Consider the following 57,671-nt stretch of genomic DNA (forward strand, 5'->3'; position numbering starts at 1 on the left):
CTTTGCTCACATCAAACAATTTAGGCGGGTTGCAACGCGATACGACAAACTCGCTGAACGATTTGCTTCATTTGTGGCAATTGCAGCTTCGATGCTTTGGTTAAAATAAATGTCAACACGCCCTAGATAGTTCTCCAAACTGGTCGGTAAAAAAAGCCACTTGCGAGGCAAGTGGCTCATTATTCGAAATGGGCGAATCTGCATTAATTGATCTGCTTACATTCTGACCAGTGTCGATTTTCCAAACAGACTCTCAATCAAATCGACTGCCAGAATCGCGGTTTGATTGCGCAAATCAAGTGCCGGATTGAGTTCAACCAGATCTAGCGATGCCAGTAAGCCAGTATCGGCAATCATTTCCATACATAACTGTGCTTCACGGTATGTCGGACCGCCAAGCACTGCTGTGCCAACACCTGGTGCAATCGCAGGATCGAGGCAATCCATATCAAAACTGACGTGCAAGTGCGTATTAGAATCGACACCAGCCAGCGCGGAGCTCATGACATTGCGCATGCCATATTCATCGATATAGCGCATGTCATAGACTTGAATACCCATCTCGTGAATGAATTTTTTTTCACCGGCATCGACGCTGCGGATACCAATCTGACGAATTTCATCCGGTTGCATCGCAGGGGTATGACCACCGTACGAAATCAATTCTTTAGGACCATGTCCCATCAGGCAGGCAACGGGCATACCATGGATATTACCGGTCGGGCTGATCGTTGATAAATTGCTGTCAGCATGAGCATCAAACCACAAGACACGTAATTTTTTGCCGACCCGACGGCAGTGAGCCGCCACTGCGCTGATAGAACCAATCGCGAGACAGTGATCTCCACCGAGCATCATCGGAATGTGACCATTCAGTAAGGCATGATCGACGGCATCGTAGACCGCTTGATTCCAATCGATCGCTTCTTTCAAGTGACGCAAGCCATTGACGGGTTGTTCCCATGGATTGGCGGGGCCCCGCAGGTTGCCGTGGTCGATGACCTTGAGCTGACGCCCTTCGAGGGCTTCGTTCAGTCCTGCAACGCGTAATGCATCAGGCCCCATGCCTGCGCCTCTGACGCTGGCACCAACATCAGTCGGTGCTCCGATTAAGGAAATGGTTTTCATTCTATGTTTAATTTTCAGACTAAGTTATGCGTATTAAGCGAATTAAGCATGTATTGGCACTTTTGGTGCCGTTGGTGTTTCCGCTGTCGCGGATCTTGCATTTTCAGTATGCATCGTTGGTGCTGCGCTGATATCAGCAGTCACACCCATCCCCATCCCAAATAAATCTTTAGGATTCATCATCTCCGGAATCAGATCCAGCATCGGTGATGTTTTTTGCATCACAAATTTTTCTAGGTAACGCATCGCAGAAAAATCTTCCAGCGCAAAACCAACAGAATCAAAGACGGTGACTTGCTCAGCGGAGGCTCTTCCTGCGGTATGACCTTCGAGAATTTTCCACAGTTCTGTGACTTGGAAGTCGGCTGGCATCTGCTGCAATTCACCTTCAATTCTGGATTGCGGCTCATATTCAACCACAACAAACGCATTATGCAAAATATCAGCGTGTAACTCTGTTTTTCCTGGGCAATCACCACCGACCCCGTTGATATGCATGCCTGGTTCAATCATCTCTGGCGTCAGAATGGTGGCATTGGTTTTATCCGCTGTCACGGTGGTAATAATGTCTGCACCTTTAACTGCTTCAGCGACCGATCCCGCACGAATAACGCGTAAATTTGGATAAGCGCGCAGATTATGAATTATTTTTTGCGTCGCTGCCGGATCAACGTCAAAAACGCGGATTTCGTTGATGCCTAACATGGCGTGGAATGCGATCGCCTGAAACTCACTCTGAGCGCCATTGCCAATCAACGCCATGCTGCGACTATCAGGACGCGCCATATACTTTGCTGCAAGCGTAGATGTGGCGGCAGTGCGTAAGGCTGTTGTGAGGGTCAATTCAGATAAAAGACGTGGGTAACCAGTTTCAACATCGGCAAGAACACCAAAGGCCGTGACAGTCAGTAAGCCCGCTTGGGTATTTTTAGGATGACCGTTCACGTATTTGAACGAATAGTTTTTGCCGTCAGAAATGGGCATTAATTCAATGACGCCGACATCGGAATGATTGGCAACGCGGGCGGATTTATCAAAACTTGCCCATCGCAGATAATCTTCTTTAATCATCTCCGCCATGCGTGAGATGGCGGTTTCTGGTTTCACTTTACGTAAGTGGGCTTGCATTTCCTGTGTGCCAATATAGGTCACCATGATGGTCTCCGGATCGTTAGTCTTATGACGGATGCACTGTTGTCAGGTACTCCGCTAAGGGAGGAGAAGCGTTGACTGTTTTGCATTCATCTTTATGAGAACATCGTCATTGGACTTAGCCACGAAGTTTTCCAACAGGCATGTCCGGAAGCCACTGCGAAATTTTTCCGCATTTCGCAAAAGCCTCGCGTACTCAGGTACCGATCAAAACGACGAGTTCTGATCACCATTGTAGCCATCTGCGCGAATAATTAGATTGCTAAATTTGAGTTATTCGTTTTAAATAATGAAACTAAATTTCTTAAATAATTTTTAAAAGAAATTAAATTACTTTTAATCTTACTTACATAAAATATCCCATTTTTTGAGTTCTGAATCATCTTAAAATGGCGTTGGGTGCATACGGTACATAACGACAATCTGAGATGTCGATGTGCTCATCGCTGGGGAAGGGTGACAGCGCCACATAAGAGCGCTCGCCAATTGATTAAGGACACAATATGGACGCTTACGATCTGAGCATTCTGCGTCATTTGCAAGATGATGGCCGGATGAGTAATCTGCATCTCGCTGAGAATATTCATCTCTCGGCACCGCAGACCCTGCGTCGCGTCAGGGCGCTGGAAGAGAAAAATATTATCCGTGGCTACATTGCGCAAGTCGCGCCAGAGGCCGTTGGATTGGGCGTGATGGCCTTTGTGAATCTATCACTGGACCGAGAGCAATTCCGCAATGTGCGAGAGGTGGAGCGGCAACTGCGGGCATTTCCCAATATTATTGAATGCCACACCATTTCTGGTGACTTTGACTATATTCTCAAGGTTGTCGCAACCGATCTGAAAAGCTTGTCGCAATTTTTGACGGATACCCTAATGCAAGTGCCAGGGGTTGCCTCGCTGCGATCGATGATTTGTCTGGAAGAGGTGAAGCCGGTGTCTGGATTGCCGATTGATTAGCTGATGAAATCAGACTTACATTGATTGGTGCAAAGGAGGGCGTGCATTGAATGGTACTGCGGACCAGAATTTCTGGGAGAAATTTGGTCCGGTATTTTGTCCGGCATTTCGCTCATCGCTTAGTTACGCATCTGAATCGTCAGAGGTATCTACAGCGAGCGAATTTTAATGAGAAATCGCGAAACGAAGAGAGAATTTCTTAAAATGGCGGTAGCTTGCGCCCAGTTTATGCAAGGCTTCCAAAGATTGTTCTAGGGATTCACCTTCTTTAGTGAAGTTCGCGCGGAATTCTTCAAATGCTGCTTCTAATACAACGGACAACTGGTGGTTGTAGATACGACCGTAATTCATTAAACGTCTTTTTGTGCGGAGTTTCATGTTGCATCCTTTTTAGTGAGGGGCGGATTATAACGGTTTAAGGGTTTTACTTTGCTGTTTTACAGCGTACTTTTAAACAAGCAGGTCATCACATTGATGTGCTTCGTGTTAACGCCAGCCATACATCATTTGCCCTGCAAGTAGATCTTTCATTGGTTTTAACACATCCAATGCGCCAAGGCTGACGCCCAATAACGACTGCGTCAGTGAGCCATCAGACGAGCTGGCAAAGACCCGCGCCATGGTGTCGGTCAGGCGTATCGTGAGTTGACGGTCGCTATTACGCTCATGGATAAATGTCTGGATGCATGCAGTCATCGCTGTCCCTGATGTCTCGCCGCAACGGCTTAGACACTTCGCCAATGTGTGTGCATCTCGTAGTCCTAAATTCAATCCCTGACCAGCAACCGGATGTAAAGTCTGTGCGGCATTGCCGATGTTGACAGTTCGATTTGTTGCGCTGGATTGCGCATTGAGACCAAGCGGATACGCGTGCCGTTTGGAGATCTGTTTGAATTGACCAAGACGATGTCCAAAGACAGTCTGTAACGCCGTCAGAAACGCTTTATCGTCCAGTGCGAGAAGCTCAGTGACCAACGTGGGGCGGGCACACCACACCAGCGCGTAGCCGTCTTCTTGCGGCAATAAAGCAAGTGGCCCCTGATCGGTGAAGCGCTCAAACGCACGCTGCGGCATAGGCTGATCACAGATCACATGCGCAATGATGGCGGTTTGTTGATAGTCGTGGCGCTGCACGCGTTGCGACTGATCAGCAAAGGTGCCGCCTTCTGCTTGCACCAGAACGTTTGCAGACATGTGCGAGACCTCGCCTGTGTCGACATGCTTCGTTGCGACAGTCACCGAATCATTATGCTCTTGCGTCTGTTCGACCAAAAAAGGACGGAGAATCTGGATACCGGCCTCGCTCAGCGCGGTCTGCATCGGGCGAATAATATCGCCATACCGTGCGACATAACCTAAAGCGGGCACACCGTAATCGTTGGCACGGATCAGGCTGCGACCAAAATGTCGGCGGCGTGAGACATGAATTTCTTCAATCGCCGTTGCTTTGATGGGCCAGCTACCGGCGCGCTGCAATATTTGCTGACTGCCGTAAGAAATGGCAATGGAGCGCGCATCATTTTCAGCTTGCGTTGCTGTTTTAGCATCTAGCAACACAATACGGTTGGCGGGTATGCCCTGTTTTACCATGAGCAGCGCAAGTGCTTGTCCTACCGGTCCTGCGCCACAAATGGCGATATCGAAGTCTGTATTCATCATCGTTGATGTCACTGAGGTCACTGAATTCACTGAGGCTGACGCATTTCTGATTCTATTTCACTGACCGTTTTTGGTGTGTCACGACTGAGGTTAATATGACCATCACTTGTGATCAACATATCATCTTCAATCCGTATGCCGATGTTCCAGAATTCTTGCGGAACGTTTTCAGCAGGTCGCACGTAAATTCCGGGTTCGATCGTGATTACCATGCCTGCTGCGAGGCGACGGTAAGGCTTTTCTTCAGCGATGTTCTGGTTCTCACGATAAAGACCAACATCATGCACATCCAGCCCCAGCCAGTGACCTGTACCATGCATATAAAATTGGCGATACGCGAGACTCGCGATGGCATCATCGACGCTCCCCACCTCGTGTTTATTCAATAAACCTGTGTTTAGCATACCTTCGGTCAAGACACGTACTGCGGCATGATGCCCATCCATGTAACGCGCGCCTGGCTTGGCGCAGGCGAGTGCTGCTGATTGTGCTGCGAGTACGATCTCGTATAAGGTTTTTTGTGCAGGCGTGAACTTGCCATTGACTGGGAAAGTTCGAGTAATATCAGATGCGTAACTATCGAATTCGCAACCAGCGTCAATCAGAACCAAATCGCCATCCTGAATTTGTGCCTGATTACTCTGGTAATGCAGCACACAGGCATTGGCACCCGCGGCGACGATGGAGCCATAGGCGGGAGATTGCGCACCATTGCGCCGGAATTCATGCAACAGCTCGGCTTCTAATTCGTATTCAAACTGCCCTGGTCTGGCTGCGCGCATCGCCCGTGCATGGGCCGCCCCGGAGATGCTTGCTGCGCGTTGCATCGTGGCGATTTCGACGCTATCTTTCACGAGTCGCATTTCATCGAGCAGGCAACGCACATCGACGGTGATCGCTGGTGCGCTGATACCGGCACGGTTTTTTGCCCTTACATCCTGTAGCCATTGTTGTACTTGATTATCCAAGTGTGGCTCAGTCGCATTACTATAAAACAGCGTATGTGCATCGGATAGCAAGCTCGGCATGATGCTGTTGATATCTGCGATCGGATAGGCAGCATCAAAACCAAATTCTGCTTGCGCCGCTGCTGGGCCGTAGCGAAAACCATCCCATATTTCATGCTCGATATTTTTTTCGCGGCAAAACAAGATCTCAGTTTGCTCGTTGCTATTGGCGACCAGAACGACCACTGCTTCCGGTTCTGTGAAACCAGATAAATAATAAAAATAACTATCGTGTCTGAAAGGGAAGGTATTGTCGTTATTTCTGGTCAGTTCACGCGCCGTTGGAATGATCGCCACACCACCGCCTTGCGCCTGCATCAGTGACATTAATTGCTGACGACGGGCAGAGTAATGGAGATGACTGGCCTGGCTCATGGCTATCCTTTAATAAAATTCAGTGGTGCGTTCAGCGCCGTTAATTGTGCTGGTGTGCCGAGATTATGCCATTGACCACGATAGAGTTCGCCACCAACACGGCCAGCATCAATATACTGACGCATCAGCGGGCCCAGTTTGGCATGATCACCAGGGCGAATGCTGGCAAACATTTCTGGGCGATAGACGCCAATATTGGCAAAGGTATGGCGCGGTGAGCCTTCATTCGATAAACCCATTAGCGTGAGTACAAAGTCGCCCTCTGGATGAAAATCCGGATTCTTGACCATATATAACCACGCAACATCGCGCTCGTCGTCAGGTAAAGGATTGCCCCAAGGGTCATTGTCTTCTAGCGTGTTCAGGCACTCTTTAAAGTCGAAGTGGGGAATATAAATATCCGAAGACACGACAATAAACGGATCCGTGCCGAGCAGTGGCAAGGCTTTGGCAATACCGCCTGCTGTCTCAAGCGCAGTCTCTTCTGCTGAGTAAGTCAGTTGAGCACCAAACTGACTGCCATCACCCAGTGTATCGACAATCATTTGTCCGAGATGCGCATGGTTAATCACGATTTCGGTAATGCCCGCTTTGACCAGATTGAGAATATGCCACACGATCAGCGGTCGACCGCGCACTTTGAGTAGTGGTTTAGGGCAGGTATCAGTCAGTGGTCGCATGCGTTCGCCACGACCTGCTGCAAGTAACATTGCTTTCATCTGTCGTGCCTCAGAAGGTATAACCAACTTGCGGCGCTGTGTTTTCTAACTCATCGAGTAAGCGCAGCAGAGGGACCAGTTCTTTATAGCGATGGCACGTCTTACGGATATATTCCATGACAGTTGGGATATCTGCCAAGAAATTATCTTTCCCATCGCGGTGCGAAAGGCGACTGAATATACCTAAGATTTTTAAATGGCGTTGCAATCCCATCCATTCAAAATCCTTGTAGAAGCTATCGATGTCCGGAGAGACTGGCAGGCCCGCACGTTTGGCTTTTTCCCAGTAACGGATTGCCCAGTCGAGGACCATTTCTTCATCCCACTGCACATAAGCGTCACGCAGTAGAGAGACCAGATCGTAGGTGATTGGTCCGTAGACGGCATCCTGGAAGTCAACAATACCTGGATTTCCTTTATCCATCCACATCAGGTTACGGGAGTGAAAATCGCGATGCACATAAACTTGTGGCTGTGCCAACGCACTCGCGAGCAAGTGGTCAAATACTTTTGTTAATGTCGCGTTCTGCTTTTCAGTGAGCGTGATGCCAAGATGTTTGTTGATATACCACTCAGTAAAGAGGTTAAGCTCGCGCAATAAGAAAGCGCGGTCATACTCTGGTAACACATCCGGCTGGCTCTGTGCTTGCATGAGTACCAGTGCATCAATCGCGTCGAGATACAATTTATGCGCTGTATCGTGGTTTAAGACGTGCGCGTAGGTGTGTAAGCCAAGATCGGTGACGAGCAGAAAGCCCGACTCAAGATTTTGCGCGAGTACTTCAGGTACCGTCAGGTTGATGCTTTTCAGTAAATTGGCCATGTTGACAAAGGCCGCAGAATTTTCTGTCGCTGGCGGTGCGTCCATCGCAATCAGTGATTGCCCGTCTTCGGTGTCAATGCGGAAAAACTGTCTGAAACTCGCATCAGAAGACGCTGAACGTAGCGTGTCGAGCTTGAGTGCATGTGCAGAAAGGCCGCTTAGCCACTCTCTCAGAGCGATACGACGTTGTTCTTTTATCTCAGAAACGGCTGGATTAGCAGGCTGGGCGGACTGATTTTCAGTGGATGGCATGGTTAAATTGGCAATAGAGTGAGTTTGTGCGCATACTTCGGCTAGTTTTAGCGGCATTTCACCTATAATAGGCGACTAATTTCTGGCGGATTGTCTCAACGATACCGTCCACCATGCTGGCTAAAACGCTTACTGACTACTGAATACATGCGCAGGAAACCCGTATTATCTCACTCACCGCTCTTGTTTCCTACTATCCCGGCGATTGTCGTGTCGGTATTGGTGCCAGCCTTCTTTATGCAGGCTAAAGCGCAGACTGTTTCTGTCGACTCACCTGTCAGCGACATCAGTGCTGGTCAAACTAATGCTGTCTTGGCAGATAGTTTGAGTTTTGAGCAGGATTCGGTCTTGCGTCAAAAAATAAAAGAAGAAAAAAAAGCGCAAGAAGCCGTAAAAAAAGAGCAGCAACGAGAGAGTGACAAGGCTGCGCCTGTTGTCGTTCGTGCCGAAAATGTGGTCGGCAGGCCCGAACGCGATATTCATTTTGAGAATAACGTCGAGATAGTTAAGGGAACGACCACTGTTACGGCCGATAAAGCTAGCTATTTGTACCTTGAAGACGAATTTAATGCCGAAGGTAACGTACAAGTAAAACGGGATGGTGATTGCTTTAACAGTGATAGTGCACGTTTGCAATTAGATTCCAGCATCGGCAATGTATTGAAGGCCAATTACCATCTTTTGGAAAGCAATGCCCAAGGTAAGGCTGAACGTATCGATTTTCTTGATTCTGAGCGCTCAATAGTGCACCAAGGGACTTATAGTACCTGCGAGGGAGTTGATCCAGATTGGTATTTGCGTGCCGACACCTTAAGTCTCGATAGTGGACTCGATACGGGTCAGGCAGGAAAATCAGTACTGTATTTTCTTGGAACGCCGATTTTAGCGACACCGACGCTCACGTTTCCGCTTTCCGGTGCTCGTCACTCTGGTTTTTTGCCGCCGACAGTCGGTGCCTCAACTGCAGGTGGCGCGGAATTTGGCATCCCGTATTACTACAACATTGCACCCAACAGAGATGTTACTTTTTATCCTAAGTTGATTTCACGCCGTGGATTACAACTGGGTGCAGATGCGCGTTATCTCGGTGAAGACTACCGTGGCGAGACGACCTTAGAGGGATTGGAGGGGGATAGAGTCACCAACACCAGTCGGTATGCGTTGACGTCCACCCATCAGCAGTTGATTACGCCTGCGTTGAAATTGAACTGGGATATCAATATTGCCTCAGATGACAACTATCCCTCAGATTTCTCTAGTTCTATCACGAAGACCTCGCAACGCTTGTTACCTCGCAACATTAATGCGACGTACACCGGGTCATTTTGGAGTCTGAACGTTCTCGCCAGTAACTATCAGGTACTGCAGGATCAGGCGTCCCCCATCGCGCGGCCCTATGATCGTTTGCCGCAGATTCAGTTCCATGCGGAAAAACGTGATGTGCTTGGATTTGATTTTTCATTTGATGCCACGTTGACTCGTTTCTGGCACCCAGAGTTTGTGCGTGGCGACCGTTTGGTGCTCAATCCGCAAGTGTCTTATCCTATCGTGCAGCCAGGCTACTTTATTGTGCCGAAATTGATGCTGCACGCCAATTACTACCAGCTTTCGAACGTTGATCCAGGGAGCCCAACGACGGTGCGTACGTCAGTTCCAACGTTTTCACTTGATAGCGGTTTGGTATTCGATCGGCCAAGTACTTTGTTTGGACGCGAAGTGACTCAGACACTTGAACCTCGCTTGTTTTACGTGCATACGCCGTTTGTTGATCAGTCGGCTGTTCCTCTCTTTGATACGGCTGATGCTGACTTTAACTTCACGCAAATCTTTAATGAAAATCGGTTTAGTGGACAGGATTTGGTCGGTGATTCGAATCAGATTACTGCCGCCCTTATTTCTCGTTTCATCGAGTTGGATGGTGAGGAACGCCTTAAGCTAGCGATTGGACAACGATTCTACTTTAATACCCAAAAGGTAAGAGTCGACGATACAGTGACACCAAGTCGGTCAGATATGTTGCTGGCGGTATCAGGGCAGATTACTCGGCAGCTAGCAACCGACCTAGCGGTGCAGATTAGTCAGAGTACACGCCAATCCGTCAAATCTAGCTATGCGATCAGGTGGCAGCCAGAAGCTAAAAAGGTATTGAATTTTGCGTACCGCTTCCAGCGCGATACCTTAGAAGAGCTAGACTTATCAGGACAATGGCCTATTGCAAGAAATTGGTATGCAGTAGGAAGAAGTAACTATTCTTTGATGAACAAGAAAGTTGTGGATGGTCTCGTTGGGCTTGAATACAAGGCAGATTGCTGGGCGCTGCGATTCGTTGCTCAACGGTTTGCTGTTGATAGTTTAAATAATAACACTGGCTTTTCAATTCAGTTGGAGCTCAATGGATTGGGCCGGTTGGGTGTGGGTAACGACCCGATAGAAGCGTTAAAACGGAACATTTCCGGTTATCAGCCGATTACCGAGCGTTAATTCGCTTCGCGTCAGTGAACCACGGAAGTTCTGTCAGGTAGTTAGCGATAGTTTCAGACATTGAAGCGCAAACATGGTTGTTTGTGAAAACTCCGCTAACGTGTATATTGCAACTTTTATGCCGCATAAGCAGTCTATGCTGCGGTATTGCTCAAACAGTTTTTTAGATCATTATGCGACATTTATTGCACATGAAACAACGTACTCTTTTATCTGTGGTGGCCTTTTCCGTCAGTTTTCTTGCGACGCAGTCCACTCTGGCGCAACAAGCAACGACAGCAAGCGTTTCAGCGACACCAGCGAAATCACAAGTCGTTAATAGCATTGCAGTCATCGTTAATGATGAAGTCATTACAAAGCAAGAGTTGAATGAACGGCAGGCGATGGTAGAGCGGCGCTTAAAAGCACAAGGTACGGCATTGCCAGACCGGGCTGATCTACAAAAACAATTGTTGGAACGCATGATTGTCGATCGCGCACAATTACAATTGGCCAAAGAAAATGGCATGCGTGTTGATGATGTCATGCTTGACCGTGCGATGTTGCGCATGGCTGAGCAACAAAAAATGACCTTACAACAGTTCCGCAACCAAGTTGAGCGTGAAGGGACACCTTACCCAACTTTCCGCGAAGAGATTCGCGACGACATCATGATGCAACGCATACGTGAACGGGAAGTCGATAGCAAAATTTTGATTACCGAAAGCGAAGTTGATAATTTTTTGGCAGCTGAAGCGAGTGCCAAGGTTGGAAAACAAGAATTAAGTCTGGCGCATATCCTCATTCGTATTCCAGAAAATGCATCCGCAGATCAAATTGCGCTGCGTCGAAATCGTGCTGAAGAAGTGTTGCAAAAATTGCGTGCTGGCGGTGACTTTGCCAAACTGGCAGTGACTTATTCCGACAGCGCAGAAGCGTTGAAAGGTGGCGATCTTGGCTGGCGTGAGCAAGAACGATTGCCTCAGTTATTCTTAGATGCTGTCAGCAAAATCAAGTCAGGTGAATTTACTGACATCATTCGTAGTCCGAACGGTTTTCATATCGTTAAGCTCAATGGACAGCGTGCGGCGAATGATGCCAAACCTGATGCCGCAGTGGTGCAGCAAACGCATGTACGTCACATTTTAATGAAAGCAAATCAGATCATTTCTGAGGCTGAAGTGCTTAAAAAAATGCAAGAGATGAAACAACAGATCGTCTCTAAAGCGGCGACATTTGAAGATCTGGCCAAAGCTAACTCTGCAGATGGTTCTGCGGCAAAAGGCGGAGATCTGGGATGGATTTACCCCGGTGATACCGTGCCGGAGTTTGAGCAAGCAATGAATAAGCTGGCGATCAATGAAGTGAGTGATCCCGTCAAATCTCCTTTTGGATATCACTTGATCCAAGTGACAGAACGTAAAACCGAAGATCAATCTAACGATCGTCAGCGTCTGGCTGCCCGCAACGCGTTACGTGAACGCAAAGCCGATGAAGCGTTGCAAGACTGGTTGCGTGAGTTGCGTGACCGCACTTATGTCGAATACCGCACGGATGACAAATAATGCCTGAATCCAGATTACCGGTCATAGCACTGACGGTCGGCGAACCGGCAGGTATAGGGCCTGAAATCTCGATTCGCGCGGCGTGGGCTTTACGACATGAGGTGAGGCCAGTATTAGTGGGTGATGCAGCCTATCTGGCAATGCTTGCTAATGAGATTGACCCGGAGATCAAACTCATGGGTGTTTCGATCGAAGCACTCAGAAACGATGGGTTATCAGCGACGGGGCAAGACAGAGTTACCGTGATTGATTGCCCGCTCAATGCCCATGTGATTGCTGGGGAGCTCGATCCCCGTAATGGCAGAGCAGTGCTGCAAACGCTGGATGTGGCGATCGAAAGTGTTAACCAGGGATGGTGCGATGCCATCGTTACCGCCCCTCTACAAAAAAGTACGATCAATGACGCGGGTGTCAAGTTCAGCGGGCATACAGAGTATCTCGCCGAAAAGACCCACACGCCACAGGTAGTCATGATGCTGGCGTGTGAAGCCAATGCACATCTGGCACAACCGTTACGCGTGGCATTAGCGACGACGCATTTGCCACTCAAAGACGTTCCAGCGGCGATTGTGTTCGACGATCTGCTTCGTACGTTGCAGATTATCGATGCCGATTTAAAACAAAAAATGGGCATTGCCCAGCCGCGTATCCTTGTTACTGGACTCAATCCGCATGCAGGAGAAAATGGCTACTTAGGGCGCGAAGAAATTGACGTTATCTCCCCCGTCATCGCAGAAGCAAAACGCCTCGGCATTGAGGTCAGTGGGCCTTATCCCGCAGATACCTTGTTTCAACCTAAGTATCTTGAACGCGCCGATTGTGTGCTGGCGATGTATCACGATCAGGGACTCAGTGTCCTTAAACACGCCAGTTTTGGATTGGGTGTGAATATTACCTTAGGCTTGCCCTTGATCCGCACCTCTGTTGATCATGGTACTGCGCTGGATTTGGCAGCGCAAGGTCTGGGGTATGCCGATATTAGTAGTATGTTGGTAGCGATTCGCGTTGCTGCGAACATGGTAAAAAACAAACAATAAACATGAAACATATTCCTCGTAAGCGTTTCGGTCAGAACTTTCTGACCGATCAATTAGTATTGAGCCAGATCATTCGTGCGATTGATCCCAAGGTGGGTGACACCATGGTCGAAATCGGCCCTGGCCTAGCGGCAATGACTCGTTTGTTACTGCAAGGTGTGCCACAGATGCACGTGGTCGAACTCGATCGCGATCTGGTGACACGTCTTAAAAAGAGTTTTCCAGAAGATAAACTGATTATCCATGAAGGCGATGCGTTGAAATTTGATTTCAATAACATTCCCGTGCCTGAGGGTAAAAAATTACGCGTCGTTGGTAATCTACCGTATAACATTTCTAGCCCACTATTATTCCATCTGGCAGAGATTGCCAATCAGGTTGAAGACCAACACTTTATGCTGCAAAAAGAAGTGGTTGAACGTATGGTCGCGCCACCTGGCAGTAAAACGTATGGTCGTCTGTCAGTGATGTTGCAGTGGCGTTATGAGATGGATTTATTGTTTGTCGTGCCGCCTGAGGCGTTTGATCCACCGCCAAAAGTCGATTCTGCCATTGTGCGCATGATTCCAAAAAAAGAGACACTCGCCTGTCACCAGAAAAATCTGGAAGCAGTGGTGACTAAAGCGTTTTCTCAACGTCGCAAAGTGGTACGTAATTGCGTGGCTGGTATGTTTACTGAACAGCAGTTGATTGACGCTGGCATCGACCCGCAGGCACGTCCAGAAACGATTGCACTCGAACAATACGTCAATCTGGCACGCATGTTACCGATCGCGGTCTGATTTCATTCTCTGTTTTGTTGTCACTACTTAAGCTAATTTTCACACTATGAATATTACGCAAACGCCGGAATGGCACTCATTATTACAGCACCAGAGTCGTTTGGAAAAAAAGCATTTACGTGATTTGTTTGCTGAAGATCCGCAACGTTTTTCCCGTTTTTCAGCAGAGCTTGATGGTTTATTGATTGATTATTCCAAGCAAAGAATCGATCAGCCAGCGTTGGATAGCTTGTTGGCACTGGCGCGTCTATCTAACGTCGAAGAATGGCGTAACCGGATGTTTGCCGGCGAAAAAATTAACATCAGCGAAGATCGTGCCGTCTTGCATACCGCTTTACGTAATATGGACTTCAAACCGTTCCCGAATGTAGAACATGATGTGATGCCGCAGGTACGCGCAGTCCGCAAACAAATGCGTGATATCGTTGAGCGTGTCCGAAGCGGCCTGTGGCGTGGGTTTAAAGGCGATGCCATTCAAAACATCGTCAATATCGGTATCGGTGGTTCTGATCTGGGTCCTAAACTCGCGACCCGGGCGTTATCCGCGATGCAGCATCCGAACCTGAATTTTTACTATGTATCGAATCTCGACAGTGCGCATCTTGCGCCATTACTTGAGGAACTCGATCCACGCACAACCTTGTTCATTGTCGCTTCAAAAACCTTCACCACCCAAGAAACTAGTATCAATGCGCATACTGCACGCACGTGGTTGATGGCCGCGGCGATGGAAGAGTGGGCGATTAGTAAGCATTTTATTGCCGTCACTTCTAGCCCTGAAAAAGCCCACGAGTTTGGTATCCCCGATGAAAATATCCTGACGATCTGGGATTGGGTCGGAGGTCGTTATTCGTTGTGGTCTGCGGTGGGTTTATCAGTCGCACTCGCGATAGGGATGAGCGGTTTTGAGCGTATGTTGCTCGGCGCCGAGACCATGGACAAACATTTTTGCTCGACGCCGCTGGAGCATAATTTGCCTGTGCTGATGGCATTGATTTCGGTCTGGAATACGAATTTCCTTGGTGCAGAAACGACAGCAATTTTGCCGTATAACGAATCAATACGACATTTGCCTGCATTTTTGCAGCAGCTAGAAATGGAATCGAACGGTAAAACGGTCGGCCGTAACGGTGAGCCACTGACATGCCGCGCTAACCCAATTGTCTGGGGAGAAATTGGCGTGAATGGTCAGCACGCATTTTTCCAGTTACTGCATCAGGGTGGCTGGTTGATTCCATGTGATTTTATTGTTGCCGCTTCCAGTGATCACCCATTGCCAGGTCATCAGGCGCCACTGCTGGCCAATTGTCTGGCACAAAGTGCTGCGCTCGCATTTGGGAAGACCGAAGCGCAGGCGCGTGAAGAGTTGACGCAAGCGGGTCTCAGCGATGCGCAAATCGCTACCTTGTTACCACACAAAGTCTTTGCCGGTAACCAACCATCAACAACCATTTTGATGCCGAGCTTGGACCCTTTCCAACTCGGTATGCTACTCGCGCTCTATGAACATAAGGTGTTTGTTCAAGGTGTGATTTGGGGAATTAATTCCTTTGATCAATGGGGCGTAGAACTCGGCAAACAACTCGCCAATCGTCTATTACCTGCCATCCTCGGCAACCAGGATTACGACGCCCAACTCGATACCTCCACTAGCGGTTTAATCGCTTACTTCCGCCGTCACGGTCACGTCTGATCAACATGAAGGAATAACTTACTTTCGATTTGTATAGTAAAGATTGAAAGTAAGTTATCTCCATTGTCCTGTCGTAGTCTCTTCAACGATATAGGGCCTCCTATTTTTTCTGCCTCCATCATTGCCCTATAGACTTATCGGCTGGCGTCCTGAGTTTAAAATTTTGTTTTAAACATCAACCAAAATGTAGCGATGTATATTTCCGTAAAGTAATTTATCCTTGCAAAAATAGATATGTGTGACTAAGCTTCATTTGCGCAGATGACAAATGTTAATTAAATTTATTTTTATAATTAACAAAATAGTCAGGTATGGCTTTTTCATATTGGTATTTCATTATTAATGGAGGATGCAATGAAAAAGAAATTAATGATATTTTTTTTAGTTATGTTTATCGCTGTGGGTGGTGTCTTTGCACAGATTAAAGCTGAAGATGTAATTAACAGTATTATCTATGTTGCAAATATTGTAAGGACAATAAATTCCAAGGGTGGTGATTCATTAGAGAAGGCGATGGTCGACGCTTACAATAAAGCTGCGTTTAAAGCTGGCCAAAGCGTAGTTAACGTATTGGTGACTAATGCGCTGGATGCTATTGCTGAAAGCTTTACAAATACGGTTGTTGACATTACAGACATGATCCGGGGCCAAGCTACTGACAAAGAAGGAGCGCTTCAAATTGATTTTTCAAAAATGGAGAAATATGAGCAAAAAAGTGCTGTAGAGGACGAAGATGACCGTAAAACTCACAGGCCACATGTCTATACCTGGGCTGATATTTCGCCCCGAAATTCTACAATTAAAGGTGTCAATCCTGGTTCTGAATTGTATGATCAGGGACTCTCTTTACGCTTATTTTTACGCTCGGCCACTGATCCTCAATTAGTGACCACTGGGAATGGTAACTATCTGAATGTTACTTTACCAAAGTTTGATTCCTATGGCGTTGAAATCGAACCAGGACATATTTACTCTGAAGCTCGTCAAGATTCAAATGCCCAAGGAGGTTTTTTTTGGTCAGAGAGTAGCAATATGATCTACGTCGGCGAAGATCGCTGTCTGGAACTGACAGACGCAAGCGATTGGGGTACGGTCGTTTTAAAACAATGTGCATTGAATAACCCCAAGCAAATGTGGCGTCGGCTTGTCTCCAAAACTAGCTCGGTAAACAACGCTCCAGTCACAGTCTCTTTCGAGTCCGTGGCATATGCTGATCGATGCATGGGAGAAACAAATCCGGGGGCACTGGACAAGCAAATTTATGGATACTCTTGCACCTACTGGAAGGAGAACAAAAAGATATTGGTTTCCTACGAGAGGATTCCAGGGTTACAGCCTGTAGAAACGACGACATTTAAATTTAATCATGACACAAATGAGTATGATGCCCAGCATTCAAATTTCAGTTGTGTTATGGCTTTGAGTGAGAGTTTTTATCCATCCGATTATAAAGGTGCGCGTAAAACAAACCGCGAGGCAGATTGCAAACAACAAGGTCAAACGCTGTCGCGGCCGACTCGATCACTTGATTTTACGCCTCCCACATATATCACTGATAAATTTACGATCCTCGATAATACTGGGGCTAACCCAAGTAACTTCGATATATCAAGAAAACATTATTTTGGTACGCCAGTCTTAGGACCGTTGTTACCAGGTCAATGGCGTGTTTATGTGATTAATATTGGACAAGGTTCGTTTAACGTTGTCGATGGATATGGCTGGCCACATCCCGTTATTATTGATATGGGATCGAGTACTGGCGTAGGTTCTACTGGGGATCTGAAGAAACATGGACTTCAATTACATAGCTTCATGGATTGGTTACTGCGGACAGGACAAGAGGGATTAATAAAGTACAATCCAAGCTCAGAGTCGCCTGTAACTGTACGTGCAACAACGCGTTCACCAATCCTTATCATTTCTCATGCCGATAGAGATCACTATAATTTGCTTGAATACATGTTCGAATCAATAGGTGACACCAAATTGCCTCCCCCTTTTGCCGTGTACCTTGGCGGGGGGCTTGACAAATTTAATTCATCGACCAAGCCGCTAAATCATCAACACATGACGCTTCAATGGCTTAATAGTCTCAATACCGCTAAGGTGCTTTATGAGAGATTAAATTTTAAAAATAATCAGTTATATGCTACTCAAGACAAGGTTGAAAAACAAATAGACGCAGCGTTCCCTTTAGTGCCTTCTATACCAAGGGTGGGCTCGGAGGATGTATCGTCAAAACAACGTATTGACAGACCATGGCTTTATTTTCTTGAGTCCCAGCCTAATTCTGCGCCTAAAGACAAAAACGTAAATAGTTTGATCGTCTCTGTGGCGGATGGATATTATAGTTTTACAGCGCCTGGCGATGCAGAAGAGGAGAATGAAAATAGGGCAGCAGGTAAAGCGTTTTTATTTGGCATTGATAACCTACGCGGGATGATGGTCGCATCACACCATGGAGCAAAGACGGATAATACAAATTTTTATAACAAGTTTTCACCCACCTCCGTTGTTTTTTCGGCTGGCGCTTCAAATTCATATAAACATCCCAAACCCGAAGCGGTTAGGACCATTTTAGCTGCTAGTAAGGCACTTTGCCTCAGTGGTAATCAAGATGGTAACTTTTCTTCTTCGGGATGTGCCACGGGGACAGGTTTGAAGGCTTACGCTGGCGGCGAAGCAATCGAATTTTCCTCCACTTCTCGTGCGCTATTTTTGACTGATAATGGATCAACTAATAATGGTGACCTTAGGGTTGGTGGCGATATTGTTGTTACCGTTACACCAGTAGGTGGTATGGTCAGTAAATATTACGCAATCGCCTCAGAAACGAACATAAATATTGGTCAACTAGCTACTACACCGACGCTAGAATATTATTTTACTAATCATTTGACGTATAACGGAAAACGGAATACTAACGCCCGTGTACCTCCTGATGAAGGATTACGTAATGATGTGCAACGCTTGAAGGGGGCAGGAGTTCGACAATGGATCTATTGCCTCAATGCATATTTAAACGCTAATTTGGCTGGAAAAACACAGAATGTGTATGAATTATATCCACCTAATTATGTCCATACCCAGAAATACTCTTCATATACTTTAGCGGGCGTCCCTGGGAGAAATTTTGTATTTGATATTCTAGTCAAAAACGACATTAGCGGTGTTACTTATCCAGCAGGGCAGGTAAAAACTCAAATTCCTATGCCGCTTGATCAGGTCTGCCAATGAAATAAAGCGAGACTGAGTAGATTTAAGTTTATGTCAGTTGATAAGCAGTTGCTACGTTTTTTCTAAGTGAACCTTCTAAGTGCCTTTAAAATCAACAAAACGGCAGCGTGTTCAGTCATCGAGCACGGTGCCGTTTTTAATGACTCTGCGCTTAGATCTTCACATCCGCACTACGCTGTATCAACTCAATCTTATAACCATCAGGGTCTTGCACAAAGGCAATGATGGTTTTTCCACCTTTGACCGGACCCGCTTCGCGCGTGACGTTTCCACCACGTGCTTTGACTGCTTCGCAAGCGGCGTGCGCGTCAGGTACCGCGATCGCAATGTGGCCGTATGCTGTGCCGATGTCATATTGCTCGACGCCATAGTTATAGGTCAGTTCGAGTTCTGTATGTTCAGGATTGCTACCGTATCCTAAAAATGCCAGTGTGTATTTGTATTCTGGATTATCGGATTGGCGTAGCAAATGCATACCCAGTACGTTGGTATAAAAATCGATAGATCTCTGAAGATTGCCGACGCGTAGCATGGTGTGTAAGATTCTCATGGTTTTTCCTTGAATGTTGCAAATGAGTTGGCCCGATGTTTGTGTCTATGCTTTCACGATAGACGTGCTAAAGGCGTAGGAGGTCTATTCTTACACAATCTGGGAATCTGCGTTGTCGATAGCGGGGTCAAGGTGTTGTCAACGACCTCGTTACTGTTTAGTGCTCGTTGATCCCGCTAGACCTGAATGTCACAGTTCTATTATTTTTAGTTGAAATCCGGCAAATCCGATGTCGCCTGCTGACGCAGGTGTTGCCGCGCGGTTTGATATTCAGGGAAGATGGAGGCAACGGTTGCCCAGAAGCGGGGGCTATGATTCATTTCACGCAAATGCGCTAATTCATGGGCGATGACGTAGTCAATGATCATGGGCGAAAAATGAATCAGACGCCAGTTGAGGCGTATTTTTCCTTCGGATGTACAAGATCCCCAGCGTGTTTTAGCAGAGGACAGGGAGACGCTGTGATAGCGCACGTTGAGCTTTTCTGCATAGCCAGGAAGACGCTGATGGAATTCTTTCTTTGCCTGCTGTTGCAACCAATGGAGTACGCTCTCCTTTAATTGCTGCTGCCCTGCATTTTGCAATAAACAAATATGCAGTTCGTTGGTTTCATTGTTAAAGCGTAGAAACTGACTGGTTGCCTGCGAGACGCGTAACACAATCTTGTCACCTAGATAGGGAATCGATACGCCGTCTGTCCAGATGGGTTTTGTTTGTGGGCGGTTTTGGGTGCGTTCTTTACGCTCGGTCAGTTTATTGAGGATCCAGCGTTGTTTTTCCTGAATCGCTGACTCAATTGCTGCCAGTGTCACCCAGCGCGGTGCGGTAATTCTTAAGCCGTTATCATTGATCAGAAAACCGATACTGCGGCGTGTTGATCGCAGGAGCTCGTATTCGACCAGCACATCATTCATCAGTACGCGTCGCTTGTTCGTGGCGATGACGTTATCTGGTGCTGGAGGGGCTATCGTGTCTGTGTCGTTATCGACGATTGGGGGGAGGTTTTTGGGAGGCGCAGGCGTAGGTTTAGGGCGTTCATTCAACAGAAAATCGCTGAATAAATCCAGTTGCAAGGCGAGTTGTAGAGCTTTGACTATGGATGACATACTTGAGTGTGTTGACGACTCGCACGTGATGTTTGCCGTGAAGAGCAGGCGTGTTGATGAGTCACATTGTATCCTTAGTCGAGATCAATGTGACTCCGATTCAACTTATTTCTGTGAGCCATCTGCGTGATACGCATTTGGTGAAATGACACGCATTTCTGCTTCGATCCATGCTTCAACTTTTTGCATTAACTCAACTGGATTATCGCTACCAGGCTGGATCGGTTTGCCAACAGACACGGTCACGATGCCGGGACGTTTGATGAACGAGTTTTTTGGCCAGCACTCACCGGAATTGAGGGCAATTGGCACCACCTGTGTCTGGGTTTCCACTGCCAGACGAGCGCCACCGCCTTTGTAGCTGCCTTTTTTACCCACAGCGATGCGAGTACCTTCTGGGAACATGATGATCCATTGTCCATCAGCCAGGCGTTTTTTACCATGCACAACAACTTGGGCGAATGCGTCTTTGCCTTTGCTGCGGTCAATCGGAATCATACGCAGTAAGGCAATCGCCCAACCAAAAAAAGGAATATAGGTAATTTCTTTTTTGAACACAAAGACCAGTGGCCGTGGTGTTGCCATGAGCAAGAAGATTGTTTCCCACGCGGATTGGTGCTTCGCTAACAAGATCGCTGGTCCATCCGGAAAATTATCGAAACCTTTAAATTGATAACGAATACCGCAGACCACTTTTGCAGCCCAGATGATAAACACGTTCCAACGTGCGGTGATGTAATAGCGTTGGTTATAAGGCAAAAATGCAAACAGCATACTGATCGGTGCCCAGACGACGGTAACAACGATCATCAGCATTAAAAAGATCAAAGAACGGATAAACGGAATGACATTACGCATGAAGTCTCCATGTCAGGCGAACCCTAGGGTATCGCTTTATTGTTGGTACATATCTGTGTTCAAACCGCAAAATTAAGTTCGGTTTGTGCAACGCTGGAGAGTAATTGATCAACCATTGTTTCCAGATTCGGATAAATTTGTGTTCCTGGGGGTAAGCCGCCTTTTTCTTGCGTCTTGTTGCCTTTGCCTGTGAGTACCAGATGCGGCACGCAGCCCATCATGAAGCCCGATTGTAAGTCCCGTAAAGAATCCCCTACACTGTGGATTCCCTTGAGACTGATGCCGTAACGGCGGCTGATTTCGTGCAGCATTCCGGGTTTTGGTTTGCGGCAATCACAATTGTCATCGGCAGTATGCGGACAGAAAAAGACAGCATCGATCGTTGCACCTACTTGCTGTGCGGCTGTGTGCATTTTTTGATGAATGGCATTTAACGTCGCCATATCAAACAATTTACGACCGATGCCTGACTGGTTGGTAGCGACGACGACCGTGTAACCTGCCTGATTCAGGCGGGCGATGGCCTGCAATGAACCAGGGATAGGAGTCCACTCAGCAGGAGATTTAATGAAGGCGTCAGAGTCATGGTTGATCACGCCATCACGATCGAGAACAATTAGTTTCATGCCATGTCCTTTCTCATTCATTAGCATCTTACGCCGCCAGTTTAGAAATATCTGCCACCTGATTGAGCATCACGTGCAGATTCGCCAGTAAAGCCAAGCGATTATTACGCAGCGCCAGATCTTCTGCATTGACCATCACATCATTAAAGAAGTTATCGACTTCGGTACGCAAGGCAGCGAGGGTTTTTAATGCACCAGTAAAGTCGCCTGCAGCAAATGCCGCATCCACCTGGGGTTTGACATCAGCCATCGCCTTTGCCAATGCTTGTTCTGCCGCTTCTTGCAACAAGGCTGGATGAACGCTGCCCGGCGTGCCTTCTGCTTTTTTCAGGATATTGGTGATGCGCTTGTTTGCAGCAGCCAGTGAAACAGACTCGGGTAACGCCGCGAAGGCTTGCACGGCTTGCAGGCGTTCAACGATGTTATCGAGGGTGTCTGGGTTTTGGGCAACGACGGCCTCAACTTCATTTTGTGCAAAACCACGTTCGCGCAATTGACCACGCAGACGATCAAACAGGAAATTTAATACGTCAGCGCTTGGGTCTTTACATTGTGGGTTGCCAGCAAACAGAGCAACAGCGTCGCTCAGCAAGCCAGATAAAGACAGCGGTAAGCGCTTTTCAACCAGCATACGCAAAATGCCCAGTGCATGGCGGCGTAACGCGAACGGATCGCGGTCACCAGTTGGTTGCAGACCGATACTCCAGATACCGACCAGCGTTTCCAGTTTATCTGCCAGCGCAACCGCGGTGCCAGTTATTGTTGCAGGCAACGCATCGCCTGCAAAACGTGGCTGGTAATGCTCCGAGGCCGCTGCAGCAACATCAGCATGTTCACCGTCGTGTTGTGCATAATAGGTTCCCATGATGCCCTGCAACTCAGGGAACTCACCCACCATATCTGTCAACAAATCAGTCTTCGCCAATAACGCAGCACGCTCAGCTAATGCAACATCAGCGTGCAGGCTGGCAGCGATTTTTCCTGCCAGTGTCCTCACGCGTTCAGTGCGCTCTGCCTGACTGCCAAGTTTGTTGTGATAAACGACATTGGCTAATAATGGCAAACGGGATTCCAGTGTTTTTTTCTTGTCTTGCTCAAAGAAAAATTTTGCATCTGACAGACGAGGACGAACGACGCGTTCATTACCTTGAATGATGTGTTGTGGATCGTTGGTTTCGAGATTGGAGACAATCAGGAAACGCGAACGCAATTTGCCATTCTCATCTGTCAAGGCAAAGTACTTCTGATTCGTTTGCATGGTCAGAATCAGACACTCTTGTGGAACAGCTAAAAACTCTTGTTCAAAATGGCATTCATACACCACTGGCCATTCGACCAGCGCTGTTACTTCGTCGAGTAGGGATTCTGGCATTAAGACCAGATCATCGCCTGCTTTTTGCAACAAGGCAGTGCGAATTTGTTCTTTACGCTCATTGACGCTAGCAACGACTTTACCTTCGGTTTTTAATGCGTTTGCATAATCGTTGGCATGGGCAATACTGACTTTGCCAGCAGATAAGAAGCGATGACCTTGCGTAACGCGATTACTTTGCAGACCCAGCAACGCGATCGGCAGGATATCCGTGCCGTGCAGAGCGATGATGCTATGCACTGGACGCACAAAATGAACAGTCTCACCATCTGGACGTTGATAACTCATGACTTTCGGGATCGGCAATTTGCTGATCGCTTCTTCGACAACGGCTTGCAAGGCTGGTGCTAGCGCAGAGCCAGGCGCGGTGTGGTTGTAAAACAGACTTTCTGCTTTACCATCGACCGCACGTTCTAGGTCACTGATCTGCAGGTGCGGGAAACCCATCGCTGTCAGCTTTTTGATCAACGGCGCAGTCGCGTTACCAGCGGCATCAATCGCTACGCTGACCGGCAACACTTTGTCGCGCATCAGTTTGTCTGGCGATGTCGAGCGCACTTCAGTGATGCTGACTGCCAACCGGCGAGGGGACGCATAGCTGGTTGCGATCGATTGCTGATCTAAGAAGTCGCGTGATGTTAATCCTGCCACAACGCCCGCGGCGAATGCTTCGCCTAACTTAGCGAGCGCTTTTGGTGGCAATTCTTCGGTAAATAATTCAACTAATAAGGTGTGATTCATTTTTAAATCCAGTCAGTTCAGTCTTAAGCAGCGTCTGACGCAGTTGGCGCAGAGGGCACAGCGATGGCTGGCGCTGGTTTATGTTTATCGTCCGCAGCACACATCGGGAAACCCAGTGCTTCACGCGACGCATAATAGGCAGCAGCGACGGCGCGTGACAGATTGCGGATACGACCAATGTAAGCTGCGCGCTCGGTAACGGAGATCGCACCGCGTGCGTCGAGCAGATTAAAGGTGTGCGCTGCTTTGAGAATCATTTCATAGGCAGGTAATGCCAGCGACTTTTCAGTGACGTCGAGCAGGCGTTTTGCTTCTGATTCGTAATTACTGAACAACGAGAATAAGAAATCCGTATTGGAATATTCAAAACTAAACGTGGATTGTTCCACTTCATTTTGATGGAATACATCGCCATAGGTCAGACGGACGGTTTTACCGTTTTCTTCACGCTCAGTCCACACCAAGTTGTAGATGTTATCCACGCCTTGTAAGTACATTGCCAGTCGCTCTAAACCATAGGTGATTTCACCCAAAATCGGTTTGCAATCGATGCCACCCACTTGTTGGAAATACGTGAACTGCGTCACTTCCATGCCGTTGAGCCAGACTTCCCAGCCCAGTCCCCAAGCGCCTAGTGTTGGGTTTTCCCAGTCATCTTCCACGAAGCGGATGTCGTTTTGTTGCAAGTCCAGACCGAGTGCTTTGAGCGACCCCAGGTATAAATCAAGAATGTTTTCAGGCGCGGGCTTCAAAACCACTTGATACTGATAATAGTGTTGCAAACGGTTCGGGTTTTCACCATAGCGACCATCTTTCGGACGGCGCGATGGTTGCACGTAGGCGGCACGCCATGGTTCCGGCCCAATTGCTCGCAGGAAAGTGCCAGTGTGTGAGGTGCCTGCGCCCACTTCCATATCATAGGGTTGTAACAAAGCGCAGCCTTGTTTGTCCCAGTAATCTTGTAATGTCAGGATGATTTGTTGAAATGTAAGCATCGTGCTGTCTACCTTTTTCGCACCCGACGGAGTGCGAGGAATATTGTTTGCTAAACCTTCGATTTTACCTCAGAAATGCTGTTGATCAGACATCAACGCAGACAGAAATGCAGTTGGTGGCGTCCGATTTTGTATCCTGCGATGGATTGTCGGTCAATCAGTTAGCCCGAAGGGCCCCGTTTGCTGCAATGCGCAAGATGTTTGCTTGTAAATTTACTATGTTCAGTGAATGTTTCTATTGCGCTAATATTTTTTACAAGGTATAAAAATCCCCTGAAAAGTAATACCGCAGGACGACCATAAAAACGATAATCAATAACGGGAGTGGCACAGCAGATGAACACACGCATCTCGCGGGATTCTTTAAGTACGGAGACAGAAACATTAGAACAATGGTATCGGTTGCTGGGTGAATTGACCGATTGCCTCTGGTATTCCACTGATTTGCCAACGATGTTGCAAAGTTTTTGCAGAATATTGGTCGAGCGTGGAAGGTATGCCAGTGCTGAACTTGTTTATGAGACGGATAATCAGTCCGAATCGTATCAGGTAAGTGCCGTGCCAGCGGGCGATCAAGCGCTGAACTCTCTGAGTCTTGGGGTATCGCTGACGCCATTGCGCAGCGAACAAGCGTATGCGACGCTGACACTGAGTGCGGACTTTGATCTTGACGAAGGAAGTGACGCCCGTCAGATCCTTGATCGCCTTGTGAAGGCGCTTGGTGAAGCGATCGTTGCCTTCTTGACGACATACGAACATCACATTCTTCAGGACAATCTTGCGTTGTCGGCGCTTTTGGTAAAACAAAGTCCTTTTTCAATGCTGATTACGGATGCACAGGGAGAGTTTAAGTATTGCAACGCCAGTTATTTGCATCGTTCTGGCTTCACGTTGGAAGAACTGATTGGTCGTAACGTGCTGTGGAGTTGTGGAGATACAGTGCTCGACCTGCAATATCGCGCTGCGTTTCTGGCCTTGACGCCCGGGCAGTACTGGCATGGAGATATACAGAGCTACAACAAGGAGGGAGCACGTTTCCGAGAGCGGCAAGTTGTGAGTCCATTGAATGATGACGTGGGTCGCATTACTCATCTGGTTGCGGTCAGACAAGAAATAAGCGATGAGCTGGTTAGCCATAATGGGGTTAAAAATCGCGTCGAGCTCGAAGAAGTTGAGCAAGCCTTGTTATTGCGTGAGCAGGCACTGGTCTCCAGTAGCAACGGCATCATGATTACCCGTAGTGATGAAGACGATCATTCGATTGTGTATGTCAATCCTGCTTTTGAACGTATCACTGGCTATCCGGCCAGCGAAGTGATCGGTCTTGAAGGACGCTTTTTAGTGCGTGACGATCTGGCGCAACCAGATCTCGAGGAAATCCGCACGGCATTGCGTGAGAAACGCGAAGGTCGCGCCTTGTTACGCAATTATCGTAAAGATGGCACCCAATTTTGGAATGAATTACACATTTCGCCTGTCAAAGATGCCACTGGGGCCAGTACGACGCATTTTGTCAGCGTGATCAATGATGTCAGTGAGCGGGTCAACTATCAACGAGAATTGGAGTACCAGGCGACCCATGATAGCCTGACTGGTTTGGCTAACCGCAATCTTTTAAATGACAGAATCACGCAGGCGATTTCTTGGGCCAAACGTCAGAACTTTCTGGTCGGTCTCATGTTGCTGGATCTGGATCATTTTAAGCTGATTAATGATGCCTCGGGACATGGCGCCGGCGACGAAATGCTCAAACAAGTCGCCCAGCGGCTCACGCAATGTGTGCGCGACACGGACACGGTGGCGCGCCTCGGTGGCGATGAATTCGTTATTGTGTTGACTGACTTGCAAACCACCGAGGACATCGATGCAATTGCAGCCAAGATCCTTGAGTCCCTCTCACGTCCGATTATTATCAATGGTCATGAATTATTTGTGACGGCCAGTATTGGGATTTCGGTCTATCCACGTGATGGCGATCATGGTGAAATTTTACTGCGCTACGCCGATATTGCGATGTATCGGGTGAAAGAACATGGTCGTAACAGTGTGCGCCAGTTTATGCCAGAGATGGGATTAACGGCGATCAGCCGCCTCAACATGAAAAGTGCGATGCGGCGGGGGTTAGAGCATGATGAATTCGTTTTGTATTATCAGCCGAAAATCGATCTCGTTACACAACAAGTGATCGGTGCGGAAGCGTTAGTGCGCTGGCGGCATCCCCAGATTGGCTTGGTGATGCCGATGGAATTTATTCCGCTGGCTGAAGAGACTGGGTTGATTTTGCCGCTGGGAGAATGGGTCATCGCAGAGGCTTGCAGGCAACAGGTTTTGTGGAAGCAACAACGCGGACTGGATCTCAATATCGCGATTAATATGTCTTCGCGGCAATTCAGGGAGGATGATCTGGCGGATCGCGTCGCTTTGATTATTCAGCAGACTGGTGCAGAACCAAAAAATCTGACCTTAGAATTAACTGAAAGTATGGTGATGCAAGATGTCAGCGGTACACTGACCGCTCTCAAGGCATTGAAAAGTTTGGGTTTGTCGATTTCGTTAGATGATTTTGGTACTGGCTATTCGAGCTTATCTTATCTACGTCGTTTCCCGATTGATGAGCTGAAAATTGATAAATCCTTTATCAACGACATCCACTCCAATCAGGATGATGCAGCGATTGCCAGTGCGATTGTTGCGATGGGATTAAGTCTGGGACTGAGCGTTGTGGCAGAAGGTGTCGAAACCATCGAGCAGATTACCGCACTGAAAGACATGCATTGTAGCCAGGTACAGGGATATTATTTCTCTAAACCGTTAGATGTTGAAGCATTTGAGCAATACCTTAATGATAGGCAGGTACAAACCAGATGACGAAGTTAGTATGGCGTATTGCACCAGTAACAGACTTGTCTCAGATGTTAGTGGGTGCTGATCTAGAAAAATCGACGGCAATCGGTAACGTAAACCTTTATCATTTTCAGGTAGAGGGGCAGGAAAAAATAGCCGTTGCTTTAGCGGATGGGCAAACTCTAGTGATTGAAATCAATAGCAAAGAGAGTTATCGTCGACGCCGTATTGATGACGATGATACAGAGTCGCTATGAAACTAGACTGGCGCACTATTGCGTTGTCAGCGCGCGCCATTAAATGCCGATACCCCCTTTAGATATAAATCCGATAACGTTGATGATCACCGCATGATAATTGAAAAAGAACCAGCCATTGCCACCCAAATCGACGCTGATACGCCCCTTCCACCTTATCCGGGCATTACGCTTAACGACATCCTTCTGATTCAAAATGAAGCCGATGCGGACAGGGCTTATAGTCACTTATCAAGATCAAACGTGATTGGTTTTGATACAGAAACGAAGCCAGTTTTTTTGAAAGGACAAAAAAACGACGGTCCGCATTTGATTCAGTTGGCAACGGAAAGTAAGGTTTTTTTATTTCCTGTTGTGAAGGCGGTGAATATCGACGTCGTGAAATCCATTCTTGAAACGCAGGCCATACTTAAAGTGGGATATGGCCTTAACGACGATATCAAATTATTGAAAAGTAAGCTCGGTATCGTGACCGCTAACGTATTAGATCTGGCTAAGGCAATGCGCGAGAGCAAACAACGTGACATGGGAGCGAAAGCAGCGGTAGCCAAATTTTTTGGTATGCAATTGTCCAAATCAAAAAAAACATCAACGTCCAATTGGGCGCTCAATCCGCTCACAGAAAAGCAGATTTTATATGCTGCGAACGACGCTCAGGTTGCATTGCTGACTTATCAGCGATGGCTAGATTTAAAAAATAAAAAAATATAGTTGTTATTCCTTACGTCGGTCGTCGACAAAAGCGAACTTAATCTTAGAAATGCGATCCAAGAATGAAAGAAAATTCAGAGTCGTTTTAAAAGGAGTGCATTAATGATCAAAAAAAGTAACTGGACCATATTCCGTACCGTAATTTTTGCGATGATGGGTTTGCTCACCGCCAATGTGTACGCAGATGGCGTGGGTGATCTCAAGACTGCATTAGGACGATTGCAGGGCAGTACTGCACTAAAAGCCGTCTTAGAAGCGAAGTCATGGAATCGCCAAGGTGAAGGAAAAAAAGCCGAGGAGATGCAGGCAAATGCCAGCGTGACGATTGAAGATACGACACGGGGTTTGCAAGTGTTGTATAGCAAAGAATTACTATCGCGTTTACAAGCTGAAGAGCGGGCGAAAGAGAGAGATCCTAATACTAAAATGCCGGTCACGAACACCTTAAAAGAGTTTAATTCGACCGAATTGCGGCCTTTGGTCTCTGCAGCAAGTAACCTTTCGCATCGTCTTGAAACCGCGGTATTTAAGACTGAAAAAACAGACATCCTCAACGGCAAGTCAACGCGCTTACTGACCTTTGATATTCCCGTCGAGCATTTGAGTGAAAAAGAACGGAAGTATCTAAAAACCTACGAAGGTAAGCTGGAAGTATGGATTGATAGTGATGGCACGCCATTGGCAAGCCGTACCAGCGAGTCAATGAAAGGAAGCGCGTTTGTTGTGATCAGTTTTGAAGCTAAAGAGGATGAAAGCCTGGTGTACGGCGTGTCCGGTGATCGTCTGATTATCCTTAAAAAAGAATCGAAAAATGTGAGTTCAGGTGCTGGCGAACGCAATGAAATCCGTGTTGTTAAAACTTTGCAGGTTCAAGCCTAGTTACTGCTATTACATCATGTAATTGGATTGATTTAAACAGAACGAGGCTCGTTAAGAGGAACGAAAATATGCTGACAGCCGAAGAACAAGCGGAATTTTTTGCAGCAATAGATGCAGTCAAAATCACCGCACAGCGGCAGTTAGCGCAACGTGTTTTTCCTACTAACGTTATTCACCTATTTCCGCAACTGTACCGGCATGTTGATGACCTCTTTGTTAAGATGCAGGCGAGGGGTAAGACCATCGCCTGTCGTGCTGGATGCAGTTATTGTTGTCATGTCAAACTCGAAGCAAAACAAGCAGAAGTCGACTACATTGCGCGACAACTGAAGCAATTACCAGCGGACGAGTTTGCGCATATTGTTGCGCATATGCGGCAAGGGTTCGTAGAAAAGCAGGCGTTAGCACAGTCTAATCTGGGGCAGCGGGGGCCATGCGTTTTATTGGAAAATCAGCAATGCATGATTTACGCGAACAGACCCGGCGTCTGCCGTAAGGCACATTCTATCGATGCGCAACGATGTGCAGATGGTGATGAAACGATTCCTCAGCACCTAGACCTGATTTTGAAAGCCGAAGCACTGATACAGGGCGTAGGCGCGGCGGTCGAAGAAGTGATGCCAGAAGGTACTGCACCTGAGTCAAAAGAATTTACGGACGCGTTATGGGTGGCCTTGGCCGTCGAGAATGAAGACGCATGACGGAATTAGATCAGAATGAGGTCAGGAAAAAAACAAATGCATCCTCGGGGGCATTTGTTTTTTTATAGAAATAGTTACTTCTTGCCAAATGACATGACAGTAAATTGCTGGTCGATGATGGCGGGTAGATAAATCGTGTTACTACTGAAGTCCATCGTCATGGTCCGCGCACCTTTGCTGGTCTTGACCGTCGTCGTCGCGGTATAGCGATTAGCATCGAGTTGCTTAATCACAGATAGCGTACCTTCACCATTGGATGAATACACCATGCCATTGGCAGCATCATAAACAGTAGCGTCTGGGCGCGCACCGATGGCGACTGTTGCCACTTCCTTTCCTGTTTCTGCATCTGTCACTACCATCGTTTTATTCTGACAAACGGAGAATAGACGTTGATTTTTTTTATCGATGGCTAATCCGGTTGGTTCTTCGCAGTGTGCCAGTGGCCATTGGGCAATCAGCTTGTTCGTCGTGACGTCGATGACGTGTAGTTGTGATTTGTCTTCGACATTAAAATAGATTTTTCCGGCATCATTGCTTGCCGCAAATTCTGGCTTGCCCGTCGTTGCAATCGTTGCTACGACTTGCAGACTCTTGGCGTCGATGACGGTGACGTTCGCGGTTTTGCCATTAAATGTATAAAGCTGATGAGAAAATGCATCGTATAAGATCGCATCAGGATTGACGCCTGTGACTTTAATTTCTTGCTTAACCGCCAGCGTATCGAGGTCGAATACCGTGACAGTGTTGGCCTTGCCGTTGCTGGTGAAGCCTAATTTTAGATCTTGCGCAAAGGCGATCCCATGTACACCTACTGTATTGGGTATCTCACTGATAGGCTTGCCGGTTGGCAAATCAAGTACTTGTACATGATCGCCACGACTCAGAAATAGCCGATGACGTACTGGGTCGATATCAATATAATCCCAATGACTTGCCGCACCTAAGGACCAGTTCTGAATGAAAGCAGGCGAGTTTTCTGTCGTGAGAGCGTCGGCGGTTGATATACTCGCGCTCATGGTGAGCGCAGCGGCGAGGGCTAATTTGTTGAAGTTCATCGTGATGTAATCGTCTTAAATAATGCTGTGAATTTAAAAAAATAATCAAAACATCGCTGAAATTACGAAGAAATTGACATGTCTGACCTGAAAAAAACAATCCCGCATTGCTTGCAATGTGTTCATTACTACATCACACACGATCTTCATTTTATGTATGGATGCCGAATGTTCCAGATCAAAAGCAAGCGGCAGCCAATGCTAGAGGTCGTTGAGGCGTCCGGCGATGTATGCCAAGGATTTAAGGCTAAACCAGAACGTCGTCAGTAGGCTTACTATCTGGTTAATCACTATAAAAAATGATTGTCGCCGTTGATTAAGCCAAACCTCACAGGGAGATTAGCTTTTCTTGCCTGGCAGCATTCTCGATAACACTGAATCTTTCAGGATGAAATGATGGGCTAAACCTGCCGCCGCATGAAAAGCCGTAATGGCGAGCAGAATATTTGCCGCTAAACCATGCAAATCCTCTACTTCTTGGCGTAGATCCTTATTGCCTGGGTCGAATTCAGGTAGACGGAATAAGTCGAATAAATTATCTCCTCTGACCCATGTGTTAAATAATCCCAGTAGAACGGTACTGATAATGACTAAATACAGTACGTGGTGAGTTGATTTTGCGACTGTTTGTTGCCAGCCTGTCGCTGCAGGAGGTAGCTTTGTCCCAGCTGTGGCCCTCCACCAGAGTCGGTATACAATCGTGATGGCAAGCAGGGTGCCAAACAGAATATGCAAACTACGGATCCAGACGCGTGGTGTTCCTTTCGGGAACCAATCGATGCTTTGGCCAGCGCACCATAGGCCGATGATCAGAAGTGCAGAGAGCCAATGTAAGGCAATCGTTTTTTTATCGTAGACATTAGTCATGTTGAAACCTGACAGAGAAGTGTTGTTTTTGTGATGAGATTTCAGTATAAGCGTCGATCGCTTAGTCTGATATTGATCTTACGCAGTGTTGTTAGCTGTATCTCTAAAATAGAAAAAACACCGGGATATGTTGCTATCCCGGTGCTTTTTGACGTCTTCACCGACGAGATACGTCGCGCTAAAGGCTAGTCACAGCATTACACCAGAACTCAGCGTTCAGTTAAAAGTAACCTTTGACTGAAACCATGTAGCTGCGTGGTGCTTGCCATTGATATTGATCTAATGCTGCTGTTGAACCAGTTGAGATTGATGTCACTTTCTGACTATTCGTGACGTTGTAGGCGCTCACCTGTACTTTTACTTTTTTGAGGAATGTTTTAGTAATATCACCCAGGGTATAAGACACGTTGAGGTCAGTATTGCCATATGCATCAATTTTATAGGCTGTTGGCTCATTATTGACTGCGTATTGTTCACCGACTTGTTTATAGATCAGTGACGCATTCCAAGGTCCTTGATTAAAGAGCAGACCTAATGCTGCAGTCGATTTTGGTGCTTTAGCAATCGTACCAACGCCTGCTTTGTTACCGGTCTTAAATTTCGCACTGTTGAAAGAGTAGTTTGCATAGACGGCTAATCCACCTTCAATCAGATACGTTCCCTCAGCTTCAACGCCTTTGTATATCGTTCCGCCTTGATTCACAAAGACAGTTTGTCCGGCAACGACACTAGATGCGATCTGGTTGTTAAAGTCAATATAGTAAATATCAGCGGCAACCTGGAAGCGATCAGATTTATGAACGCCACCAAACTGGTAGTTAGTTGTCGTCTGAGGATCTGGCGTATTTGCTGGTGTCACCACTTGAAGTGCAGTTCCCAGAACAGGTACTTGCATACCTTTAGCATACTGAGCGTAAAGCGAATCATTTTTGCCGATCATTTGATTCACGGTCAGGTATGGGAGACTCGCTGTATATGTTTCTGAAAAACTCGCTGGTACGCTAGAACCCTGATTTTTAATCGCATCAACGCTACGGCTAAAGTGCATGTATTTAAAGCCTGGTGTGACTGTCGTTGTTTCAGTCGCCACCCATTCAAATTCTGCGAACGGTTGGTATTGCTTCCAGTTCGAACCTTGGTTGAATTTTGTACCAGCGCCAGCCTGAGTCGGATCAAGCAAAGCCATTGTCGTTAAATCCAAACCGAACTGATGGCGCGACGTGTTAGATTCTTCCAGCCAGATACCTGTACGTAGCAAACCTGCGGAAAATTCCTTGGTGGCTTTGAAAATATCGCCGTTGACACGATATTCATTCAATTTGTCATAGCCTAAAACGCCACCGGCACGCACTTTAGCGCCGGCATACGAGGTGGAATTCGTACCTGCACCTGCTGCTATAACGCCATGACCTAAATAACCAGTCGCATCAAATCCGGCGATTGTTTTATTATCGTAAAAATAGGTGTACAGATTATTATCAGTCTGGAAGCCATCACCCCATTTAGTTTGCAATCTAATGTATTCAAAATCCGTTTCTTTGTGAACGGTGTTATAGCCGTAATAACCTTGGCTGCTTCGGTCATTATTCAGGCTGTAATTCTTACCAAACAAGGCCGCTTGTGCCAGGGTCGCACCAGAGGTTGAGTCAGGTAACGCAGTTTTGATGTCGTTATAGGTGGCAAATAAAGTAAGACGGCTATCGCTGCCCACTTTTTGCTGGTATTTTGCGACAAAATTAGAGCCGTTCATCGTGTTGTATGTCAGATAGCCATCGCTCTTAATTTGCTGCGCGTTCAACTGCAACGTTGCGTCATTCTCGCCGTACTTGCCGCTCTCAAATGCTGCACCGTACAAATTCGTATTCCAGTTGCCATGGGAGAGATAGACTTCGGTTCCCATTTTTGCCGCTGGTGTCTTGGAGAATAAATTGATACTGCCGCCATACGTTGCCTGGCCAACATTACTTGCGTTGCCTGGGCCGCGCTCTACAACCACGCCGCCAATCACAGCCGCTGGGAAATATGCCGTAGAGTGATGGGTCGGATCGTTGGTATCGCCAAATGGAATACCATCCCAAGTCACGTTATATTGTGCATCTTGAAATCCGCGCAATACGGTTTTTGTATCTGCTGCACCAGGTCCATTCGAGGATGGTTGGGTGGATGCGCCTGGAGAAATACCAGCGATCGTATTGAAATTGCCTGTTGGCGCGACGGATTGTTCAATGAACGCACGTGAAATCACAGATTGTGGTTCAGTTGCTGTCAAGTTGGCTTGAGTTGGTGCTACTGCGGCAACGGAATCACGTTTGGCGGTCACTTCAACAATCTGACCAGCGCCAGTTTGTGCACCAACTGCACCGAGATTCACTGTCTCTTGAGAAAAAGCGGCATGAGGAACAGCGATGGATAACAAAGAGACGGACAACGCATGGCATAAATAGCGCTTAGGAAACGGAATTGCTTGAGACATAAATAATCCTAGGGTTGAAATAAGTGAAAATTTAATAACCGCAACATCAAATAAACAGTTGCCGAAGCAAGAAAAATGACTAAGCTTAAAAAAATTTTATTCATCAGATAAAAAAATCACTGATCTGCAATGCCTTGCTTGCTTGCTTGCTTGCTTGCGAGCGAGATCAAACCCATTTGAATTTGATGAATTTAATTTTTTTAAATTAATTTTTTTTCTTAAGATGGCTCGCATCCTAAGAAAGATTTGTGACAAGAAAAAGACATTCGATGGAATGCAACGATCTTGTTGTATTTATCTATTCTTAAGCTGAATTTAATTTTTGGAGAAAAAAAATATGCCTCAATCTAGGCTGCGCCTTTTAAGGTACTTTTAAGTATTTCTGATAGGGAATATTTGAAATGGCGACAGCTATCATGTGTCCTAGGTCCTGTATTAATGTGATTGTGAGCGAAAGCGTTTGCGAATCAGTCAGCCAATGAAAGAATGGAAGTGCATGAAATTACTGGTAATTGAAGATGATCTGATGATTGGTGAGAGTCTCGTAGAGGGGCTACAACAGGAAAAGTATCAGGTGGACTGGGTCACCGATGGCTTAGCGGCTGAGGTTGCGCTGGCAAGCAACGACTACCAGTTGGTGTTACTCGATCTTGGTTTGCCGAAGAAACAGGGACTCGATGTGCTCACTAAATACAGACAATCGAAGGGATCAGCCGCTATCCTGATTGTCACCGCCAGAGATGCAACGTTTGACCGAATCAAAGGCCTTGACACCGGCGCAGATGATTATTTGGTGAAACCTTTTGACCTCGACGAGTTATACGCACGTATCAGAGCATTGCTACGCCGATGTCACATAGAGCAAGACCTTGTATTAAAACATTGTGGTCTGCAACTCAATACGTCGACACATGAAGTATTTTTTAATGGTGAGGAAATTCATCTTTCATTGAATGAATTTAACCTCTTGCTTGCCTTGTTGGAAACGCCTGGAAAAGTAATTTCTAAAGCAAAGCTTGAAGAGAAAATTTATGGGGAATATGAAGATATCGAAAGCAATACCATTGAAGTCTATATTCATATGCTTCGAAAAAAGGTAGGAGCGGAGTTTATAAAAAATGTCCGCGGCGTCGGATATAAGTTGATGAATGCCATTCAAACATGAGAACGATTCGTCAGCAGTTATTAATTGGTCTTATGTCAGGCATGGTTGTGACAATTATTGCCGTTTGTATTGGTACTTACATGAAAGTCAGACATGAGACCAATGAGTTATTTGACTATCAGTTAAAACAAATTGTTCGCTCTTTTCCTGCGAACATGACTCTGCAGCAGACTGAGACGGCAGACAAACATCCTGGAAAAAAAATTGTTGTCCAAGTGTGGGATAAATATCGGTCGATGGTGTTTACTTCTAATCCTGCACGAAATCTTCCCCTTTATGATAAAAGAGGATTTTTTGAAGTTCAGGTGGCTGAGAAGAATTGGCGAATTTATAGCGAAGAAAATAGCCAGCAAGTGGTTCAGGTTGGACAGCTTATTTTGGATAGAGAAAAAATTGAGATTAGTCTTGCGTTGCGATCGCTTATTCCTTTTTTGATCTTAATACCTACGTTGGCCTTGTTAATCTGGATTGTTGTAGGTAGAAGTCTGCAACCGTTGACACGTCTGGCAACGGCATTGGGTGAGCGTTCTGCAGATGCATTACATTCTATTGATACGAACGGTTATACACCAGAGATGATGCCGATTGTGAATTCGATCAATGCATTATTTTTTCGTGTAGATAGTTCGATTCAGTTGCAGAAAATGTTTGTTGCTGACGCCGCACATGAGTTACGCACGCCTTTAGCTGCACTCAAGTTACAACTGCAGTTAGTTGAACGGACGACTGACGAGGAAGAACGTAAATCTGGCATTAAAAAATTACACGAGCGGCTCAATCGTGCAATACACCTGGTCCAGCAGTTATTGATTTTGGCACGCCAGAGTGATTTGGATGAGCAAAAAATCGATCAAAATATCTCTCTACCTAAGCTTGCACGACAAGTTGTTAGCGACTTTTCTTTACTCGCTGAAAATAAAAATATTGATCTTGGAGTGGATGTCAATGGTGAGGATATTGTCATCCGAGGAAATCCAGATTCTTTGCGGATCATGCTGGGTAATCTGGTCGATAACGCGATTCGTTACACGCCAAAAGACGGCTGCGTTGATGTCAGCGTAATCAAAGAGAGTCAGTCAGTGATTTTACGTGTCAGTGATAATGGGATGGGGATACCCATAGTTGAACGGGAACGCATCTTTGATCGCTTTTATCGTTGTGAAGGTAGCGGGGAGTCAGGAAGTGGCTTGGGTCTGGCGATCGTAACGAATGTTGCTGATCTTCATCATGCAACGATCACAGTATCTGAACCGATAACAGGAAAAGGTCTGATCTTTGCTATTTCTTTTCAGACATTTGAACTTCTGTAGTGACTGCATGTTCAGGCAGGGAGGCGTAAGATAAACAACGCACCATGCTGATTCAATAATTGAATCTCGCCATGGTGGTGATCGTTTTTGTGTAATGCTGCGATACGTCTAGCCAAAAGTAGTCCTAAGCCTGTGCCATGTAAGCTGACGTGGGAAATTGGTTCGTCCTCTTCAATGAACGATACCGGAAAACCAGGGCCATCGTCATGGACACTGATTTCTAAGAACGCCCCTACTTGTTTTGCGCTGATCACTATCTGATGCTGTGCGTAACGAAGCGCGTTCTGTAAAGCGTTCACTAATACCATGCGAATTAAGACTTCGTCGTACATCCAGAACACAGGTGAAGCACTCGTTTCTGATTGAATTAAAATGTCTGGTTTTTGAATGTGATTGATGGTCAGTTCGGTCACCAATTCTTCGGGTGAACAAGAGTTGATATGGATAGGCAGCGTTTCATGCTCGGTACGAAAGAATATTAATAGCCTCGACAGCATCTCAGAGGCGCTGAGCATTGCTTGTAAGGTTGCTTCATCCCCCCTTATTTCAGCAGCTCCGGCGATGTGTGCTAATTGGTTTTTGACGTCGTGTATCGTCAGACTAGCAATCGTCATCAGGCTCATGATCGCGATTCGGTAGGATATTTAGATTGAATTTTTTGCAGAATGTGCGCGACTTCTTTTAGTTTCGGATGCTCTTTGTTCGCTTTTTCAATGACTTTAGCGAAACTTTTTGCCTGTCTGAGTTTGCCGATGTCGAATTGATTCATGAATACATCTGCAAGTAAGGCGACCGCTGCGTTGGCAACAATTTGCAGGTTGTTGGGTAGCCGGAATGCTGCCTCTGTCAGCATTTGCGCAGCTTCTGCGTAGCCGCCTGATTTTGCTTTCACGACGGCTTCGTTATTGAGTTTGACGACTTCTTGTGCGGATTGTTCGATGAGAATTTTTGTCGCTTCTTCGCCGCCATGATTTTTATAGATGTCAGATACGGCTTTGACCACAGCAGCAGAATCAGGATTGTTCTGTAAGAGATGCTTGACAATCCCTTCAGCGGCGTCAGGTTTTCCATTGACAAGGCAGGCTTTGGCAATCAGACATGCCAGCTCGTCGGCAATGTCATTCGTCCCACCCTCCAGCGCTTTTGCCAGTGCCTGTTGAGCGAGTTCTGGCTGACCTGTTTTAAAGCGTACCTGTGCTTCAACGGCAGAAAGTGCCCGCGAGGTACCCGTGTCTTTAAAGTTGATGTTCGCTTCGTCAATGATGCCGCCAGCTTTTTGAAGGTCATTCATTTCCAGATAGGCATTACTTAATTTTGCATAGTCAGCCGGATTGCGCAGTGGTGAATTTTTGGTTTTCTTTAGTACGGACGTCAGAATACTTTCGACGCGTTGAAAATCACCATTTTTTTCGGCAAGTTCAACGATGGAACGTTGTCGGTTGAGTGAGTTGGGTGCTACACGGCCTGCCTTTTCAAGGATACTTATTGCAGCGGCGTCATCGCCTTTCTCAGCATGAATTTTTCCTAAAAGATCATACGCGGAGAGCAATTGAGGTGCATCATTGATGAGCTCGTTTAATAGTTGCTTGGCGAAATCAAACTGGCCATTTCCTTTCATTGCACGGGCCAGGCCTAATCTGGCCCAAGGTAGTTTTCGTTGAGAAATCACCCGTTCATAAAAGAGAATGGCTTCTTGATGTCTGTCAGCCATCAACAATGCATTTCCTTTGATGCGCATAGCATCGATCAGGTATTTATCCGGTCGGCTGATCATTTCATCGCAAGCGTCAATGATTGCAGACCAATTGCATTGGTCGTGGAGTTGATCGATTTTTTGAAGGTGTAATTTTCTCTCGATCAAACGCGCAAAACGGGAGCGCAGAGTTTCAGCAGTAAATGGTTTGAGTAAGTAATCATCAGGCAAACATTCGGCTGCGGTAATGACGCTCTCGTATCCCGTTTCTGCAGTAATCATAATGAAGTTGACTGCGCGCTTAATCAGGTTTCCGGTGCGTAAATATTCCAAAAACTGCTGACCATCAGTGGGGCCACCTAGGTAGTAATCGCACAGGATGACATCAAAACGTTTGTGCGCCAGCAATTCGAGTGCGTCGCGTATGTTGGCAGCGACGCTCACATTCTGGATATCGAGTGAGCCAACCTGGCTGCGTAAGGAGCTTCGCATATCAGCCATGTCATCGACAATGAGAACGCATTTGTCGCGGTACGAAATAGGTTTGGTCATAACGATTGATGATGTGGCGCTACATTGTGTCTATTTTTTTTAGGATGCAGCAAGTCCCTGGATGCTTGTTATTGATTCAATCCATGCATGCATGGGACTGACCATAATGGACGCAACGCCTTGTGTATATCGCTAGGATTGGCGATGGTAGGAAAACAAGATAAAAATTATCAAACTATGAGCGATGTTGCCAGACATCCTTGCTGATGGTGTAGACCGCGACATCTTTGTCATGCCAGCGCTCGATCCCTTTATAAGTCATGCCAAGTTTTTTCATGACATGTGATGAGGCTGTATTTTCAGGAATGCAAATTGCACAGAGTAAATCAGCATTGAGCTGGTTGAATGCAAAAGCAGCCATCGCTTGTGCCGCTTCGGATGCATACCCTTGTGCCCATTTATCTGGACGTAAGCGCCATCCGACTTCGAGCGGGTTGGCTGGGTCGCGGCCCAGATGCTGTATACAACCTGCGCCGATAAGATCATTATTTTCAATATCGAAAATACTCCACCACGAGTGGCTAAATTCTGCCCACCGGTCTTTAACGCGAACGATCATCTCCAGCGTCTGTTCACGCGATTCGGCTTGGCCTGTGATGTAACGCATCACCAATGGGTCACTATTTAACTTACACAAACCTTCAAGGTGGTGGTCGGCGATCGGCTCCAGACGCAGACGCTTTGTGGTGAGAATGGTCATTGCTTGTCACTTTCAGAAGAAGCATCGTGAAGCCAACATTATCGTAAAATCTTGCAGGATTCAAATAAAAAAGCCATCTGCGTTGAACAGATGGCTTTCTCGTCAGCGTGCTTTAAGGTTTAGCGCTTGAATTTCAGTTCTGCAATACGGTCCGCAACAATACTTGTTGCCTGACCTTCCGCATCAGCACGGGCAAATATTTCTGCTAAGGTGTCACCGATACGACGAACATGCGCGTCCATGCCATCTTCTGGTGTGTTCAAGTACTCGTAGCAGACTTTGATAATACCGCCGGCATTAATAACGAAATCTGGTGCGTACAAGATACCTTTTTGACGGCAAGCTTCACCGATCTCTGGTGTCGCTAACTGGTTATTGGCTGCCCCTGCCACGATTGTGGCTTTAAGACGGGACAGTGTGTTTTCATTCAGCGTGGCACCGAGTGCACATGGGGCATAGATATCGGCTTTTACATCGTAAATGGCATCGATACCGACCACTTCAGCATTTAACTCTTCTTGTGCACGTTTGAGCGCACCTTGATCAATATCGGCAACGATCAGCTTCGCGCCTGCTTCTTTTAAACGACGGGCATAGTCGTAACCAACATGTCCCAGACCTTGCAGTGCTACTGTCAGGCCTTCCATGGAGTCACGTTTTAACTGATGTTTGACAGCAGCCTGTGCGCCAACAAAACAACCTAATGCAGTGAATGGGGATGGATCACCACGATCACCGAGACCTGCAACGTATTTTGTTTTGCTCGCAACGCTTGCCATATCGGCGGGGCTGGTGCCGACGTCTTCTGCCGTCACGTAACGACCGCTAAGACGTTCAAGTGCTTCGCCCAAAGCTTCGAACAGGGCAGGGGTTTTGTCGGTTTTTGGATTGCCAATAATGACGCTTTTACCGCCGCCAATAGGCAGACCGGCAACGGCGTTTTTGTAGGTCATGCCACGCGAGAGGCGCAGTACATCGCGCACAGCTTCGGCTTCGCTGGCATAGTTCCACATCCGGCATCCACCCATGGCTGGACCGAGATTGGTGTTGTGAACAGCAATAATTGCTTTCAGGCCCGACTTTGCTTCAGAAGCAAAGACGACTTGTTCGTGGTTATCAAAGTTGATTTCGTTAAATACAAAAGCGGTCATGCTTATGGCTCCGCGCAGAAGACTGACTCAAAGTGCCGGATAAGGCTGAATCATATTCTGCAAAAAAGTGAATAAAAGTAATGAAAATGGGTAAAAATGTAAAAAACAAGCAATGAATGACGGGCTGTTGTCATTAATGCATTTAGGTGGTGATTGTGTCACGCGGGGCGAAGTATAAGGTAGGAGAGGGTGTTAACTCAAATATTATGGTTATTTTAATATGTTGCTATTTTCAGGCGATCTTTATCCGCTGCATCGCTGCTTGAACGAGGCGTTATTTTTGCTCGATACGCTGACGTTATGCAGCTACTTTATTCGCTTTAGCATGCAATAACGCAATTAATTCGGCCGTGTAACGTGTCTGGGATTTCACGCAATAGCCGCGGGAGTAGGCGTTCATAAAGCCGTGTTTTGTCCCCTTCACCAATTCGACGGGATAACCTCGTTGGTGGAGATCGCTGACTAGTTCAGTCGTTGCGAATGCCACTTCATGTTCCGCAAAAATCAAACGCACTGGGCACGCCGGCTTGATATCGCGATAATCGCGGATACGCGAGCCATAAAACAAGACAGCGGTGTGAATTTTCTGCATATGAACGTGCTCACTATTGATCCAGAGCGCACTTGCACCGGCGCTGAAACCAATGATGAAACGTAAATGATCATGTTGGCTACAAATGCGTTGCAGTTTCTCTGCATAGCGCGCAATACCACCATCGATAATGAATGCCTGATAGGCATCTTGTTCTGTACGAAATACAGGTTCCGGTGTATCCCACGGGCTGACGACGATTGCGCTGGTACCTAGTTGACGTACCAAGCTCGCCACTGCTGGTGTGTGGCCAAAGACATCCGTGGCAATTAAAACGGTCGCTTGGGAGAGGGGCTGGCTAGAGATGGACGTGGAGTTAACTGAGGAAGACACAAACAATGACGGAAAAGCAAAGGAGGGCGGAGACTACCGGACTTAGGCTTAATTTGCAAGTGGAATAAGGCAGTACGTTGTACTACGAGTGTGCTTATGGCGTTTGAAACAGTGTATTAACCCGTTGAATATAAATTAGTTTTTGAATTGTTCAATGCTTGATTGACAAGAACTTTAAGTCTCATAGATACTGCTTAGCTGATAAGAAATATCCATAAGAGCCGCCCCGCTATCTTCTGCGAAGTGCACCGATACTCGGATTGTCAGCGACATGATCGTGCTGCGCGAAGTCCGGTTTTTTGGTGGCTTGGATAAATAATGTTCATAGAATGCTACTTCATTTTCATTTGATTTGAATTACCTGAAATCCGGAGACTCACCATGTTACGACTTAGTTTGATGACGTTAGCTATTACCTTAGTACTGGCGGGCTGTAATAAAGACAAACAAAATGACGCAAAAGAAGGTGCTTCGGCTGCATTGACAGATCAGCCTTTGTTAGTGACACAAGAGGATCTGTTGTTGATACATAGTAATGCACTCTCTTCGGGGCCCGTGATTACAGGTTCAGTCGAGCCGGAGCGAAAAGCCGATTTACGTGCGGAGCTATCTTCAGTCGTTCTACAAGTGTTTAAGGAAAATGGCGAGACTGTAAAACGAGGTGATTTGCTCGTTCGTCTTGACGATACCTCTATCAAAGATAGTCTGCATTCGGCAGAAGAGGCAGAACGTGCGGCGGTACAAACGTTTGATCAGGCTGAGAGACAATTTCAGCGTCTCAAGACACTGCGGGCATCCGGCATGACCTCCACACAACAACTAGAGGACGCGGAGATCCGTCGCAACAATACCCAAAGTGATCTGGTCGCAGCGAAAGCACGGACAGTGCAAGCACGCCAACAGCTACAACGCACCGAAATTCGTGCACCATTTGATGGTGTCGTCAGTGAACGTAAAGTGTCAGCGGGTGATACAGCACAGTTAGGTAAAGAATTAGTGAAGGTGATTGATCCAACCAGTTTGCGGTTTGAAGGTCTGGTGTCCGCCGACAAAATCAACAACGTCAAGATTGGTCAATCTGTCCGTTTCCATATCAATGGTTACGGCGAGCAGGAATTTAGCGGCAAGGTCAAGCGTATTGATCTGGCCGCCAATGCGACGACGCGTCAGGTGGAAGTGTTAGTGAGCTTTGATGATAAATCTCTACCACGCGTTTCTGGTCTCTATGCTGAAGGTCTGATTGAGTCGACAAGCACCCAGACATTGACTATCGCCAGCTCTGCTTTAGTTCGAGAGGGAGATAAGTCTTATGCATGGTTAGTCAAGGATGGGCATATGAATAAAGTCATTTTACATGTTGGACAACGTGACGCCCGCCATGGTGATTATGCAGTGCAGGCCGGTCTGAAAGAAGGAGATAAGGTGATACGTAATCCGATTTCCACTTTGAAAGAAGGGCAGAAATTGTCGTTAGTCGCTTCAGCATCGAGTCAATTGCCACAAGCTGTTCCTGGTATCGCGCCGCAAACAGTCGCCATTCCAGCGGGGAAATAAGCCATGTTCTTATCCGATTTCAGTATTAAACGTCCCATCGCGATGATTGTCATTATCATCGCGTTGATGGCGTTAGGCTTGCTGGCGTTGAAAAAACTTAAAGTCAATCAGATCCCCGATGTGCAGCAACCGGTATTGGTCGTCAGTATTCCTTATCCTGGTGCTTCACCAGATACGGTCGAACGCGAGATTATCAATCGCGTTGAAAAAGCCATGCAGAGTATTACCGGTGTGTATCAACTGCGCTCAACGGCAAATGAGGGTTCAGCGACGATTGTCCTGATTTTTAATTTTGGCAAAAATATGGTCGAAGCCTCGGATGAGGTACGTAATTCGATCGCTTCCGTTCGCTATAAATTACCCGTAGAAATGCGAGAGCCAGTATTGGAGCGCGTTGATCCTTCTGCTCAACCGATTATGCAATTGGCGCTCTCGTCAGATTCACTAAGTCATGCCGAAATTTCGCGTAAAGCAGAAGATGAGTTAGCCGATAAATTTCGTGCCATTGATGGTGTGGCAACGGTCACGGTTGATGGTGCATTGCGACGCGAACTCAGCGTCCTGCTGCATGCCCAAAAGTTACGTGAATACAATGTTTCTGTTTCCGAAGTCGTGAATGCTTTGCGCAACCAGAACACAACTGCACCGGTAGGTAAAATTACCGGGCATTTGACTGAGCAGAGCATACGCTTAATTGGTCGCATCGAATCGCCACAAGAGTTTCAGTCGATTGTCGTTAAAAAACGGGGTAATGAAATTATTCGCTTAGCGCAAGTCGCAGATATTGCGGATAGTTTTTCTGAAATCAATGGTTTTAGCCTGCATAATGGTAAGCCCAATGTCGGCATTTCTATTACACGTTCACGCGAAGCGAGTACCGTTTCTGTGGCAAACCGTGTCCGTGATCTCGTCAAGGAGATGAATAAAACATTTCCAGTCGGTACCAAAATAGAGGTCACGCAAGATGGCGGTAAAGATGCTGAAAGTAGCCTCAATAACGTCATTGAATCATTGATGTTTGGTGCCGTGTTGACGATCTTCGTTGTGTATGTATTTTTAAATTCATGGCGTTCTACGTTAATTACTGCACTGAGTTTGCCGACCTCAGTGATCGCTGCTTTTATTGCGATCTGGTTGAGCGGGTTCACTCTCAATTTTATGACCTTGTTAGGATTGTCATTAGCGATTGGGGTTCTGATCGATGATGCGATCGTTGTGCGCGAAAATATTGTCCGACATATGGAGATGGGTGTCGATCGTCGTACAGCGGCAAGCAACGGCACCAAGGAAATTGGTTTGGCGGTTGCAGCGACAACTTTTTCAATTATTGCAGTTTTTATTCCGGTAGCATTTATGCCGGGTATTTCGGGTGAATGGTTCCGGCCATTTGCTTTGACCGTTGCCAGTTCCGTGTTGGTCAGTTTATTTATTTCTTTCACGCTTGACCCTATGCTTTCAGCATATTGGGGCGATCCGGTAGGTCATCACCTGATGCCTAAAAAAGGCATTAGTCTGGTGTTGGCCAAATTTAATAGCTGGTTTGATCATCAGTCAGATCGCTATGGCAACGTCATCGCCTGGGCGCTACATCATCGCGTCTGGATGGCATTGATTGCAGCGGCAACATTTGTTGGTGCAATCGCATTACATGCCACATTGGGTGGCTCCAGTTTTTTACCCAGTTCGGATAATGGCACGATCTATATTGATATTCGCACCCCTTCTTCATCGAGTCTGGAATATTCTCGCCTCAAAGTAGAGAAGGCAGCTGAGTTAGCTCGTTCAATGAAAGTGACTCAGGCAACCAATAGTACGGTCAATAGCGGTGGAGGACGGGTATATGTTGACATCGGCAAAAGTACAGAGCGCAAACAATCTGCAGCAGAGGTTGCCGTTGATTTACGTAAGTTATTGGTGCAAGTGATTGGTGCCGAGTACGTTGTGCAGGATGATCTGAGTAACGGCGGTGGTAAACCGGTACAGATTAATTTTTCCGGTCCTGAAGCCAGAAAGTTATTGACGATTGCCAATGAGTTTATGGATAAGTTACGGCAGGTTAACGGTGCTGTTGACGTGGGCCTGTCCCAGCAAGAGCCGAAGGATGAATTACAGATTGAACTTAACCGTGGTTTGGCAAATTCACTCGGTATTTCTGTCAATGATGCCGCGCAGGCACTCCGTGTCGCTTTCGCTGGCGTTGAGGTTGGAGATTGGGTTGATCCTACCGGTGAAGCTCGGGATGTTGCCGTACGATTGCATCCAGATGACAGAATGAATGCAGAAAATATTGAACGCTTGCCGATTGCTGTGAATAACAGCGACACCATGGTACCTTTGGAACAAATCGCTAAAATCACCATGGGAAAAGGACCCTCCCAGATCAAGCATACCGATGGCAAACGTATGATGGCAGTATCGGCGAATACGCAGGGGCGCTCACCTGGAGAAGTGACTGCTGATGCGCTGAAAATCGCGAAGTCAATGAGTTTTCCTCCAGGTTATGCGTTAGATTTGGGCGGCGCTGCCCGAGATCAGAAAGAATTATTTACTGAAATGGCGATTGCTCTGGTGATGGGGATTGGGTTGATGTATCTGATTCTTGTCATGCAGTTTGGGTCATTCACCGCGCCGATCGCTGTGATGCTATCCCTGCCACTGAGTCTGATTGGCGTGGTAGTGGCGTTGCTTCTTACGCACGGCACACTCAACCTAATGAGTTTTATTGGCATCATCATGTTGATGGGCTTAGTGGCAAAGAATGCGATTTTATTGCTCGACTGCGCACGTAAGCGTGAGGAAGAGGGCTTTGATCGAGAGGAGTCTCTGATGTACGCAGGCCGTAAACGCTTACGACCAATCTTGATGACAACGTTCGCTCTCATTGCGGGGATGCTACCTGTAGCGATTGGTATGGGTGAAGGGGGCGAATTTTATCGTCCCTTGGCGATTGCGATTATTGGTGGGACGATTACCTCGACTTTGTTGACGTTACTGGTTGTTCCTACTTTCTACGACAGTATAGAAATTTCTCGTGATCGTATGGTGGCGAAATTTCGTTATCGCGCAGCGCGTTGGAACGCTTTATTTGCTGGGGTGCTCACCGCTATTGAGGCGTTGTTGACGATAACACTGATCCGGTTTATATATCGGATACCTTTCCGCCTCTTCCGCAAAAATAAACCGTCGTCTGTTTCGTCTGTTATTTAGGTATCATTGGCAAGCAGTAAAGTGGATCAAATCTTACTTGACTTGCCAGTTTTAAATCAGGATACTCGCTCGCCGTTGCTTATCTGAATAACGGCAGCAACGTTTCCAGATACAAGTCTGAGGACAATATTCTTAGACTTTTTAGAAGCGGCCTTATCCAGGCCGTTTTTTCATTTTCAAAAAAATTATTGAACTGGAGATATAAATGAGTCAAACAGCAGCAACCGCTGTGCAGCCCAAAATGCCGCCACAAATACCTTATATCATCGCCAATGAAGGCTGTGAGCGCTTTAGCTTTTATGGAATGCGGAACATCCTTACCGTATTCCTGATTAGTAGTTTGCTCTTGTCGATGCCGGAAAGCGCACGCGCCGGTATGGCAAAAGAAATTTTTCATACGTTTGTGATTGGGGTGTACTTTTTCCCGTTGCTCGGTGGTTGGTTAGCGGATCGTTTCTTTGGTAAATACAATACGGTGTTCTGGCTCAGCCTGGTCTATTGTGCCGGGCATGCATGTCTGGCGATGTTTGACGATAATCCACGCGGATTTTATGTCGGCTTGTTTTTGATTGCGCTAGGTTCTGGCGGGATTAAGCCACTTGTGTCATCGTTTGTTGGTGACCAATTTGATCAAAGTAATCGTAGCCTAGCGCAAAAAGTATTTGATGCGTTTTATTGGATCATTAATTTTGGATCTTTTTTTGCTTCATTACTGATGCCGATTTTCCTTAAGCAATTGGGGGCCAGCGTGGCATTTGGTATTCCCGGTATCCTGATGTTTATCGCTACGATTATTTTCTGGTCGGGTCGGAAAAAATATGTTCACGTCGCCCCCGTTGTTAAAGACCCTCATTCCTTTCTCAATGTGGTGCGTACAGCGTTAGTGACGAAAGTAGACGGTCAATCCCGTACAGGCCTTTTCATCGCTGTCGCAGGTGTGGTCGTGGCAATGACTGCGTTGGCGCAGACGCCGACATTAGGCCTGGTGCCTGCATTTTGTCTGGCACTTGTTACCCTGCTAGGTTTTGGTGGCGTTGGGGCGTGGATACAATTGGACCGCGCGTATGGCGTACATCCCGATGCGACCGTCGATGGTGTTCGCTCTGTTTTGCGAGTGTTGGTTATCTTTGCGCTGGTGACGCCATTCTGGTCGCTCTTTGATCAGAAAGCATCGACGTGGGTCGTCCAAGCTGACTCGATGACAAAACCGTCGTGGTTCCAGTCGTCGCAGATGCAGGCCTTAAATCCGATGTTGGTGATGCTGTTGATCCCATTCAATAATTTGGTCCTGTACCCATTTTGTAGACGTATCGGATTTGAGTTGACGGCCTTACGTCGTATGGGATTGGGGATCGCTTTTTCTGGTATTGCCTGGATTGTGGTCGGATTGTTGCAGTTAGCCATGGATGGTGGCGATGCGCTGTCGGTGACCTGGCAAGTCTTGCCCTACGCGCTACTAACATTGGGTGAAGTATTGGTCTCAACCACTGGCCTTGAATTCGCTTACGGACAAGCACCGTTAGCGATGAAAGGCGTGATCATGAGTTTCTGGAGCCTCTCCGTTACCATCGGTAATCTCTGGGTTTTATTGGCAGATGCGAGCGTGAAGAGCCCGACTGTTTTAGCGCAAATTAGAACCACTGGTATTAGCTCAACGGCATTTCTGATGTTCTTTTTTGCTTGCTTTGCACTTTTAGCGGCACTGATTTTTGCTTTTTACGCCAGAAGTTACAAAATGCTGAATAATTATCGACAAGCATAAGAACGAAATTTATCAATACTAAAATAATCAGCGAGGCAATAGATTTTGGCCTATCCTTGATTATTGACTAAGAGATAGCGGCAATGGTTATCTCTTTTTTTTTGTCATTTTTTTGCATTAGTGGCTTTCACGAAATTTATCAAAAAACACCAATTTTTTCTTTTGTCATGCAATAACTGGACTAAAGTAATAAGCGCGATCGTCTGGGTTGCAACACCCAAGTCTCGTCGATTTTTTTGAGAGTTCGTTCTCTCTACGAAGAACAATAGTTAATGCGTTTTGTTGGTGAACTATTATTGCTGAAGAATGTGTATTTATATTGAAAATAACAATATTTATATATTGCCGTGCGGGAAATGACCTATTGTTATACACATTGGAGTCACTTACCTGAAAGTGAATGCCAATACTATAAATATATTGTATTTAAGTAATATTAAGATAATTTGAGGGGATTCGAAAATGACCATTGCTAAGCGCCTATATATATTGATTATTTTTGTCGGTATTGCAATGTTACTTGCCGCTGGTCTCAATTTATATCAAATCCAACGGGTATTTGATGCTGCAGACTATGCTAATGCCAACACCGTTCCAAGTCTAATTGAAATAGATGGTGTAAGTGATAACGTTGACAATATGCGAGTTAAAATATGGCAGAGTCTCGCGGCAATGGATACCGAAAAAAAGAAAAAATATTACACTGGTATCGAGAGTGATAAAGCAAAGGTAGAAAAAGCACTAGCCAAATACGAAAAGGACGATATTTCTGATAATAAAGATAAAGCTTTATTAACTGATGTTCGGACTAAGATCGCAGCGTATTACGCACTTCTTAATCGCGTTATCACCAAAGAGATAGATGGTAAGCATGAAGAAGCTTTGCAAGAGATGTTCAGCAGTCACGACACAATCGAGCAAATGACCACGGCGATACAAGCACATCGTCAATACAATAGACAACTCGGTGATACAGGATCGAATGATGCAAAACAAACCCTAAACCATGCAAACTGGCTCTCCGCTGGAATTAGTCTGATGTCAATTTTAGTGATCACCATCATGGGGTTGAGTTTGATTAAGAAAATTGTCGGTTCACTGGAAGAAGCAATTAGAGTGACGACGGCAGTTGCCGCAGGTGATTTGACCCAACAAATTGATGCGTCTGGTTCCGATGAAATTGCCCAATTGATGAGCTCAATCAAAGAAATGGCGAGCAGCCTCGAAGTGATTTGTACAGAAATTCGTCAGGGAACGGATGCGATCGCAACAGCGTCTGCAGAAATTGCCACTGGCAACATGGATTTATCATCCCGCACCGAGCAACAAGCGGGTGCATTGGAAGAAACCGCCTCGTCGATGGAAGAACTCACCAGCACAGTTAAACAAAACTCTGACAATGCACGTCAAGCGAATACATTGGCGAGTGCTGCGGCCACGGTTGCAGTTGAAGGTGGTTCGGTTGTTTCTCAAGTTGTTGAAACGATGGCCGCGATTAATGATTCATCCAGAAAAATCGTCGATATCATTAGTGTTATTGATGGCATTGCTTTCCAAACAAATATTCTCGCGCTCAATGCTGCTGTTGAGGCTGCTCGTGCTGGAGAACAAGGTCGTGGGTTTGCTGTGGTTGCCGCTGAGGTCAGAAATTTAGCGCAACGTTCTGCATCTGCAGCAAAAGAAATTAAAACGTTGATTGATAACTCCGTAGAAAAAGTCGACTCCGGAACACGCTTAGTTGATCAGGCTGGTGTGGCGATGACGAATATCGTCACTAGTATCCAAAAAGTGAACGATGTCGTCAGTGAAATCAGCAATGCCAGCCATGAGCAGAGTGCCGGTATCGATCAGATCAATCATGCGGTCATTCACATGGACGAAAGTACGCAGCAAAATGCGGCGTTGGTTGAGCAGGCAGCGGCGGCGGCTTCTTCATTACAGGATCAGGCAACTCGCTTAAGCCAAGTCGTTTCTGTTTTTAAATTGCACAACAGCACGACCACTGGCGGGGCGCCAAATCACGCGCAACGTCAACCCGCTAAGCCACGCACTACAAGCTCTGCGGGTCATCAGACGCTGACAGTAAAACCAGCGCCAAAGCAAGCGCCAAAATCCCGTCCAGCAGCACCCGCGCTCAAGGCGAGTAAATCGAATGCAGCTGCAACAGACGAGTGGGAAGAATTTTGATCTCTCATTTCAGATGACACGCAGTCTCGGGATTTTCTTAGGTTGTTGACGTCTTAAGGATGGAATCAAAAGCAGTGGCACCATGAAGAAATTTTCTTTATGGTGCTTTTTTTTGAACCACATTTATTCATGTTGCCATTCAGATCGATGTGGCATCGTTGATGCATTCAATTAAAGAAATAGCGACGATGTTAGACGTGATTTTTAATTCGCTACTTCAAATAAAACAGCTTTCATAAGTATTGAGTTTTATCAAAACTTTTCATCTTAAGTAGAGTAATCTCAATCGCATAATCGTCGAACATGCTGCTTGTCGTTTTTTTAACGACGGCTTCTCCATGTTAGCCTTTGGAACTCACTCACAATTCTCATATGCCAATGTTAGCCATTGGACTTGATCTTGCATTGAGTTCTTTTCTATGAAGTCTCAAGGGAAAAATATGAGCCTCAATCTCGCACAGCAAGCAACATTAAAATCAACGTTAGACACGTTGGAGCAAAAAATTCAGGCGGAATTGCGCCAGCACAATCCTCAACAGCTCGACCATCAGAGTGGCGAAGGCGATGGTGTTATCACTGATGTGCTCAATCATGATGCCATGTCTCAATTCTTGCATGAGCATGCGGAATGGCAGTCTTTACAGCGAGCACAAGCACGTCTGAGTGAAAACATCGCCGATGTCTGTTGTGAATGCGGTGGTCCCATTCCATTTAATCGCTTAGAGGTAGAACCTACCGCCGAGCGATGTATTCAATGTCAGGCAGCGCTCGAGGCAAATGATCAACGTCTACATTTGAATCCTCACGCAAGCTTGTAGCCATTCTCCGACTTCTCACTACTATACAAATAAAATGCTTGGGGGCACGCGCTGAAACGAGTAAAAGCGACGTGCGCGCCACAGGGTACTTTCGCGTTCTTTTAAAGGTGTATTGAAAATACATTTTAAATCGGATATGATGCTAAGCATGCGCTCAGGCAAGATGTGGTCAATGATGCCGCTGACTCGGTCGTCGCTTACATTAAAAGATGTATTTAAAATATATTTACAAGGTTTATTATGTTAGATTCCTCTATACGCGAATTGGTGAAGTCAACCGTACCAGTCCTCAAGGAAAGCGGTGTGGCATTGACGCGCCATTTTTATGCTCGCATGTTCACGCATAACCCTGAGCTCAAACCAGTGTTTAATCAAACGAGCCAACAAACTGGACGGCAGCAGCAAGCATTGGCGATGGCGGTACTTGCTTATGCCGAGCACATCGATCATCCGGAGGTATTAGAACCCGCCTTACGACTGATCGCGAATAAGCATGTCAGTCTCGGGATTCGTGCAGAACACTACGCTATTGTTGGTAAGCATTTATTAGCGTCAATTAAAGAAGTGCTGGGTGATGCTGCTAGTGATGCGCTGATTGCCGCTTGGGCTGCCGCTTATGGTCAACTAGCAGATATATTGATAACGCAAGAGCAGATGATCTATCAACAGGCGGTCAATCAGAATGGCGGGTGGAGTGGCTGGCGTAGTTTTAACGTTGCGGAAAAAGTGATTGAAAGTGACGAGATTACTTCGTTTTATCTCAGTCCTGCAGACGGTGGCAAAGTGCCTACCTATTTACCGGGGCAATATATTTCGGTCAAATTACCTATTCCATCACTTGGCGTCAGTCAGGCGCGTCAATACAGTCTGTCAGCAGCCCCTGGAAAAGACAGCTTGCGGATTTCCGTCAAACGCGCGCAGGGGAATGGTTTGCAAGCTGATGGATTGGTTTCGCAGCAGCTTCATGATAATGTGAAAGAGGGCAGTCTGATCGATGTCGCGCCACCAATGGGCGATTATTTCTTGCATGAAGATCGCAACACCCCCGTCGTGTTGATTAGCGCGGGGGTCGGCATCACACCCAAGGTATCGATGCTCGAGCACCTGGCTGAAACACATTCGACACGCCAGATTGTCTTTATTCACGCTTGCCGCCATGGCGGTGTTCATGCATTTAAGCGACAACTTCGACAATTGAGTGCTGAACATCCTTTCCTTAAGACGTTGATCTATTACGAAGTGCCGAGAGAACAAGATGTACTCGAGGTTGATTACCAGGCTAGCGGACGGTTAAACTTAGAAGAGATTGCATCTGTTTGTTTGCTTCCCGGCGCCGATTATTATGTATGCGGCCCAGTACCATTCATGCAGGAGCAAATCGGTACACTAAAACGACTGGGTGTTGATGCTGGAAAAATTTATGCGGAGGCTTTTGGCAGCGGGGGCGTTGCGGCATAATTGTTTGTAGACGAGAGACACGATGTTGTTATCATCGTGTTTTTTTGCCATCAGCGCTGTACGCTAATTGTGTTTCGGTATTGGGTTCTCTGGTTTGCTGATGTCTGCATGCCAGTTTTAATGAGACAATAACGTACCAGTTCTGCGAACTTCAAGAATAGCAACTTATGCAACTTACCCACTTTACCGATTTAGGCCTGCGCGTCCTGATTTATTTGACATATCCTGACCGTACAGAGCCGGTGACCATTTCTGAAATTGCATTGCAGTTCAATGTCTCTCGTAATCATTTGGTTAAGGTAGTTCATTTTTTAGCACAGCAGGAATGGATTGTGACGACACGCGGTAAAGGGGGCGGGATGGCATTGGCGCAGCCCGTGCAAAAATATAAGTTGGGACATCTTATTTCGACCCTGGAGGGCCATGTCGAATTAATTGATTGCGCTAAACCCGCCTGTGGACTGAAAGGAAATTGCCAACTTAAACGTATACTCGATCAGGCACAGAAAAGCTTTTATGCGGTACTTGATGGCTACACATTGCGAGATGCAGTCGCAACCCCAACACGCGAGGCGATTATTAGTCTGCATCAATTGCGCTTGAACACCATAGTCGCATCTCAAATTCATTGATATACTCATCCTTATATTGATAAGATCTTAGTGTAAAGATGTTGAAACCCATATTGTTTCTTCTGGCAATATCAATGAGCGTTGCCGCAAAATCAGAAACATTTCGCATCGCATATTATGACGGCGGAGATGCACCATTTGTCTACACAACAGCAGGCAAAGTTACGGGTATTTTTCCAGAGGTGATGTCAGCAATTGCTCATCAAAGTGGCGACCAACTAGAGGAGCAGGTTCTTCCTATTAAACGCGTACTCCAGGCGTTTGAAATGGGCATCACTGACATCGAAGTGGGTGTCAATCCAAAATGGCGCAGTACATCATCGGTACCAGGTTTATATAGCGATCCATTTGTGACGGTGAATGATATTCTTTGCTATCGCCCTGGTGAAAGACGAAAGCATGAATCCGTTACTAGCTTTAAAGGTGAAACGATAGGCGTGATCGCTAACTATAGCCATCCGGAATTTGACGCATCGTTTGCCAACGGAAGCATTAAACGCGCTGATATTTATACCAATCCCAGTTTGCTGACCATGCTAAAAGCAAATCGTTTTAACCAGATCATCATCAGTCAATATGTGAAGCAATATTGGACTAAAGTCGATGCTGGAAAATACAATTGCGAAGAGGGACGCTACGTACAGTCAAGCGATATTATGCTCCGAGTCCATCCAAGTAAAGCGCATGCGCTGCCACGTCTGAATGCAGCAATTGAAGCCCTGAAAAAGAATGGCGAATTGAATGCGATATTAAAACGTAACGTCAACTGATGTCACGTGTTGAAAAAAAGGGACGCTCTTTTATTAATGCGAGTCGCCTTTTTTATTCGAATATGAATGACATACTCGTGTCTCATCCATATGCACTTCTCAAGAAAATGCCTGTCTGTCATCAGAAATCGTTGTTTGTCCAACCAACCCAGATTGCCGTGCGACGATTTATGCCCCACCTTTGCTGACACTTTCACCATCTTCTGGACGCAGCGTCCAGAAAGTGATTGACGACAGTAGCGTCATGATGCCCAGAGTTAAAAAGGCATTGTGCAATGCATTGGTGACAGCGATTTTGTCTGATTGAGGTAGGCCGCTCAGATACCAGGCTGTCATTAACGAGCCGCAGGCCAGACCAAAACTCATGGACATTTGTTGTAGCGTGCTGGCAATCGTACTGGCCATACTGGAATCTGCAGGTTTGATATCGGCATAAGCCATCGAATTCATGCTGGTAAATTGCAGAGAATTAAAAAAACCTTGTGTCAGACTCAGAAGCACGATCACATACCATTGTGTCGCTGGCGTAACCAGAGAAAAAGTACAAATCGTGACGCCGATCATTAACGTATTGACGATCAGCACTTGTCGATATCCAAAACGTCGCAATACCCGGCTGGCAATTAATTTCATGAACATCGCTGCGGCAGCGGCGGGCATCATCAATAATCCTGACTGCCAGGCAGGCAGATTGAGTCCCAATTGATATAGTAACGGCAGCAGAAAAGGCAAACCACCAAGTCCAAGGCGTGTAATAAATCCACCCACCACGGATACCCGGAAAGTGCGGACCGTAAATAATTGCAATTTCAGCAGCGGCGTAGTCGTGTGCTGCGAGTGCCAGCCATACCAGCCAAGCAAGCACAATGACAGCACAAACAACGATAAAGTTAATGTTGCCGAAATCGAATGTTCACCAAAAATTTCTAGTAACCAGGAGAGTAGTGCCGCGCCTGTGCCAAACAGAATTAATCCTTTCACATCCAATGGACGTGCCACTTCGCCATAATAATCCGGCATATGACGATGGATTAAGTATTGCGCTGCCAGACCGACCGGAATATTGACAAAGAAGATAATCCGCCAAGATAGCCAATGTACAATTAATCCACCGACAGTCGGGCCAAGTAGCGGTCCAATTAACGCCGGAATAATCACAAAATTCATCGCAGTGAGTAATTCTGATTTGGGAAACGTTCTCACAATAGTCAGTCGCCCAACGGGCATCATCATTGCGGCGCCCATCCCTTGCAGTATGCGTGCCGCGACCAGCATGGGTAAGTTAAGCGAGAGACCACATAAGGCAGATGAGAGGGTAAATATAGCTACTGCCAGACTAAATACCCTGCGTGTACCAAACTTATCAGCAATCCAGCCACTGACCGGAATACCAACCGCCAAGCTTAAAATGTAACTTGTGACGACGGCTTTAAGACTTAATGGCGTGACTTGTAGACTCTGTGCCATAGCAGGCACTGCTGTATTGATAATCGTCGAGTCTAATTGCTCCATAAAAAGGGCAATAGCGACAACCCAAGGCAGATATTTTTTTACGGTAGCAGTTTGCTCGACGGTAGCGGGGATAGACATAGATGCGGTGGAAAACTATGTAAAGTCTGCATGATAACACTGCTATCGCGGCAAGTTTGATGATTGCCGTTGAGGGGGAGGGGCAGTGCCAAGGGATGTCCGTTGGTTTTGTGTTTAACCTGACGTCACCCCGTCGACACCTTGTTTTATGCCCGCTCTTTTGTTTTTTCCGTTTTCCGTTGCAAGACAAAAATAGGCTGCGCCCATTCAGTATCTTTTTTCTTTTTGCTCGTAATCAGTGTTAGTTCAGATGGGTCGTAGACATCAGTGTTATGTGTCAATGGTGTCGTCATCAAATATTGTGCATCGGTATTTTTGAGGAATTCGCCAACCAACTGAATATTACGAATATCCAGATGGGCAAACGGTTCGTCAATGAACACAAAGCCGCCGGAGCCGTCTTCAGACTTGAGCAATCCGATCAGCAAAATCAGCGATTTCATGACCTGTTGACCACCGGATGCCTCACCGTCGTTCATGCCGATCGGACCTTTGCCATCGAACTTGAAGCGAACATGCAAACCCGCCTGTGCCAGTTGAATATCGTCATTTTCTAACTTGACCGGATCGGTGTGGACTTCGATGCCAGCTAATTCACCGAGCTGTTTGATATTTTTACTATACGACTTAATCGTGAAGCGTAGTCTGTCCATATACGCAGCGCGTGCATTGACGGTCGCTTCGATAGCGCGGTTATTCTGGTAACGACGCTCGTCGGTTTCGGCCTGGCGTCCCTGCAATAAGGTATTTAAACGTGTGTATTGGTCCACCACGGTCGCATCGGTCTCCCAGTCATCACGCGCTAAATTGTTACTCAGGCTGCGGATGCGCAGTTCGATCTGGTGGACGTTTTCATGCTCGGCGACGAGCTCTTTGCGGTGCGAGCTGCGTTTCCAGTTGGGTGGTAATGTCTGCCACGTCGTACGCATAGTACGCAGTGTTTCAAACTGTGTTTTACGTTCTTCAGCATGACGTTTTTCTGAGGTGCGTAATTGGTTTTCGGCATCGGCAATCGCCGCTTTGGCTTGTTCCCATTTTAAGTGAGAAATTGAACGTCGTTCTGTCGCTGCTTTCAGTAATGGCGCCAATTCACCAAGTCGGCTACCGACTTCAATACGCTGCTGTTTGAGTGGCTGGGTGTTACGGGTGGCCTCTTCAAACTCTGCATGCCGAGCATTTAATTCTTTTGCCGCATCGACACCAGCTAGTCGCGCTTTGTAAGCACTGATTTCACCCGCGAGTTTGCTGATGTTCATCGTCAGCACATCTTCTTGCGATTGCAGACGCGGTAAGGATTTCAGCAGCGCT

45 protein-coding genes and 1 pseudogene (1 of these 46 running past the window's edge) are annotated in these 57,671 nt (G+C 46.6%); 23 read left to right on the plus strand and 23 right to left on the minus strand.

Annotation, left to right across the window (positions count from 1 at the left end):
• Positions 1-109 (plus strand): annotated as a pseudogene (locus ACO0KV_RS06050) (IS5/IS1182 family transposase); the annotation flags it as partial.
• A 107-nt stretch (positions 110-216) separates the two neighbouring features.
• Here ACO0KV_RS06050 and rocF read toward each other — a convergent pair.
• The gene (gene rocF / locus ACO0KV_RS06055) at positions 217-1,128 is read right to left on the minus strand and encodes an arginase (protein ID WP_423040917.1); all 912 of its coding nucleotides are present in this window, start codon (positions 1,126-1,128) and stop codon (positions 217-219) included.
• 42 nt (positions 1,129-1,170) lie between these two features.
• Positions 1,171-2,283, minus strand: coding sequence for an ornithine cyclodeaminase (locus tag ACO0KV_RS06060; protein WP_423040919.1), 1,113 nt, complete (start codon positions 2,281-2,283; stop codon positions 1,171-1,173).
• A gap of 500 nt (positions 2,284-2,783) precedes the next feature.
• On the opposite strand from ACO0KV_RS06060, the gene ACO0KV_RS06065 reads away from it, so the two are divergent.
• Positions 2,784-3,239, plus strand: coding sequence for an Lrp/AsnC family transcriptional regulator (locus ACO0KV_RS06065; RefSeq protein ID WP_423040921.1), 456 nt, complete (start codon positions 2,784-2,786; stop codon positions 3,237-3,239).
• A gap of 165 nt (positions 3,240-3,404) precedes the next feature.
• Here the strand turns inward: ACO0KV_RS06065 and ACO0KV_RS06070 are convergent, their stop codons facing one another.
• The 5 genes from ACO0KV_RS06070 to ACO0KV_RS06090 form a co-directional block, all read right to left on the minus strand.
• Positions 3,405-3,617, minus strand: a complete 213-nt coding sequence (locus ACO0KV_RS06070; RefSeq protein ID WP_423040923.1) for a hypothetical protein — start codon at positions 3,615-3,617, stop codon at positions 3,405-3,407.
• A gap of 108 nt (positions 3,618-3,725) precedes the next feature.
• Entirely contained in the window at positions 3,726-4,898 is a 1,173-nt protein-coding gene (locus ACO0KV_RS06075; protein WP_423040925.1) for an FAD-dependent monooxygenase, read from the minus strand.
• Between the two features lie 26 nt (positions 4,899-4,924).
• A complete protein-coding gene (locus ACO0KV_RS06080) occupies positions 4,925-6,280 on the minus strand; it encodes an aminopeptidase P N-terminal domain-containing protein (protein WP_423040927.1) in 1,356 nt (451 codons plus the stop codon).
• 2 nt (positions 6,281-6,282) lie between these two features.
• Complete coding sequence (murU, locus tag ACO0KV_RS06085; protein WP_423040929.1) at positions 6,283-6,999, minus strand: N-acetylmuramate alpha-1-phosphate uridylyltransferase MurU; 717 nt, start codon at positions 6,997-6,999, stop codon at positions 6,283-6,285.
• Between the two features lie 10 nt (positions 7,000-7,009).
• The gene (locus ACO0KV_RS06090; RefSeq protein ID WP_423041079.1) at positions 7,010-8,074 is read right to left on the minus strand and encodes an aminoglycoside phosphotransferase family protein; all 1,065 of its coding nucleotides are present in this window, start codon (positions 8,072-8,074) and stop codon (positions 7,010-7,012) included.
• A 147-nt stretch (positions 8,075-8,221) separates the two neighbouring features.
• Here ACO0KV_RS06090 and ACO0KV_RS06095 point away from each other — a divergent pair, with 147 nt between their 5' ends.
• The 6 genes from ACO0KV_RS06095 (at position 8,222) to ACO0KV_RS06120 (ending at position 18,851) form a co-directional block, all read left to right on the plus strand.
• On the plus strand, positions 8,222-10,555 hold the full coding sequence (locus tag ACO0KV_RS06095) for an LPS-assembly protein LptD (RefSeq protein ID WP_423040931.1): 2,334 nt from the start codon (positions 8,222-8,224) through the stop codon (positions 10,553-10,555).
• A gap of 191 nt (positions 10,556-10,746) precedes the next feature.
• On the plus strand, positions 10,747-12,099 hold the full coding sequence (locus ACO0KV_RS06100; RefSeq protein WP_423040933.1) for a peptidylprolyl isomerase: 1,353 nt from the start codon (positions 10,747-10,749) through the stop codon (positions 12,097-12,099).
• Positions 12,099-13,136 carry a 4-hydroxythreonine-4-phosphate dehydrogenase PdxA gene (pdxA, locus tag ACO0KV_RS06105; RefSeq protein WP_423040935.1) on the plus strand — a complete coding sequence of 346 codons (1,038 nt, stop codon included), beginning with the start codon at positions 12,099-12,101 and terminating at the stop codon, positions 13,134-13,136. Before ACO0KV_RS06100 ends, pdxA begins: the two co-directional genes overlap by 1 nt.
• Before the next feature lie 2 nt (positions 13,137-13,138).
• Positions 13,139-13,918 carry a 16S rRNA (adenine(1518)-N(6)/adenine(1519)-N(6))-dimethyltransferase RsmA gene (rsmA, locus tag ACO0KV_RS06110; protein ID WP_423040937.1) on the plus strand — a complete coding sequence of 260 codons (780 nt, stop codon included), beginning with the start codon at positions 13,139-13,141 and terminating at the stop codon, positions 13,916-13,918.
• 46 nt (positions 13,919-13,964) lie between these two features.
• Positions 13,965-15,611 carry a glucose-6-phosphate isomerase gene (gene pgi, locus ACO0KV_RS06115; RefSeq protein WP_423040939.1) on the plus strand — a complete coding sequence of 549 codons (1,647 nt, stop codon included), beginning with the start codon at positions 13,965-13,967 and terminating at the stop codon, positions 15,609-15,611.
• A 354-nt stretch (positions 15,612-15,965) separates the two neighbouring features.
• Positions 15,966-18,851 (plus strand): hypothetical protein, encoded by a 2,886-nt coding sequence (locus ACO0KV_RS06120; protein ID WP_423040941.1) that lies wholly within the window; start codon positions 15,966-15,968, stop codon positions 18,849-18,851.
• 151 nt (positions 18,852-19,002) lie between these two features.
• On the opposite strand, the gene gloA is transcribed toward ACO0KV_RS06120, so the two are convergent.
• The 6 genes from gloA to glyQ all read right to left on the minus strand — a co-directional run bounded on the left by gloA (position 19,003) and on the right by glyQ (position 25,099).
• On the minus strand, positions 19,003-19,401 hold the full coding sequence (gene gloA, locus ACO0KV_RS06125; protein ID WP_423040943.1) for a lactoylglutathione lyase: 399 nt from the start codon (positions 19,399-19,401) through the stop codon (positions 19,003-19,005).
• Between the two features lie 206 nt (positions 19,402-19,607).
• Positions 19,608-20,507 (minus strand): M48 family metallopeptidase, encoded by a 900-nt coding sequence (locus tag ACO0KV_RS06130; RefSeq protein WP_423040945.1) that lies wholly within the window; start codon positions 20,505-20,507, stop codon positions 19,608-19,610.
• A 105-nt stretch (positions 20,508-20,612) separates the two neighbouring features.
• Positions 20,613-21,365 carry a lysophospholipid acyltransferase family protein gene (locus ACO0KV_RS06135; RefSeq protein WP_423040947.1) on the minus strand — a complete coding sequence of 251 codons (753 nt, stop codon included), beginning with the start codon at positions 21,363-21,365 and terminating at the stop codon, positions 20,613-20,615.
• Positions 21,366-21,424: 59 nt separating this feature from the next.
• Positions 21,425-21,991 (minus strand): D-glycero-beta-D-manno-heptose 1,7-bisphosphate 7-phosphatase, encoded by a 567-nt coding sequence (gmhB, locus tag ACO0KV_RS06140; protein WP_423040949.1) that lies wholly within the window; start codon positions 21,989-21,991, stop codon positions 21,425-21,427.
• A gap of 28 nt (positions 21,992-22,019) precedes the next feature.
• Positions 22,020-24,104: a glycine--tRNA ligase subunit beta gene (gene glyS, locus ACO0KV_RS06145; protein ID WP_423040951.1), complete on the minus strand. Its 2,085-nt coding sequence runs from the start codon at positions 24,102-24,104 to the stop codon at positions 22,020-22,022.
• 23 nt (positions 24,105-24,127) lie between these two features.
• Complete coding sequence (gene glyQ / locus ACO0KV_RS06150; protein WP_423040953.1) at positions 24,128-25,099, minus strand: glycine--tRNA ligase subunit alpha; 972 nt, start codon at positions 25,097-25,099, stop codon at positions 24,128-24,130.
• A gap of 336 nt (positions 25,100-25,435) precedes the next feature.
• On the opposite strand from glyQ, the gene ACO0KV_RS06155 reads away from it, so the two are divergent.
• The 5 genes from ACO0KV_RS06155 to ACO0KV_RS06175 all read left to right on the plus strand — a co-directional run bounded on the left by ACO0KV_RS06155 (position 25,436) and on the right by ACO0KV_RS06175 (position 30,491).
• Positions 25,436-27,967: a sensor domain-containing protein gene (locus ACO0KV_RS06155; RefSeq protein WP_423040956.1), complete on the plus strand. Its 2,532-nt coding sequence runs from the start codon at positions 25,436-25,438 to the stop codon at positions 27,965-27,967.
• On the plus strand, positions 27,964-28,200 hold the full coding sequence (locus ACO0KV_RS06160) for a hypothetical protein (RefSeq protein WP_423040958.1): 237 nt from the start codon (positions 27,964-27,966) through the stop codon (positions 28,198-28,200). The genes ACO0KV_RS06155 and ACO0KV_RS06160 overlap by 4 nt, the downstream gene beginning before the upstream one ends.
• A 93-nt stretch (positions 28,201-28,293) precedes the next feature.
• Entirely contained in the window at positions 28,294-28,911 is a 618-nt protein-coding gene (locus ACO0KV_RS06165; RefSeq protein WP_423040960.1) for a 3'-5' exonuclease, read from the plus strand.
• Between the two features lie 102 nt (positions 28,912-29,013).
• Positions 29,014-29,790 (plus strand): hypothetical protein, encoded by a 777-nt coding sequence (locus ACO0KV_RS06170; RefSeq protein ID WP_423040962.1) that lies wholly within the window; start codon positions 29,014-29,016, stop codon positions 29,788-29,790.
• 68 nt (positions 29,791-29,858) lie between these two features.
• Positions 29,859-30,491, plus strand: coding sequence for a YkgJ family cysteine cluster protein (locus ACO0KV_RS06175; protein ID WP_423040964.1), 633 nt, complete (start codon positions 29,859-29,861; stop codon positions 30,489-30,491).
• A gap of 74 nt (positions 30,492-30,565) precedes the next feature.
• Here the strand turns inward: ACO0KV_RS06175 and ACO0KV_RS06180 are convergent, their stop codons facing one another.
• From ACO0KV_RS06180 to ACO0KV_RS06190, 3 genes are all read right to left on the minus strand, one after another.
• Positions 30,566-31,549, minus strand: a complete 984-nt coding sequence (locus ACO0KV_RS06180) for a YncE family protein (protein WP_423040965.1) — start codon at positions 31,547-31,549, stop codon at positions 30,566-30,568.
• A gap of 339 nt (positions 31,550-31,888) precedes the next feature.
• Positions 31,889-32,416, minus strand: coding sequence for a cytochrome b (locus tag ACO0KV_RS06185; RefSeq protein ID WP_423040967.1), 528 nt, complete (start codon positions 32,414-32,416; stop codon positions 31,889-31,891).
• Positions 32,417-32,636: 220 nt separating this feature from the next.
• Positions 32,637-34,889 (minus strand): TonB-dependent receptor, encoded by a 2,253-nt coding sequence (locus ACO0KV_RS06190; protein ID WP_423040969.1) that lies wholly within the window; start codon positions 34,887-34,889, stop codon positions 32,637-32,639.
• Between the two features lie 496 nt (positions 34,890-35,385).
• On the opposite strand from ACO0KV_RS06190, the gene ACO0KV_RS06195 reads away from it, so the two are divergent.
• Both ACO0KV_RS06195 and ACO0KV_RS06200 read left to right on the plus strand, forming a co-directional pair.
• A complete protein-coding gene (locus ACO0KV_RS06195; RefSeq protein WP_423040971.1) occupies positions 35,386-36,054 on the plus strand; it encodes a response regulator in 669 nt (222 codons plus the stop codon).
• The gene (locus ACO0KV_RS06200; RefSeq protein ID WP_423040973.1) at positions 36,051-37,364 is read left to right on the plus strand and encodes an ATP-binding protein; all 1,314 of its coding nucleotides are present in this window, start codon (positions 36,051-36,053) and stop codon (positions 37,362-37,364) included. Before ACO0KV_RS06195 ends, ACO0KV_RS06200 begins: the two co-directional genes overlap by 4 nt.
• An 11-nt stretch (positions 37,365-37,375) precedes the next feature.
• Here the strand turns inward: ACO0KV_RS06200 and ACO0KV_RS06205 are convergent, their stop codons facing one another.
• The 5 genes from ACO0KV_RS06205 to ACO0KV_RS06225 all read right to left on the minus strand — a co-directional run bounded on the left by ACO0KV_RS06205 (position 37,376) and on the right by ACO0KV_RS06225 (position 42,385).
• The gene (locus ACO0KV_RS06205; protein WP_423040975.1) at positions 37,376-37,987 is read right to left on the minus strand and encodes a sensor histidine kinase; all 612 of its coding nucleotides are present in this window, start codon (positions 37,985-37,987) and stop codon (positions 37,376-37,378) included.
• The gene (locus ACO0KV_RS06210) at positions 37,984-39,609 is read right to left on the minus strand and encodes a response regulator (protein ID WP_423040977.1); all 1,626 of its coding nucleotides are present in this window, start codon (positions 39,607-39,609) and stop codon (positions 37,984-37,986) included. Before ACO0KV_RS06210 ends, ACO0KV_RS06205 begins: the two co-directional genes overlap by 4 nt.
• 175 nt (positions 39,610-39,784) lie before the next feature.
• Positions 39,785-40,309 carry a GNAT family N-acetyltransferase gene (locus ACO0KV_RS06215; RefSeq protein ID WP_423040979.1) on the minus strand — a complete coding sequence of 175 codons (525 nt, stop codon included), beginning with the start codon at positions 40,307-40,309 and terminating at the stop codon, positions 39,785-39,787.
• Positions 40,310-40,428: 119 nt separating this feature from the next.
• Entirely contained in the window at positions 40,429-41,460 is a 1,032-nt protein-coding gene (locus ACO0KV_RS06220) for a Leu/Phe/Val dehydrogenase (RefSeq protein ID WP_423040981.1), read from the minus strand.
• 298 nt (positions 41,461-41,758) lie between these two features.
• Complete coding sequence (locus ACO0KV_RS06225) at positions 41,759-42,385, minus strand: hypothetical protein (protein WP_423040983.1); 627 nt, start codon at positions 42,383-42,385, stop codon at positions 41,759-41,761.
• A gap of 381 nt (positions 42,386-42,766) precedes the next feature.
• Here ACO0KV_RS06225 and ACO0KV_RS06230 point away from each other — a divergent pair, with 381 nt between their 5' ends.
• The 8 genes from ACO0KV_RS06230 (at position 42,767) to ACO0KV_RS06265 (ending at position 54,773) form a co-directional block, all read left to right on the plus strand.
• Positions 42,767-43,939, plus strand: coding sequence for an efflux RND transporter periplasmic adaptor subunit (locus ACO0KV_RS06230; RefSeq protein ID WP_423040985.1), 1,173 nt, complete (start codon positions 42,767-42,769; stop codon positions 43,937-43,939).
• Between the two features lie 3 nt (positions 43,940-43,942).
• On the plus strand, positions 43,943-47,146 hold the full coding sequence (locus ACO0KV_RS06235; RefSeq protein WP_423040987.1) for an efflux RND transporter permease subunit: 3,204 nt from the start codon (positions 43,943-43,945) through the stop codon (positions 47,144-47,146).
• Between the two features lie 205 nt (positions 47,147-47,351).
• Entirely contained in the window at positions 47,352-48,908 is a 1,557-nt protein-coding gene (locus ACO0KV_RS06240) for an oligopeptide:H+ symporter (protein ID WP_423040989.1), read from the plus strand.
• A gap of 462 nt (positions 48,909-49,370) precedes the next feature.
• Positions 49,371-51,095: a methyl-accepting chemotaxis protein gene (locus ACO0KV_RS06245; protein ID WP_423040991.1), complete on the plus strand. Its 1,725-nt coding sequence runs from the start codon at positions 49,371-49,373 to the stop codon at positions 51,093-51,095.
• A gap of 440 nt (positions 51,096-51,535) precedes the next feature.
• A complete protein-coding gene (locus ACO0KV_RS06250) occupies positions 51,536-51,913 on the plus strand; it encodes a TraR/DksA family transcriptional regulator (protein ID WP_423040993.1) in 378 nt (125 codons plus the stop codon).
• A gap of 240 nt (positions 51,914-52,153) precedes the next feature.
• A complete protein-coding gene (gene hmpA, locus ACO0KV_RS06255) occupies positions 52,154-53,371 on the plus strand; it encodes an NO-inducible flavohemoprotein (RefSeq protein WP_423040995.1) in 1,218 nt (405 codons plus the stop codon).
• Positions 53,372-53,538: 167 nt separating this feature from the next.
• Complete coding sequence (locus ACO0KV_RS06260; protein ID WP_423040997.1) at positions 53,539-54,003, plus strand: RrF2 family transcriptional regulator; 465 nt, start codon at positions 53,539-53,541, stop codon at positions 54,001-54,003.
• 74 nt (positions 54,004-54,077) lie between these two features.
• The gene (locus ACO0KV_RS06265) at positions 54,078-54,773 is read left to right on the plus strand and encodes a substrate-binding periplasmic protein (protein ID WP_423040999.1); all 696 of its coding nucleotides are present in this window, start codon (positions 54,078-54,080) and stop codon (positions 54,771-54,773) included.
• 168 nt (positions 54,774-54,941) lie between these two features.
• Here ACO0KV_RS06265 and ACO0KV_RS06270 read toward each other — a convergent pair whose 3' ends face one another.
• Both ACO0KV_RS06270 and ACO0KV_RS06275 read right to left on the minus strand, forming a co-directional pair.
• Positions 54,942-56,363 (minus strand): DHA2 family efflux MFS transporter permease subunit, encoded by a 1,422-nt coding sequence (locus tag ACO0KV_RS06270; protein ID WP_423041001.1) that lies wholly within the window; start codon positions 56,361-56,363, stop codon positions 54,942-54,944.
• A 146-nt stretch (positions 56,364-56,509) separates the two neighbouring features.
• Positions 56,510-57,671, minus strand: the end of a protein-coding gene (locus ACO0KV_RS06275) for an ATP-binding protein (RefSeq protein WP_423041003.1). The gene runs 1,664 nt beyond the window's last position; only the last 1,162 of its 2,826 coding nucleotides appear in the window; its start codon lies beyond the right edge, outside the window; the stop codon is at positions 56,510-56,512.

It is taken from the genome of Undibacterium sp. RuRC25W (genome assembly GCF_049339825.1).
In the GTDB taxonomy this organism is placed as follows: domain Bacteria; phylum Pseudomonadota; class Gammaproteobacteria; order Burkholderiales; family Burkholderiaceae_D; genus Undibacterium.

Excerpts from the sequence above, each read along its gene's own strand:
- ACO0KV_RS06090 (WP_423041079.1), bottom strand. The coding sequence starts at position 8,074 with ATGCCATCCACTGAAAATCAGTCCGCCCAGCCTGCTAATCCAGCCGTT.
- ACO0KV_RS06230 (WP_423040985.1), top strand. The coding sequence starts at position 42,767 with ATGTTACGACTTAGTTTGATGACGTTAGCTATTACCTTAGTACTGGCG.
- ACO0KV_RS06175 (WP_423040964.1), top strand. The coding sequence starts at position 29,859 with ATGCTGACAGCCGAAGAACAAGCGGAATTTTTTGCAGCAATAGATGCA.
- ACO0KV_RS06220 (WP_423040981.1), bottom strand. The coding sequence starts at position 41,460 with ATGACCGCTTTTGTATTTAACGAAATCAACTTTGATAACCACGAACAA.
- ACO0KV_RS06100 (WP_423040933.1), top strand. The coding sequence starts at position 10,747 with ATGAAACAACGTACTCTTTTATCTGTGGTGGCCTTTTCCGTCAGTTTT.
- ACO0KV_RS06095 (WP_423040931.1), top strand. The coding sequence starts at position 8,222 with ATGCGCAGGAAACCCGTATTATCTCACTCACCGCTCTTGTTTCCTACT.
- ACO0KV_RS06260 (WP_423040997.1), top strand. The coding sequence starts at position 53,539 with ATGCAACTTACCCACTTTACCGATTTAGGCCTGCGCGTCCTGATTTAT.
- ACO0KV_RS06185 (WP_423040967.1), bottom strand. The coding sequence starts at position 32,416 with ATGACTAATGTCTACGATAAAAAAACGATTGCCTTACATTGGCTCTCT.
- ACO0KV_RS06155 (WP_423040956.1), top strand. The coding sequence starts at position 25,436 with ATGAACACACGCATCTCGCGGGATTCTTTAAGTACGGAGACAGAAACA.
- hmpA (WP_423040995.1), top strand. The coding sequence starts at position 52,154 with ATGTTAGATTCCTCTATACGCGAATTGGTGAAGTCAACCGTACCAGTC.
- ACO0KV_RS06195 (WP_423040971.1), top strand. The coding sequence starts at position 35,386 with ATGAAATTACTGGTAATTGAAGATGATCTGATGATTGGTGAGAGTCTC.
- ACO0KV_RS06270 (WP_423041001.1), bottom strand. The coding sequence starts at position 56,363 with ATGTCTATCCCCGCTACCGTCGAGCAAACTGCTACCGTAAAAAAATAT.
- pgi (WP_423040939.1), top strand. The coding sequence starts at position 13,965 with ATGAATATTACGCAAACGCCGGAATGGCACTCATTATTACAGCACCAG.
- ACO0KV_RS06235 (WP_423040987.1), top strand. The coding sequence starts at position 43,943 with ATGTTCTTATCCGATTTCAGTATTAAACGTCCCATCGCGATGATTGTC.
- ACO0KV_RS06120 (WP_423040941.1), top strand. The coding sequence starts at position 15,966 with ATGAAAAAGAAATTAATGATATTTTTTTTAGTTATGTTTATCGCTGTG.
- ACO0KV_RS06160 (WP_423040958.1), top strand. The coding sequence starts at position 27,964 with ATGACGAAGTTAGTATGGCGTATTGCACCAGTAACAGACTTGTCTCAG.
- ACO0KV_RS06240 (WP_423040989.1), top strand. The coding sequence starts at position 47,352 with ATGAGTCAAACAGCAGCAACCGCTGTGCAGCCCAAAATGCCGCCACAA.
- ACO0KV_RS06170 (WP_423040962.1), top strand. The coding sequence starts at position 29,014 with ATGATCAAAAAAAGTAACTGGACCATATTCCGTACCGTAATTTTTGCG.
- gloA (WP_423040943.1), bottom strand. The coding sequence starts at position 19,401 with ATGAGAATCTTACACACCATGCTACGCGTCGGCAATCTTCAGAGATCT.
- ACO0KV_RS06060 (WP_423040919.1), bottom strand. The coding sequence starts at position 2,283 with ATGGTGACCTATATTGGCACACAGGAAATGCAAGCCCACTTACGTAAA.
- ACO0KV_RS06165 (WP_423040960.1), top strand. The coding sequence starts at position 28,294 with ATGATAATTGAAAAAGAACCAGCCATTGCCACCCAAATCGACGCTGAT.
- ACO0KV_RS06265 (WP_423040999.1), top strand. The coding sequence starts at position 54,078 with ATGAGCGTTGCCGCAAAATCAGAAACATTTCGCATCGCATATTATGAC.
- ACO0KV_RS06070 (WP_423040923.1), bottom strand. The coding sequence starts at position 3,617 with ATGAAACTCCGCACAAAAAGACGTTTAATGAATTACGGTCGTATCTAC.
- ACO0KV_RS06135 (WP_423040947.1), bottom strand. The coding sequence starts at position 21,365 with ATGCGTAATGTCATTCCGTTTATCCGTTCTTTGATCTTTTTAATGCTG.
- ACO0KV_RS06245 (WP_423040991.1), top strand. The coding sequence starts at position 49,371 with ATGACCATTGCTAAGCGCCTATATATATTGATTATTTTTGTCGGTATT.
- ACO0KV_RS06075 (WP_423040925.1), bottom strand. The coding sequence starts at position 4,898 with ATGATGAATACAGACTTCGATATCGCCATTTGTGGCGCAGGACCGGTA.
- ACO0KV_RS06205 (WP_423040975.1), bottom strand. The coding sequence starts at position 37,987 with ATGAGCCTGATGACGATTGCTAGTCTGACGATACACGACGTCAAAAAC.
- gmhB (WP_423040949.1), bottom strand. The coding sequence starts at position 21,991 with ATGAAACTAATTGTTCTCGATCGTGATGGCGTGATCAACCATGACTCT.
- glyQ (WP_423040953.1), bottom strand. The coding sequence starts at position 25,099 with ATGCTTACATTTCAACAAATCATCCTGACATTACAAGATTACTGGGAC.
- ACO0KV_RS06215 (WP_423040979.1), bottom strand. The coding sequence starts at position 40,309 with ATGACCATTCTCACCACAAAGCGTCTGCGTCTGGAGCCGATCGCCGAC.
- ACO0KV_RS06210 (WP_423040977.1), bottom strand. The coding sequence starts at position 39,609 with ATGACCAAACCTATTTCGTACCGCGACAAATGCGTTCTCATTGTCGAT.
- ACO0KV_RS06190 (WP_423040969.1), bottom strand. The coding sequence starts at position 34,889 with ATGTCTCAAGCAATTCCGTTTCCTAAGCGCTATTTATGCCATGCGTTG.
- ACO0KV_RS06080 (WP_423040927.1), bottom strand. The coding sequence starts at position 6,280 with ATGAGCCAGGCCAGTCATCTCCATTACTCTGCCCGTCGTCAGCAATTA.
- rsmA (WP_423040937.1), top strand. The coding sequence starts at position 13,139 with ATGAAACATATTCCTCGTAAGCGTTTCGGTCAGAACTTTCTGACCGAT.
- murU (WP_423040929.1), bottom strand. The coding sequence starts at position 6,999 with ATGAAAGCAATGTTACTTGCAGCAGGTCGTGGCGAACGCATGCGACCA.
- ACO0KV_RS06250 (WP_423040993.1), top strand. The coding sequence starts at position 51,536 with ATGAGCCTCAATCTCGCACAGCAAGCAACATTAAAATCAACGTTAGAC.
- ACO0KV_RS06180 (WP_423040965.1), bottom strand. The coding sequence starts at position 31,549 with ATGAACTTCAACAAATTAGCCCTCGCCGCTGCGCTCACCATGAGCGCG.
- rocF (WP_423040917.1), bottom strand. The coding sequence starts at position 1,128 with ATGAAAACCATTTCCTTAATCGGAGCACCGACTGATGTTGGTGCCAGC.
- pdxA (WP_423040935.1), top strand. The coding sequence starts at position 12,099 with ATGCCTGAATCCAGATTACCGGTCATAGCACTGACGGTCGGCGAACCG.
- ACO0KV_RS06200 (WP_423040973.1), top strand. The coding sequence starts at position 36,051 with ATGAGAACGATTCGTCAGCAGTTATTAATTGGTCTTATGTCAGGCATG.
- ACO0KV_RS06065 (WP_423040921.1), top strand. The coding sequence starts at position 2,784 with ATGGACGCTTACGATCTGAGCATTCTGCGTCATTTGCAAGATGATGGC.
- ACO0KV_RS06130 (WP_423040945.1), bottom strand. The coding sequence starts at position 20,507 with ATGTCATCCATAGTCAAAGCTCTACAACTCGCCTTGCAACTGGATTTA.
- glyS (WP_423040951.1), bottom strand. The coding sequence starts at position 24,104 with ATGAATCACACCTTATTAGTTGAATTATTTACCGAAGAATTGCCACCA.